The organism is Paenibacillus sp. FSL R7-0340 (assembly GCF_038002205.1).
GTDB classification, from domain to species: domain Bacteria; phylum Bacillota; class Bacilli; order Paenibacillales; family Paenibacillaceae; genus Paenibacillus; species Paenibacillus polymyxa_B.
The window spans coordinates 1,675,172-1,732,842 of the sequence record NZ_JBBOBY010000001.1 but is presented as its reverse complement, the minus strand read 5'-3'; the positions used below and the strand labels follow the sequence as shown (position 1 = coordinate 1,732,842).

Below are 57,671 nucleotides of genomic sequence, written 5' to 3'. Positions count from 1 at the left end.
TGGAGGAAGCCAATCTGGTGCTTTTGTCGGAGCATCCCCTTCTGGAAACACAGCTATATTCCAATTCAGAAAATGTCCGCAGGTACAAGTCGAGCCGATATGCGATTTTAAAAATCGAGCATCCACAGGCAGGTAAAGTGAAGTTGAAACTACGGGGCATACGCGGGGATTTGGTAAAAATCAATTTACTTGGCAGCTATCGACTGGAAGCCGAAGCTACCATGGGAGGAAAGCAAGCAACGGCAACTCATGGCGACAAGCCTGTGCAGTTGCTGAAAGGTCAAGCCACACCGTTTCAAGCTCAGCTCCTGTTACCCGACAGTCAAAAGCTTACGGATGAAGCCGTATATACGTCTCTCCAAGCCCATATTATAGTTACTCCAAAGGGGGGCACAGCCAAAAAGGTGCCTATGACCTATAAGTCAGGAGCCTTCCATACCGAATATGCGTTCCCTCAAACCGGGGATTATACATGGCAGCTATCCCTGGATAGTCCGCAATGGTACCGTAAGGGAACTGTACATAAAGTTCACGCGGCCAATGCAGCGCCTCAAGTCTTGAAAGACCTGACGATTCGCCTGGTAAAAGAAGACGGCGATTCCCGTCGAAGTTTATCGGATTTTATCATTGACCCGAATCATGACAAGCTGAACTATAAGCTGGATTCAGAAGCCTCTGGGGATACGGTCCATGCTGAGATTAACGGTAATGATCTGCTGCTATCCGAGCTCCACACAGGTGACACTCAGCTAAAGATTACCGCTACCGATCCGGAAGGCGCATCCAGCAGCGCTACACTAACCGTTTCCGTACAATCCCGGTATACAGCCATTAAATGGACGGTAGCCATCAGTGTCGTGGTAGCCGCTTTTCTGTATTGGTTCTTGCGGCCGAAGCCGCAGTTTGCCGGAAGAATCGAAGGATATTTTCTCGCTACAGCAAGTGGACAGGAGATTCCGGTAAAATCTTGGCCGCTCACCTCCTTTCCGGGTCGTAAGGTCAGCTTACAGGAGTTGTTCCGTACGCTTGACGTTCACGAACCGTTGCCAGAAGCGGAACGGATTCTATTTTCCGCAGGCAAAAAAGGGAGCCTAATCGTGAAACATGATACACGCTGTGCCTTACAGCATGGAAAGATCAGATTAGCCCGTAACAAAAAAGCGGTTATGGAGTACAGTGACAAACTGTACATTACATTCGAGGATGGTGTCACTGAAATCGAGCTGCGATACAAAGCGATTAAACCGAATACTTCAGTGTACACCGACCATATCCAAGCTCCGACAGGATAATGTCCGTCACAACGTAAAAAAAGAGAAGCACCCTCTCTTACGATTAACGAACCGTAAGAGTAGGGCGCTTCCCTTTTTTTATCCAATATTCCGCACGTAGTGCGGCTTTAAACCATCGAAGTGAGCGGCAACGCTTGTTAGCCTGTACCTCCAGACCACGCCGAATGACATACGGCAGCAGAGAAAGTCCCGCATTTTCAATCTGAATCCGCTCGGAATGATCTGCAAACAATCGGCCTGGCACATCTGGCGGAGGTGTTCCTTTTCGGCAATAATACAGCGTGGCGGCCAAACTATAGATATCCGATACAGGCCCCTGCTGCGAACGATTAGAGTAAAATTCCAGCGGAGAATAGCCCGCCGTGGTGAAGATCGGATGCTCTTTACCTTCAAAATGCACAGCCGAACCAAAATCAATCAGCTTGATGTTGCCATTTTCCCCAATCATAATGTTGCCCGGCTTAATATCCCGGTGAATAATTCCTTTGTCGTGAATGTACTCCATGGCATCAATTAAAGGTAGCACCGTGTGGTACAAAAAAGTGGGATCATACGTTGGCACAGCCTCTTCTTTCATCATTCGATCCAGTGTCTTGCCTGCACAGTATTCCATGACCAGATAGGCAGTTCCATTTTCCTCAAAGTGATCTATATAACCGACAATTCCCGGATGACTTAACTCCTTCAACATTTGCCCTTCACGCAAAAAATAATGCATAAACTCCACGTATTTGGATTGCATAGAAGCACCGCAAGTGACCGTTTTTCGATCCATCCCCCGCAAAGCCAGTGCATTCGGAAAAAATTCCTTAACAATGACCTTTTCTCGGTTATCCAACAGCCTTGCCGTATACACGATGGCCAGCTCACTGCGGGACAAGGCGCTTCGAATTTGATATGTATTTCGCAGCTTCGTATTGCGGGCAAGCAGATTCCCGCTTGTATCCACGATCATGACTCGTCCTCCTGTCAGGTTCTTAGCTTATGTCTTTTGTATATATCGGCTTATTACACATCTTTTTATTATACCGTAAAATAGATTATTGGAAAAACAAATAACCTGCCATAATCTCCCTTAGAGAAATGATGACAGGTCTTTTGGCATTCATTTGGTTCTTTTTTCTCAAATCGTTTAACCCAGTTTCGTTCCAGGCTTCATGCTGCGCACACTGTTCGTATTTTTCTTCCGTTCACTGCGCAGTTTGCCTTTGCCTTGTTCTGGAGTGCGAATGGTGAGGGCAATAAGGAACGATACGACACACAGCACAGCAATCGTGGTAAAGGTCGGGATGAATCCACCGAGCAAGGCTGCGATAAATGACCCCGCCAGCGCACCGAGGCCAAAGCCTTGATACACAATACCATAGTTTTTGCTTTGATTTTTCAGGCCGAAGAAATCAGCTACGATGGCAGGAAAGACTGTAATGTTGCCGCCGAAGCAAAAAGCAATTCCTGCTACACAGGCAAAGAACAAACCATAATTCAGCGGTACCAGACTCAGCACTGTAACTGCGACCGCCGTTGTTAATAGAGCACCCGCTACTACTTTCAGACGACCTACTTTATCCGATAGCGCACCTAAAATGATCCGACCCGCCGTATTAAAAATAGCGACCATAGCGACCGCATTAGCGGCTGTTGCTACATCTAGACCGGCCATCCGTACGCCGATATCCTTGACTACTCCAATCAGGTAGAGACCACTCATACAAGCGGTAAAGAACATTACGAACAGCAGGTATGCCTGCTTGGTGCGCAGCATTTCTTTAACGGTGTAGTCCCGCTGTACAACCCCATTTTGTACCGAAGGCTTATTCACAACTACAGCTTCTCTTACCAGGAAAGAACCACCCACAATCATGATCAGCACGATCATTCCCCAATATAAAAACGCTTGTGATACGCCAACGGACTGAATCAACGAACCATTAATATACTTGAATATAAGACTGCCTGTTCCATATGCCCCAACCGAAATACCGGAAATAAGTCCTTTTTTCTCAGGAAACCACTTAATCAGATTCGACAATGATGTAATATATGCCGTTCCATCCGCAAAACCTACGACAATACCCGCCAAAATGTAAAGCAGGGACAGCGATGTTACCTGCGAACTGAGCATAAGCCCTGCTCCTAACACGACACCTGCACACAAAATCAAACGACGTAGTCCCCATTTATCCTGTAGTTTGCCTGCGAATAATGTAGCAAACGCCAGTGCAAAACTGGTAATTGAAAATGTAATGGCAACCGAACTGAGGTTCCAGCCAAAGCGGTCCACCAACGGTTGATTAAATAAACTCCATGTGTAAATGGTTCCTAATCCCATCTGGACAATTATCGTTCCAAGCACGACAAGCCAACGATTTCCGCTGTTTGTTTTCATATAAATCTCCTCTTTTCATTCCGGCTCTACAGCGTCAGTTTGTTATCATGATAACCGGGAATCCAGTACGCTTTGCGCCTGTGGAGGAGCAAGTCTGTAAGGATTCTCTCTACATCGATTATTATAACCCTGCATGTTAGCCAGAAATCGTTTGAGGAATGAAATGCACATATAGCGGAATGAAATGCCTTTAAAGTCGCATAATTTGCCGAAATTCCTTGGCTTTACTACGGCTCACCGGAATCTCTGCTTCTAGTCCACGCAAACGCAGGAGATACGTATGGTTGAACCAAGGTACAATTTCACGGATCTGCGATAGATTCACCGTGTATGAACGGTGACAGCGGAAAAAGTCCTGCTGCGGCAGCCGGGCATGAAATTCCGAAATGCTCATCGGCATCGTATATTCTTCGTGCCTTGTAAAGACACGGGTCACCTTTTCCTGCGCACACGCATAGTAAATATCGTTCGCATCCGTCACAATGATTTTGTCATTTTTCAGCAAATTAATACGACCTGGCGCAGCAACAGTACTGGCTTCAGCAGCTCGGGATTGTGCAGTCTGGACAGGCTCCTGTATTGGAACGTTCTGCTGCTCATAAGCATTTTCCAGCTTGCGTAGCATAGATGCGATCCGTTTTTCATCATATGGTTTGAGGATGTAGTCGAACGCCTCCAGTTCAAAAGCCTGCGCCGCATGTTCTTTATAGGCGGTCGTAAAAATAATATAGGGCTTTTTGGCAAATTTGCTAATGTTCTGTGCCAGCAGCATCCCGTCCAATGAAGGAATGTTAATGTCCAGAAAGATCGCGTCCGTCTCCTGATCTTGCAGAAACCGAAACACATCTAGCCCATCCTCGAAACTATCGGTCACCTCAATGTTGCTATGAGTCTGAATAAGATACTCCAGCTCTTCACGCGCCGGAAGCTCGTCTTCTACAATTATGGCCTTCATGACTTCTCCTTTGGTATGTCAAAATAGACTTCGGTGCCCGGTTCATGCTTCAGAATAATAACTCCTTCGCCGTACATAAGCTTGAGTCGTCTGTGCACATTGTACAAGCCGATCTGTTTAGCCGGAACCCGATCATGATACAGGTTATCCACAACATCATCCCGTATACCTACCCCGGTATCTGCTACAGAAATACGCACCATTTCTCCACGATCCTTTACAGAAATAGTTACTGTACCTGTCCCCTTTTTCTTGAGAATTCCGTGATTAATCGCATTCTCAACCAGGGGCTGGATAATAAGACTTGGAATACGCACAGACACCTCATCCATTACATACTCTACCTGAAGTCGGTTGCCGAAGCGTGCTTTTTCAATTTCCACGTAATCAGACACCTGCTGAAGCTCCTTATGAATTTCGATCAAATCATCATTCAGCTCCAAATTATAGCGCAGATAGCCTGATAAATTAATGATCAGCTCTCGTGCCTTATCCGGCTTGGTGCGTGTCGTAGAGGCAATGGCGTTCAGCGCGTTAAACAGAAAATGGGGATTAATTTTCGTTTGGAGCGCCTTTAGCTCGGCTTTATTCGCTGCTTCCTTAATTTGCTCCACACGTGACACTTCCATTAACGTGGAAATGATTTGAGACAAGCCAATCGCCATCGTCTGCAACGGATACGTAATTTTATAAGCTTTGCGATAATAAATCTTCAACGTTCCGGTTACTTCTCCCCGCTCCTCTAACGGGATAATGAGCAGAGACTGGATTTGGGGTGTTTTATCGTCTGCAATATGGTTGCGGATCGTGATTTTACCGCTACGGATCGTCGTTTTAGTCACATCGCTAATGATCTCATCTCCGATGTGATAACGCTCTTCGCCAAAACCGACATAGGCCAGCACATCTCTGGTATCCGTAATCGCCACCGCGTCTGCCTTGATATCTTCTTTTATGATCGAACAAATGGTATGCAAGGATTCCGCATTAATGGAGCGAAAATAAGGCAACGTCTTATTGGCAATATCCAGCGCCAGCTTGGCCTGTCTGGCCGCGATATTCTCCTTTTCCCCCTCCACACTCTGGATCAACAGAACGATTAAACCGATACTGACTTCTCCGATAATCATCGGTAGACCAATCTTGGAAACGATGTCCACTCCAAGGTTATGGGGTTGTGCCATCACCAGAATGAGCAGCATCGTTAATGCTTCGCAGACCATACCTGCGGCGATACCGACTAGCCATCTCTTGGAACGGTTGACCCGGCGGCCAATGTATCCTGACACCACACCTGCCAAAATACTCGTAATCAGACACGGAATCGAGGTCACTCCCCCGATATCAATTAGATAACGGTGGATACCTGATACAATACCTGTAACGATCCCAACCCATGGTCCGAACAAAATACCGCCTGCCATAATTGCAATGATTCGAACGTTAACAAGCGAACCTTCGACTTCAATCCCGGTGTAGGTGCCGAACAGCGCAAACATACAAAAGATCAATGTTAATATGGCCAGCTCTGCCGGAGAATGGCTGTTCTTTTGCAAGGTTTCCTTAAAGCGCGGGATACGTGTAATAAAAAATAAACAAATCAGTAACAACGCTGCGCGCTCAAATAGCTGCATCAGCATTTCCAACAAGGCGTTCACCTGCGTTCCTCCCAAATAAAAACGGATATGCCTACATAAGTTGTGTTAATTATTCACATATTTCAGTACTCACCCTGCCATTACGGGCATGGATGCTAGCCTTCCCACCAATCGGATATGTAAACTGCGGCGTAGTATGACCAAAATCAGCATCTGCAATCACTGGAATGGAGGCCAATTCTCTTTTCGAGCTAATGATTTGCCGCAGCAATTCTTCTGTCATATGCGACGCCTGCTGAAATCGTCCTATGATGATCCCCTTAACCTGATCAAATCCAGGCTGGTGCAACAGTGATTGCAAATCCCGATCAAACGTAGCGGGAGAGCTTTCGTAATCATCCTCAACAAATAGAATGCTTCCTTCCAGACTCGGCATATACGGAGTCCCCTGCAACAAATTCAGGGTACACAAGTTTCCGCCCACAATCGTACCCGTTGCTTCACCTTCATGAATCGCATACGGACCCGCATTGCGGTAAAAGCTTCTTTGATCCTGATCTAGATACCAAGTATCGTCACTCCACTCCGACGAAGACTGGATTTGAATGCTGCCCTCTTCCAACATCAACCTTTGAAAATACGCCGTCGTATAATCATTTCCTCGCAACATGGCAAACGTCAAAAAATGAGGTCCTGCATACGTGATAAGCCCCGTTTTTGCATAAATCGCATGGCTTAACGCTGTTATATCCGAATAACCACATAATCGTTTAGGATGAGCTCCAATCAGTTCATAGTCAAGATGGGTAAGGAGCTGATTGGCATTATAGCCCCCAATTGAAGTCAGGATGCCCTTTACCTTTGGATCGACAAAAGCTTCGTGCAAGTCTGCGACTCTGGACTCTATCGAGGAAGATGTAAAATCATCATTTTCCAGCACATGTTGCGAAAAACTCACTTTAAACCCTAGCTCCTCCAGTCGTTGCTGGGCAATCAAGCGATTTTCCTCAGAAACGATCGACAAGCTTCTGGACGGCGAAAGAATACGTATCTCGTCTCCAACTTTTAATTTGGGTGCTTGCTTTCCTATGATCATGGTCATCCCCCCTTAGTTACAAAGCATTTAAACTGCCACAAATTATACCATCAACTTCCATCTAATTATAGCTTCTAGAAATCCCATCTTCATTTCCCTTCTTCAAACACAGTAAAAAACCGGAGAGTACCGCTAGATAGCGATAATCCCCGGATCTCTAGTCCGATAATGAAGCATTTCGGTTATTTGCTTTTGCTGATTTCGGTAGGAATGTTGTCCTCCTTCTGATCATGTACCAGTTCTTTTAATTGGATAATCAACGCCTCCAGCTCACTAAACCCGGTCACCATATTGGAGGTTATATTTCGTTGCTCCTCTACTCCAGCCAAAATTTGTTCTGACGCTGCACTCGCTTGTTCCGTTACACTTGAAAATTCCGTCATTTCTTGAACAACCTGAGATGAGTATTGCTGCATGCTATTCGTACTGTTTTCCACATCTACGGCCTGCTGCAGCACTTTATTGGCATTTTGCAGGATATCCTCCAGTACAATTTCGGTCGAATGTGCCGATTCCATACTTTGCTGTAGCCTTTGCTGTCCCATATCAAATTGGTTAACGACAGAATCCATCTGAGTTCTCAGTTGAGTCAAGATACCTTCCATCGCCACCGAGGTGTTCCCTACCATTTCAGCCAAATTACGCACTTCTCCAGCTACGATGGCAAATCCTTTTCCATGCTCTCCCGCTCTGGCGGCCTCAATGGATGCATTCAAGGACAGCAAATTAGTTTGTTTTGAGATTTGAGTAATATCTTTAAGCATGGCAGACATGCTATCACTTTGTACTTTAAACTCGTCCAGTTCTTCTTTGGTACGACTCATGACCTGACCCAAATCCTTGATTTGAGACGTTAATGCCAGCAGTTGACTGCTCCCTCTGTCCCCGGCATTTTTCGTATCTTCGGAAAGCTGCTTCAGTTCTCGGGAATGATCAGCTACCTCTCGCACGTGCCGGTCAGATTGGGCCAAGTTATCCGTAACCTCGGTGATATTCGAAGCTTGCATTTCTACCCCTTTGGCAACCTCCTGAAACCCGATAGCGACTTCATGCGTCACGCTGCCCGTAGCATCCACTTGATTCCTAAATCGTTCTGTAAAGTTATGCAATCCAGCCACTGCTTGTTTAACTTGCTCAAACAGAAATTCAATTCGTTGCCTTGTAGCATCGATATCTTTATTTTGCTCTTCACTTTTCTTAAACTGCTTTTGATTTAACACCGATACCACTAACAGTAGCAAACCAATAAGTAAAACAATAATAAACTCATGCACATAGCGCAAAGAACCGGTAGCTGGGGGAACTGGGGGCGTACCGATTGTTATTTGCACAAAAATATTACAGAGATTTAAGGTCATAGCTACCAGAAAATATCGGTAAGACGGATACAGCAAAAACAAAGAGCAAATTAATATGGTGGTCACTACCTCGACGCTAGATAAGTTCAAAAATATACACATTAATACGCTAAAAAACGTAGTAATCCACGGAATAAGGCGGATTCCTTTCTTTTTCATATTCAGGATCGTTAAAACTGCCGCGACTACAAATCCTACACCATTAGATACCCACATCGAGGGATTAGATAATGCCGGGACGATGCCGCTCAAGGCCATAATCCAAAAAATAATGATCACCAATTTGTTTCTTTGCCACAACAATTCACTCGTTCTGTCCATGATTGTGTACGCGCTCCTTAGATATATATTAGGTATTTATAAAATAAAAATGTAAATGCCATACTTTATATATCGTCATATCAGAACACGTAGTGAATGAAAATCGTACAAACACTCCACATTCCCTTTAATTTCCAAATTACAACAGAACAATTTTAAAGGGAAAGAGTATGTAATCGTAAATAAATGAATGAATGCAAAAAATCGCCCCCAGACAGGGAGCGATTTTGAATTCATTTTTGATGATCTTCGCAATTGGAAAAGGTTCATATACCAACTGACAACATTAGGATTCCTTGTTTTCGGAAGCCTCTTTAGCGCCTTCGGTTGCCGCTGCATCACCTTCCACAGCAGCATTTTCCACTTCAACTGCACGCGGAACGATAATAGAAGCAAGCAGTTCTTCTTCAGGGACGTGCAGTGTTACTCCTTTAGGGAGTTTCAAGTCGCTAGCGCTCAGCTTGTCGCCAACATCCAGTGCGGATACATCCACCTCAATGGTAGATGGTAAATCAGCCGGAAGACCTTCGACTTCTACTTCCGTTTCCTGAACTTGCAGAATACCGCCTGTTTTTGTACCTACAGGTGTACCCTGATAATCAATAGAAACACGCACGCGAAGCGGTTTGTTTTTGGCAATTTTCAAAAAATCGGCATGCAACCATTGGTTGTCACGCTGTTGATAATCTTTAATAATAACTGGAATGGTTTCTCCACCCTCTACAGTGAGGTTGAACACCTCTGAACGTCCGGTTCTGACTACTTTATTAAATTCCTTGGCATCGACATGTACAGGGGTTCCTTCAAGCTCAGAGCCGTAAACCACAGCTGGAATCCGTCCTTTTAACCTCAATTCACGAATAGCCGAACCCTTCTTCTCTGTTCTCGGCTGGGCGGTCAGTTGAATACTTCCTCCATTAGAACTCATGATATACAACCTCCTTCAGGTTACCTTACAAATGATTTTCCTCCAAGAATCTTGCCTGTTTACCAGTCGTACTACAGGTTATAAGCCAGCAAGCTGGCAAAACTAAACAAGTCCATAATTCTATTTTACCCCTTTTTTCTGAAACTGACACACGTTTGCATAAAAAAATAGCATTTCTCGAAATGATCGAAAAATGCTACTTGCGTGTATATAGCGACCAAGCATACAAGTCTATCCGGCCCGATTATCATTTACCAGTAGCAAATATTCTTCTCTGCCACTATGAATCAATACCTGCATCACAGACTGGTTCGGGTCTATATCAATATATCGATCTGCCTCCACATCCTTAGCATCCCAGTGATTAAGCCGGACAATGTAGCCGATTCGCTGTATATCAGGGGCCACCTGAATACGCGCTACTGCACGACCATCATCCAAATCACGGAATTCGACATGTCCGTCGCGGTGCCCCGTTCCCCATACCCATACGTTCCAGCCAGTGTATTGCCGATCCGCACGCTCGTAGATCAGTTCAATCGTGCGAAATGGGGCGACTTCACTATCTTTTCCAAGCTGGACATCTGTCAACGCTATGGCTGTACCTGCAATTTCTTGATCTGTCCCTTCATCCGAGTCTTCCAATTCGTTCTCCGCCTGACGATTAGCCTGATCTTGTTCAGTCACAAATGAGACTCGTGCAGGTTCTTCCTGATCATATAACACCATCATCGACCAGCGTGATACGGTTACACGATGGCCTACGACTTCATACCGTGTCTCATTACCAGCCCCGTGTGCGTCCACGACCACATGCCAACGATCCGATTCCGCAGGCAATGCTATCGTCTGCTCTGCATCCGAGCCGTTATAAATCACCACAATATGATTCCAGGCATCACCGTTAGCATGGTGCCTCAAAGCAAAAGCCACCACATGCCCACTGCTTTGCAGCACTTCCATGTGCTGCTCCACCAGCTCACGATGATCCATTCGGAATGCCGGGTGGCTGCGTCGCAAAGCAATTAAGCCTTGGTAGTAATCAAACACTGGGCGAAACCTCGCCTTGTTATCCCAACGGATGGCATTGACTACATCTGAGCTTCGGTAGCTATTATGGTCTCCACATTTGGAGCGCAGCAGTTCATCCCCTGCATGAATAAAAGGAATACCTTGAGATGTGAGTACCATGCCGTTAGCTAACAGGGACTTGCGTACGGTTTCGTCCTCTAGCAAGTTATTTTCATCCAGTTCCCAATACGGGTCTGCTTCGGCAACAGCTTGTTCAGGTGTCCTCCCATCCTGTGGCTTCCCCTGCTCCCATTGTGGAAAACGACAATGCTCCCGCAAATGTCTTACCGTCAAAATTTTATCCCACAGATTGAGATTATCGTGGGCAGTTACATAATTGACGGTCTCCGATGGCTGAGCTGTGAAATCATGAATAGCCCCAAAAGCACCTTTAAGCGCCTGTTCCTCCTGATGTTCTGCCCCTGTGGCAAACCCGCTCCCAGTACCGTCGCTATCCCCCTTAATAGCAGAACGGTAGTTGTCGTTAAAAACAGCAAAGCCTTTGTCCCGTTGCGTTCCTTTTAGCGTAAGCAAGGGTTGCGGAGATTCTCCTCCCGTCCAAGGCTCACCATAGATAAGCAGATCCGAACGCACTTCAGAGCGAAGTTCTTGCGTAAGCTGCACCACGGTTGGGGTATCAATCAGACCCATCAGATCAAATCGAAAGCCGTCTATATGATATTCCTCTGCCCAATAGCGTAGTGAATCCTTGATATACTTGCGCACCATCGGACGTTCGGTTGCCACCTCATTACCTACCCCTGATCCATTGGTGAGCTGCCCTTGTTCATCTGTACGGTAATAATATCCAGGTACAACAGGCTCAAATGGCCCCTGTTCCACCGAATAAGTATGGTTGTACACAACGTCCATAATGACACCAATGCCGGCAGTATGCAAAGACTGTACCAGCAGTTTCAGCTCTCGTATGCGTGTCTCCGGATCAGCCGGATTGGAAGAATAAGACCCCTCCGGCACATTATAATGCTGCGGATCATAACCCCAGTTATATTCAGTATCTAATTCCGCAAAGTCATTTACCGTATGAAAATCAGCTACTGGAAGTAAATGAACATGTGTAATGCCCAGCTCCAGTAGATGATCCAGCCCGATGCTGTTCCCCTCAGTATCCTTCAATCCCGTATACGTAAAGGCCTCAAACCGTCCCTGAGCAGCAGATAAGTCTTTTTCCCCCGTATTAAAATGGGTATCCATCGAAAAATCACGTACATGAAGCTCATAGAGAATGGCATCCGTCGGCCGCTTAAGTAGAGGCCCCGCATCCAATTCCCATCCGTCCGGGTTGGTTTGAGCCAAATCAATGATCGCTGTACGCTGCCCGTTGGCTGATACCCCTGTGGCATATGGATCGGCAGCATAATGAATGGTGTTGTCCACCCACTCCAGCCTGTACATGTAATAATATTTGTTCCAATCCCCTTCCAGCTCTATAGACCATACACCTTGATCATCACGGTTCATGAGAAATTCTTGACCACCGTGGTGCTCCTGAACGTTCCCCTCCTGATCGTACACCCCCGCATCGTTATACAACGCTATATGGACCTGCTGCGCAGTCGGTGCCCATACCTTGAACTTGCTGCCCACAGGCGTATAAGTAAGACCCAAATCATAGCCTTCATATATGGGATATGTTGTGTGCTCAAGCTCTTTGAGCTGATTGAAATCTGACATTCCTGTTCACCACCCATTTCTGTACATCGGCATACAGCCTCTGTTCATCCATCATTTATGATGTTTATGACTTGTCAATATACCTCAGGATTTTGTAAAATCTTCACCTAATAGGCTATCAAAATAAGACAAGCTTGAAAAGCTGGATGATTTAAATAAGGATGACGCTTCCATTTCAACGCACACTCCATTTTATGACAAAACCATGAACAGGCTACAGCTTTTGCCCTCAAGCATAACAATAATTTCCTAGATTTCATCACTTATCGCTAAATAAGTACGTTAAAAAACACGTTAGAAAAGTCAGGACAATCTACGGTTATCCATTTCAAAAATATCGTCTGCAATCCGCATGGTAGAACTTCGGTGCGAAACAAGGACAACCGTTTTATCTTGCTGCTGTTCCTTTAACGATTTTAAAATAATCGCCTCGTTCAGGCTGTCCAAATTGCTGGTAGGCTCGTCGAGCAGTAAGAGAGGCGCATTATGGACAAAGGCTCTCGCCAACCCCAAGCGTTGGCGTTCTCCACCGGACAGCCTGTCCCCCAATTCTCCAACTCGGCTGTCATACCCTTGAGGCAAGGTCATAATAAAATCGTGCACGGATGCCTTACGTGCTGCTTCCACAACCTGCTCATGCGTAGCATCAGGCTTTCCGATTTTGATGTTAGCTGCAATTGAATCATCAAACAGGAACGTATGCTGGTCTACATAGCTCTGTAAGCCTCTCAAATGTCGGGTTCCAATTTCCTTCAAATCGTGCCCGGATAGCAAAATTCCACCTTGCTGCGGGTCCCTAAATCGCATCAGCAACTTCAGCAGCGTAGACTTACCAGAGCCGCTTTTACCCTGAATGCCTAAAATCCGCTTATGCGGTATCGTGAGACTTACATCATTCAGCACCGTTTGACCATCGTATGCAAAAGTCACCTTATCTACTTGTGCCCCAGTAAAGGCAACACTCATCCCTTCGATATTTTCCTCTACCTCCGGGGTTTCCTCCAATAGACTCAACACTCGTTCCCCGCTCGCCAGCGTTTGAAGCAAATTGTTGGACAAATTGCTCAGTGCGACGACAGGACCAAATGAACTAAACAGGGAAATGACAGAAATTAGCATACCTGTAAAGTCAACCTGACCATTAGACATACCGTACAATCCAGCCAGCAGCATCAAGAATGAGAATCCAACTACAGCCGCATCTGTGATGGCTCTTGTGATACCTTCATGATGCTTCAAGTCCTTCTGCTTGGCATCCAATTGATCCGTACGACGGTTAATCTCATTCAAACGTTGTTCTCCTTGCCCATATTGCACAATTTCCTTCATACCCCGTAAGCTGTCCAAAAAATAACTGCTCAGCTTGCCAAAGCTACTTCGGTATTCCATCCCCTGACGTTTGCCCATACGTGACGTGAGTAAAGGAATAAATAAACCGACAGTTAGGTAAGCAAGCGCAGCAAGCCAGCCTAATAGAGGCTCATAAGAACCGATAAAAAACACCATGAGTAGTGAAGTGATGATGCCGATTATAACAGGCGCTATCGTATGCGCATAAAATACTTCCAGTAGCTCAATATCACTCGTAATGAGTGAAATCAGATTCCCCTTGTCCTTGCCTTCCAATTTGGCTGGAGCGAGTCTACGCAGGGCTTGAAGTACCTTATCACGCAGTACAGCCAGCAGCTTGAAAGCGAGATAATGACCACTCATTTGCTCACCATAACGGAATACGCCGCGTAGTACGGCACAAACCACGATCGCCGTCAGCAAAAACGACATGGTGTAGCCTGTCGTGATGCCCGTTGCTGTAAGCAGAGCTAGGGCTCCAAACACTATAATGCCAATAGCACAAACAAAACCAAGCACTCCTGTAACAATCGTGATGAGTAGCACAGGTAAAAGAGGCCCCGCCAATACCAATAATTGGCCCATGATCCGTAATCCATGTCTACGCATATACAGCCCCTCCTTTTACAAACTGCTCTACCCGGTATTGACTGAGATACATCTCCGCATAATGTCCCTGCTGGCTCAACAGCTCATGATGCGTTCCCGATTCTGCCACCAAACCGTTTTGCAGCACATAGATACAGTCGGATTGAACTACATTTTCCAGTCTGTGAGAGATAAGAATCACTGTTTTTTGACCTGCCAGCGCATGTATAACCTCCATAATGCCGTCCTCACTTTCACTGTCAATGTTAGAGGTGGCCTCGTCAAAAATGTACACACGACTATCATGCAGCAATGCTCTGGCTAGTGCTAGCCGTTGGCGCTGTCCTCCTGACAGATTTGCCCCTTGCTCCTCCAGTTCTGCTTCCAGTCCTCCTTCTGAAAGGATAAAATCATACAGCTTCACTTGTCGCAAAGCTTCCAGCATTTGTTGCTCATCCGCGTGCTCATTGCCCATTTTTAAATTTGCTTCCACTGTGCCTTTAAAAATATAGCTGTTAAAACCGATCCAGGTCATGTGACGCATGCGGCTTCCTTCTGAAATATCGGTAAGCTCTTTTCCTCCAATCGTCAGACTTCCTCGATACCCCTCGTGATGCCCAACGATCAATCCGGCTACCGTACTTTTACCAGAGCCTGATTCCCCAACAATTGAAACAAAGCTGCCCTGGGGAATATCCATGGATATATTTCGTAAGGTATCTCTTTCGTCGTAGGCGAAACTCACCTGTTCCAGTCGAATATCTGTGTTTTCTATGCTTTCTTGTCCTTGTATAAGATCCTCAGTACTCAACATTTGAAATATTTTGTCGCTTGCTGCCATTCCGTTCATGGCGATATGAAAGTAAGAACCCAGCAGACGCAGAGGAATGAAAAATTCTGCCGACAGCAAAACAATGATGATTGCTCCTGCCAAGCCAATATGGCCTGAAGAATATTCGCTTACTGCGACCAGTACACCCGCAGCGGCACCACCAAATGCGATAAAATCCATAATGGCCACGGAGTTAAGCTGCATAGTCAGCACTTTCATTGTCATTTTGCGAAAATCCTCCGCTGCTGTGTTCATTTCCTGATGTTTATCCTGGTCTGTTCCGTACATTTTGAGCGTAGTCAGACCTTGTACATTCTCCAAAAAGCTGTGGCCCAGATTGACGTAACTGCCCCAATATTTCCGAAAAAGCTTTTTAGCCATCCTCATAATGACAATGATCGACACTGGAATTAAGGGAACACAGATCAACAGTATAATGGCTGCTTTGAAGCTGACAAAAGAGAGGGTGATGAATAACGTTACGGGGGCAAGCAGACTGTAAAATAGCTGAGGCATGTATCTACCGAAATAGGTTTCAAGCTGCTCTACCCCTTCTACAGCAACCTGAATAACCCCCGAGGTGGAGGTATGATCTGTATATGCGGGTCCCATTTTGAGCAACTTGCCGTAAATTTGCGAGCGCAGCGTTTTTTTAGCATTTACCGAAGCACGATAGGATAACATACTGGCTGTATAATTGCTCAGGCAGCGAACTGCAATAGCAGCAATAACAATGACAGTCATAGATAGAATCAGCTTACGAGTCACTTGTCCTTCCCATGCCTGTTGCATAACAAAGGCCATAGACAACACAGCGGCTATACTCCCCAAAAGACCGATCCACTGCACAAGCACACCCAATACGATATATTTCCGAGAATGTTCCACTAGACCGAGCAGACGGCTGTCGACCATTTTAGACCTTTTTTTCAGAGTAGGTGCAAGTGAAGATGAAGGCGTTATTTCTGCTGCAGCGTTTCTCACTGTTCCGATTCGGAATATAAAGTAATAATATTTAAAAAGGATGACCAAGACGATGAGCGCTTTGCCCCACACATTAGGGGTGAAAATAAAGCCTGTAATCAGCATCGCTGACGCTAAGCCCAATGTGGTGATTTTCGTAGACAGCTTCAACGACCTTGTTTGAACAAAACTCTCTAGATGCTTTTGGTACAGAGCGGTATTCGAAAACCACTGGTGAATCCTTTCGGATCCCCGCATAAAGAAAAAGGTCGCTAGCAGCAGAAACGGTGTAGTCGGTAGCAACGGTAGCACTACACCAATAACTCCAAGCGCCAAAAATAAAAACCCTAAGGTAATATAGATCGGTTTCACTATAATCCTCCCTAATACTTATAATAGTAATGATTTCATTTTATAGATAATGATAATCATTATCAATATAAACAATTTAAGCAGGTTGTTATGTGATGTAAATCACGCATATAAAAATCCTCTTGAAGCACATCTCTACAGAACACGTTAGTGTTGATGTGGATGCTTTATCTTCAAGAGGATTATCGAAAGTAGATGTTGATAATTCGTTGTTTTATGAATTTATAATATCATATTGCTCCAATATCTGCCGATGTAACGGGTGATCTGCGGTTATGGAAGTATAACGCGTCAGCGCCACACCCAGTCCTTCACTGCGGATCACCTGCTGAAGCTCGACTGCCTCGGGGTCTTCCGTAATATCAAATTTACAGGCAGCCGCCATTCCTAACGCCAGATGATCCGTCGGGATGCCATACTCCTGCGCTTGCAGCGCGGGACGTACAAGACGGTCATTGGGAGACAGCTTACGCAACGGTGAACGTCCGACTCGAGTAACATCGTCTGTCAGATTAGGGTTGCGGAAGCGATCCAAAATTTTAGAGATGTACTTCTTATGCTCCCCTTGATCCAAACCGAAGCGCTTCACAAGCACTGCTCCTGTCTCCTCCAGTGACCCTTGTATCGAATCCACCACCTTGCTATCCTTCATGGCCTCCTGGATGGTAGCATAACCTGCGGTATAACCAAGATAGGCTGCCACGCAATGCCCCGTATTCACCGTGAACAGCTTTCGTTCAATGTAAGGCTCTAGATCCTGCACGTACAGGATGCCTTCGATTTCTTCATGCTCAGGTGCCATTTGTGAACGATCCACCACCCACTCGTAAAAAGGCTCTACCTGCACATGTAACGGGTCCTCGTGGTGTTGGATCGGCACAATCCGGTCTACAGCAGCATTGGGGAAATATACCGAAGCCTCTGCCTTGGCACGAGTCGCCTCATCCAGTAGCGCAAAAACATGCTCTTTCAGTTGGGCGCTGCCTCCGATTGCATTTTCGCAAGCAATCACATGCAGCGGGCCTGCCCCTCGCTCCACCCGCCGCGCTATTCCCTCGGCAATACCTGCTGCAATATGCCTGAGGATGCTAACCCCTACCGCGGTCGTTACCAGATCAGCATGGTCTACCGCATCCGCTACAGCGGATGCATCCTTGCCGTCAATCGCCGTCACATTCGTGACCAGCTCCGTATCCTTTGTATCATTGGCTAGCTCTACGGTGTATTGTTTACGACGACGTAACTCGGATACAAGGGTGTCGTTGACATCTGAAAAGACAACCTCATAGCCTGCACGCGACAGAATCAATCCGATAAAGCCGCGACCGATATTTCCTGCTCCAAAGTGGACGGCTCTCATAGCTCCATCTCACTTTCGAACAGATCTATAATTTCCTGTGGAGTCACCGCGTTGCGAAGTTTATCCATATTTTCTTCCTCCGCACACACTACAGCGATACTCGTCAAAATCTCCATATGATCGCCGCCTTGTGCTGCAATGCCGATTACCATGTATGCTTTTTCTTCCCCAAAATCTATGCCTTGCGGAAACTGAACGATGGAGATGCCGGTGGATTGAATAAGCATCTTGGATTCCTTGGTGCCATGTGGAATAGCCAGCCCGTTCCCGATATAGGTGGACACGATCTCCTCGCGTTCCAGCATCTTGTCAATGTACTCACTTGAAATATGTCCTGCATCCAGCAGGATTTGTCCAGCCATACGAATCGCCTCATATTTGTCTTTGGCGGTTGCGTTCATTTTTACTTTGTCTATCGTCATAATACTCACGGTAGGTTCCTCCCTGTCCCTAATTTACTGTGGAAAAATTCAGCTAGCTCACTCGATATATAATTGACAATATGATCCCTGCTACCGTGTTCCAGTAGCGTAACCATGTCTTCCTGCAAGAGTAATGCACTAATCTCGCTCAATACCTCCAAGCTTTCTCTCGGCAGCTCACGAGGTCCCAACATGAGCAGCACGCATTCTACCTGTTCGCCTGTATCCGCCAACAGCGGCTCTGCCAGCTTATACAAGGTAAGCGAAGGCTTGCGAATATAGTGGCTGCGCGTATGAACTAAAGCAATGGAGGTATCAGAGATCACCTGACTACCTTGGCGCTCTCTTTCCATGAGCTGTGCAGCAACCGCAGAAGGCTCTGTAACATTCCCCCGCCCCGCCTCCAACATGCATATAGCCTCTACGGTCGCCGCCATATCCATCCCCTGATTTTCCAGCGGATACACTTGAAATTGCTGTACAATGTGTACAATTTCCTCAAGACTTTTCCGCAGACCGGTAAGCCACTCTATATCCTGACCAGGCTGAACAGCCTGTTCCTGCTGATGGTCATTGGGATGATTGAGTGTAATATGCTGGATGAATTGACGCAGGCGATCACTCTCCTCCTGCGTCAGCAACGGGCTGATCTTAAGATACCGATCCGGTTCAAGCGGTAGCTCTACTGTCGAAATGATCAGATCATAATCCTCCTTGGGAATCCGCGCCGCCTCGTACCATGAAGCCCTATCCACAATTTTGATCTGTGGGAGCTCTTTGGCGAGCCTTGTTGCCAAAAGTCTGGATGATCCAATACCGCTCGTGCAGACTACGATGGCCCGCACCTCCCGCCGCAATTGTCGTAGCCGCTCCAGCGAAGCGCCAAAATGCATGACGAGAAATCCGATCTCTTCATCTGGTACTTTCATTTCTGTCATGTCCGCCGCAGCCTTTTTCACTGAGTCGAATAAGCTGCTGTAATCCTTGCGGATTTGCTGAAGGAGGGGGTTACGAATCGACCTGCCTTCCTTCAAACGTTTGAACACCGGGGCCATATGGGCAATCAGTCCTTCACGCAGAACACGGTCCTCTTCCAATGGCGTGCCTGTCTCTTCCTCCACACGACGAATCAACTCATGAACCGACTCCAACAGTACGAGATCATCCAACGGCAGTAGTCGGGTAGAGTGATCCTCGGCATCACGAAATAGCAGCCTGAGATAAGATCGTTCCGGCTCTGGAAATTCAATATCCAGCGCCTCTGACAACTCCGTGCATATGCGTTCCACCATAGCTGTGCGAAGCATGATATTTTCATCTGAATCTGTTTTTAAATACGAGAGAAGAGGATCTATAACATACCCGAGTCGCAGACGTACCAGCGAAACGCAAATTTGAATCAGCAGCTCCATGTATTTGCTTTCCACCATGTTTTCCAACCATTTTTCATGGGGCTGCCAGAGGGCCTTTTCCACAATCAGCAGGTTATCTCTGCCAATCATCTCCAGCAACTTGTCGGCGACACGGGTTACAGAACGAAGTTCTTCCCGGGCTGAAAACAGATCGGATTCATCCAAATATTCGAGAGCCAGCTCGGAAATCGCCCGTCTTTTGTCTGTCTCCCGTCCTGTAATCTCGACGCCGTACCCCCGTCTGCGGACAAGCACGAGCCCCCGTTCCCCAATCCAGCCTTGTAATTCGTCCAGATCATGACTGACCGTAGTTACCGTGACTTTCAAGTCTGAAGCCAGCGCCAGCAGCTTGATCGGCTCCTGTGTATCCAGCAGCATGCAGAGAACCACGATCTTTCTCTCCTCAGCCGAATATTCGTCTGACTTTGTATGCAGCAATTGCCTTCGCAGGCATACAAGCTGAGCTGGGTCAGCATCTATACAGATACCAATCCCTGACTTTTTCTCCAGCTTCACCTCATGAGCTGCCAGCCAATGCTCGACTGCGCCCAGTTCCCGATGAACCGTCCTTGTGCTGACATTGATCTTCGTGGCAATTTCCCCGGCTGTAACCTCTTTGGACTGCTCCAGAAGATATTCCACGATGTCACGTTGTCGTTTCGTAATATTCATAAGCGCATACCGTTCCTTCCCAAGCTCATCCCTCCAGCAGGAGACGTACACTGCATACAGTCCGCCTGACTACGACGGGGATTAAGAATCGGATTTCAGACGTTCAACCAGCGCTTCGTATTCAGGGCTCTTCAGAAAATTGTCAATGGAAATGTGCTCAGCATTCGGGGCTACTGTTTTAGCCCGGTCTGTCAACGTTTTTTGCGTAATGACAATATCCGCATCCTGTGGAATTTCACTGATTGCCGTATTCGTAACTGTTACGCCTACACCCGCCTGCTTCATTTTTTTGCGTAAAATCGAGGCGCCCATAGCGCTTGAACCCATACCTGCATCACAGGAAAAGACGATCTTGTTCACTTCGGATTTATCCTTGAGCGTTCGAGCTGCGGCAATCTCAGCAGCACGATCAGATTCGTGGTTATCTTCCATTACAGTGGCGTTAGCACTTGCACTCTTGCTTTGATTTTTCATATCTTTCAGGCGGGAAGCAGCTTCCTCCAGCCCCTCTTCTTTTTGCTTACTAGTCTTGAGTAACACTGCGGCAACAGCAAAGGATACGACCGCAGCAGCGATCACCCCGCTCAGCATTGGCAAATATCCGCCTTTTGGCGTCATTAGAAAATAGGCGATGATGCTGCCCGGTGAAGGAGCAGCAACCAGCCCGGCACCTGTCAACATAAAACAGAAGGTTCCCACAACGCCCCCAGCTATAGCAGCAAGAATCAAAATCGGCTTCATCAAAATATAAGGGAAATAAATTTCATGAATCCCGCCGAAGAAATGAATGATGACCGCTCCAGGAGCCGATGACTTCGCAGAGCCTTTGCCGAACAGGCAGTAGGCTAGCAAAATACCGAGCCCCGGCCCAGGGTTGGATTCCAGCATAAACAGTACGGATTTTCCTGTTCTTGCAGCTTCCTCTAACGCAATCGGACTCAATACTCCGTGATTCAGCGCGTTGTTTAAAAATAATACTTTTCCGGGCTCAATAATGAGGTTGACAAGCGGCAATAGCCCTGCGTTCACGAGGAACTGTACCCCTGCCGACAACACTTGACTGATCATTTGTACAATCGGGCCAATCGCCACATGGGCAAGCAGCGCTAGAATGGCACCGATAATTCCGGCCGAAAAGTTATTGACCAGCATTTCAAAGCCTGATCTGACTTTGCCTTCAATGGCCTTGTCGAACTTCTTCAATATCCACGCAGCCAGCGGACCAGCTACCATCGCGCCCAGGAACATCGGGATATCGGCTCCCACTATGACACCCATCGTCATAATGGCACCAATCACACCTCCACGCTGTCCGTGAATCATCGTGCCCCCTGTATAACCGATCAGTAACGGCAACAAATAATTTTTCATCGGGTCAACCAATTGTGCAAAACCTTCATTCGGGAACCATCCGGTCGGAATAAAGAGTGCCGTAATCAGCCCCCACGCAATAAATGCTCCCATATTGGGCATAACCATACCGCTAAGAAAACGGCCAAAACGCTGTACGGCGACACGAGTGCCTCCTTTTGAACTTGGCTTTGCGTCCAATGTACTCATATTCAAATCCTCCTTGTAGGTAAGCATCACTACCTTTTCTTAAAATTCATACTAAATGACAGCGCTATCTTCATCAACGAAATGAAAACGTACTTTCGTCATGAACGTTGATGACAACATTTAAATTTAAATTATCCGGGAAGGTATTATACCTGCATAATTCTTCTTAATATGACCTGTAGCTATAGAAATTAGTCGAAAAACCGTGCTGGATTATGTATGATTCTTATATGGGGACAACCCTCTAAATCAGAATAAAACACGTAATTACGTTTGCAAAAAGACAAAAAAATAGCCGCTACGTCAAATCATAGCGACTATTTTATACAAAAATCGAGCAGACAAATAACCCTCTTACTCCATACTACAATGCTCCATTATTGCTCGTCGGAAATCAACTGCTCATACTGATCCGCAGACAGTAGCTTGCCCAAGGCTTCCTCCACATCTTTATCCATCTCTACTTCGATCATCCAACCTTTTTCATAGGGAGATTCATTCACTAGCTCAGGTGTACTTTCCAGCGTTTCATTCACTTTTAGTATGGTTCCCGTCACCGGAGCAAAAAGGTCGGATACTGTCTTCACCGATTCAATCGTACCGATCTCCGCTCCCTGCTCAATCGTTGCTCCCGCCTCAGGTAATTCTACAAAAACAATATCACCCAGTTGATGCTGTGCAAAGTCTGTAATACCAATTCGTACCGTTCCATTCTCTGTCCGCTGAACCCACTCATGTTCGTCTGTATACCAAAGTTGCTGCTTTACTTCACCCATTCTGTTCCCCTCACTTCCATATGAATAAAATCGCTTTTGCTCACCTGTACTAGACAGGTTAAGATTATGACAACAAGAACACTCATGTCAATAATACTAACAAAAATACTTCATATCACCTCATATAGCGTACTATATAAAAATATGATAGCTTATAACAAACGCTTACATATCCTTATTTATATATTAAATGTTTTTTCTATTGTTTTTGATGACATTTTTATTGACATTTTGAATGAATTTGCGTATTAATGGGTTATAGCAAATGCTTTGGGAAACACCCCGACAACTGCAAACGCGGATGAACGCGGAGGGAGAGACTGCCAAAAAGATTCGCATAGCTGTTGCCGCTTGTGAGACATAAGTGCACGCGAATCGGATCAGGTTGTTATCTGCAAAGCCAGGTAATATACCGTTGATCCCGAAGGTAGCGCCGAAGGAGTAAACCTGCATTGCAGGTGAATCTCTCAGGCAAAAGGACCTCTGCCGGACGCATCTCTGGAGAGCATTCGCTATTGGAGCGGATCACCCAAGGGGAAACCCGGTACATACCGGGGTAACTTTCTGGTATCAAGGACAGAGCTGAAAAAAAGAGTGTAGACTGCCGTCTATACGTTTTTTTCGGCCTGTCTTTTTTGTTTAGCCGATCACACCGGATAGGAGTGGAATAATGACTAATTTGCGAAAAACACCGCTATATTCGTCCTACGGGACGCAGTCTGGGGTTCGTTGTATTGACTTTGGCGGCTGGGAGCTCCCGGTTCAGTTTAGCGGCATTCAAAAGGAGCATGAGGCCGTCCGGCAACGTGCGGGTTTATTCGATGTATCGCATATGGGCGAATTTTTGGTTGAAGGCAAAGAGGCCGAAGCTTTTCTGCAAAGGGTGACCACGAATGATGTCAGCCAGTTGGAACCAGGTCAGGCACAATATTCACTCCTGTGTTACCCCGATGGAGGGGTAGTAGACGACCTACTTGTTTACTGCAAAGGACCGGAACGCTACATGCTCGTTGTGAACGCATCCAACATCGATAAGGATTGGGATTGGCTAATTCGCCATATGCCTGCATCCGTTCACATGGAGAATGTGTCTGATGCGATAGCATTGCTAGCGTTGCAAGGACCGGAGGCAGCACGTATTGCCGCAGCCGTGGCAGATACGGACATTACGAATCTGGCATCTTTCCGCTTCCATGAGAATGTGCCATTGTTCGGAGCAAAAGCACTGGTCTCACGAACCGGATATACGGGCGAAGACGGTTTTGAATTTTATATACCTGCTGCGGAAGCACCAGCCGTATGGGAGGGTTTGCTTCGTTCCGGTGAGTCGTATGGGCTGATTCCCGCTGGACTTGGTGCTCGGGATACACTACGCTTTGAGGCACGGTTGCCGCTATATGGTCAGGAGTTATCTGCCACGATTTCACCACTCGAAGCTGGTCTAGGTTTCTTCGTCAAGCTGAATAAAGGAGATTTTATCGGTAGAGAAGCACTGCAACGTCAGAAAGAACAAGGGATTCCTCGCAAATTGATCGGGCTGGAAATGATTGATCGCGGTATCCCACGCGCCCATTACCCGGTATTCGCAGAAGGACAACACATTGGTGAGGTCACAACGGGGACTCAGTCGCCCACCTTGAAGCGTAATCTGGGCCTCGCCTTGGTGGACAGTCGTTTTAGCGCCCTCTCCACACCGTTGGAGGTTGAGATTCGTGGCAAACGCCTGCGTGCCGAGGTGGTGGCAACACCCTTTTATAAACGCCCGCGCTGATCTTAAACTCTTTTTATTTCTATAAAGCAAATATGTCAGATATGAACTTCTGGGTTTTTCATCTCACACACTTTTTTATTAGCTAATTTACGATCTAAAATCTTGCTTTTCGAAAGGAGTCAGAACCTATGAAGCAGCATCGTTATCTCCCTATGACTGAACAGGATCAAACCGAAATGCTGCGTGTGGTGGGTGTATCATCTATTGATGATTTATTCAGTGACATTCCAGAGGCCATTCGATATCAAGGGGAACTGCCTCTCTCTTCTCGACTCGATGAGAAAGCCTTAACCCGCCACTTGGCCGAGCTGGCCGGACACAACGCCAATACAGACACACATGCCAGCTTCCTTGGCGCAGGAATTTATGATCATCATATTCCGTCCGTCATCCAGCACATCACTTCACGCTCGGAATTCTATACAGCCTACACCCCCTATCAGCCGGAAGTAAGCCAAGGCGAGCTACAAGCCATTTTCGAGTTTCAGTCGTATATTTGCGAATTGACGGGCATGGCTGTAGCTAATGCCAGCATGTACGACGGAGCGACTGCACTGGCGGAAGCGGGCTCACTGTCCGCCGCAGCTACCCGCCGTAAACAGCTTATCGTATCAAGGTCCGTCCATCCGGAGGCACGTCAGGTATTGGCAGCCTATGCACGCGGATTGGATTTGGACATCGTGGAGATCGGCTGTTCGGACGGCGTAACGGATGCTGATGCGCTAGCGGCAGCCGTATCGGAACAGACCGCGGCTGTTTTGGTCCAAAGCCCCAACTTTTTCGGAGCCGTGGAAAACCTGAAGCCGATGGCTGACCTCATCCATGCGCACAAAGGTCTTTTGGTCGTCAGTGCCAATCCACTAGCACTTGGCTTGCTGGAAACACCCGGCAAACAGGGCGCGGATATTGTGGTAGGAGACGCACAGCCACTTGGCATCTCCTCTTCTCTCGGCGGTCCGACCTGTGGATACTTTGCCGTTTCTCAGGCACATATGCGCCGTATCCCCGGCCGTATTGTGGGTCAGACCACAGACCGCAACGGTAAACGCGGCTTCGTGCTGACCTTGCAAGCGCGGGAACAGCATATCCGCCGCGAAAAGGCCACCTCTAACATTTGCTCCAACCAAGCGTTGCTAGCTTTATCTGCATCTGTATACTTGTCTGTCATGGGTAGACAGGGGATCAAGGAAGTAGCCGAGCTAAATTTGCATAAAAGCCGTTATGCTTTAGAGCAATTGCTGAGCTTGAAGGGCGTAACTGCCTCGTTTAACGCACCGACCTTTAACGAGTTTGCCCTTAGACTGCCTGAGGGTACGGATATGAGCAAACTCCAGGCCGAGCTGCTAGCTGCTGGATTTATCGCTGGCTACGATTTGGGCCGGGACTATGAGGAACTTGCTGGTCACATGTTGATTGCCGTGACGGAGCAAAGAACCAAAGAAGAGATTGACCAATTTGTACACACCTTGGGGGGATTGCTATGACACACACCGGACAGGATCAGAAACAAGGGCTGTTGAAGGAACACGATCAAGCGCTCATCTTTGAATTGAGCCGTCCGGGTCGCATCGCCTATTCCCTTCCCGAGTGCGACGTTCCCCGTCGCCCGGTGGCAGAGCTTTTGCCAGATTATGCGCTGCGCAGCGAACCTGCGGCATTACCCGAGGTATACGAAGTAGACGTTATTCGGCATTATACTTCCTTGTCCCGGCGCAATTTCGGCGTGGACAACGGATTTTATCCGCTCGGCTCCTGTACGATGAAATACAATCCAAAAGTGAATGAGGATGTCGCCCGATATACAGGCTTCGCCAAAATCCATCCATATCAGCCCGAGGAGAGCATCCAGGGTGCCATGGAGCTGCTGCATACGCTCCAAAATGATTTGGCTGCGTTAACTGGCATGGATGCCGTCACGCTTCAGCCCGCCGCGGGCGCCCATGGCGAATGGACCGGGCTGATGATGATTCGCTCATACCACGAAGCACGTGGTGAGCGACGTACCAAGGTGCTCGTGCCGGATTCCTCGCACGGAACGAACCCCGCCAGCGCAACCGTCGCGGGCTTCGAAACAGTCACCCTTCCCTCCACCCCTGAGGGGCTGGTGGATCTGGATGCGTTACGTCAAGCCGTAGGCAACGACACCGCGGCGCTCATGCTGACCAATCCGAACACGCTTGGGCTGTTCGAGAAGCAAATCACTGACATTGCTGCCATCGTGCATGAAGCGGGTGGTCTGGTTTACTATGACGGGGCAAACTCCAACGCCATCATGGGGATTACCCGTCCCGGAGATATGGGCTTCGATGTAGTGCATCTCAATTTGCACAAAACGATGAGTACCCCGCACGGCGGCGGTGGCCCCGGCGCTGGGCCTGTCGGCGTAAAGCAACGGCTCATCCCTTATTTGCCCAAGCCGCTTGTCGTACGGGATCCGCAGGGGGTGTACCACTGGGACCGGGAACAGGGAGATTCTATTGGACGGGTTAAAGCCTTTTACGGCAACTTCGGTATTCTCGTTCGTGCCTATGCCTATATCCGTAGCTACGGTCCTGACGGCTTAAAGCGTGTATCGGAATGCGCTGTGCTCAATGCCAATTACATGATGCATCGGCTCGCTCCACATTTTGACCTGCCCTACCCTGGACATTGCAAACACGAATTTGTCATGTCAGGGCGAGGCTTGAAAAAATTTGGAGTGCGTACGCTTGATGTAGCCAAACGGCTGCTTGATTTCGGCTACCATCCGCCTACAATTTACTTCCCTCTGAATGTAGAGGAGTGCATCATGATCGAGCCCACGGAGACGGAAAGTAAGGAGACACTTGATGCTTTTGTTGACACTATGATTCATATTGCGCGGGAAGCAGAAGAGAACCCTGAGCTGGTGCTCAATGCACCATATACTACTCCAGTCACACGATTGGACGAAACTACCGCAGCTCGCAAACCTGTACTGAATTGCTCATGCAGTTAAAAACAAATTCTACTTAAAGCATGCAAAAAAGCCGGTATCTATTAGATACCGGCTGCTGTATGTACACAGCAATTTTTTTGTTGGAAAAAGATATAACCTTTGAAATGTAATACCCTTCCTTAACCTTCGATGCTTTGAACCAATTCAACAACCTGTTCTGCTGTTTGCATGTCCAGAGCTTTTGTAGCCAGTTTTTCCATGTCCGCACGGGACAACTTGGAGATTTGACTACGTGCTGGCAGAATGGAAGTTGCACTCATACTGAACTCATCAAGTCCCAGACCCAGCAGCAACGGAATTGCTGTTGTATCTCCTGCCATTTCGCCACACATACCAACCCAACGTCCTTCACGGTGAGCGGCATCAATAACCATTTTCACCAGACGCAGAATGGATGGATTGTATGGTTGATACAGGTAAGAAACCCGCTCGTTCATGCGATCCGCTGCCATTGTGTATTGAATCAGATCGTTTGTACCGATACTGAAGAAATCCACTTCTTTTGCGAATTGGTCAGCCAATACCGCTGTAGAAGGAATTTCTACCATGATGCCCAGCTGAATTTCTTCAGATACGGATACACCCTCGGTTACCAACTTTTCCTTTTCTTCCAACAAAACAGCTTTAGCTTCACGGAATTCGTTCAGCGTAGCAATCATTGGGAACATGATGCGCAGGTTACCATGCACACTCGCACGCAACAAAGCACGCAATTGAGTGCGGAAAATATCCTGGCGATCCAGACACAGACGAATAGCACGGAATCCGAGGAACGGATTCATTTCTTTCGGCAGGTCCAGATAAGGAAGTTCTTTGTCGCCACCGATGTCCAAAGTACGAACTACAACCGGTTTACCTTCCATTCTTTCCAGAACGGTTTTGTACGCCGTATACTGTACTTCTTCGGATGGAAGCTTATCGCGTCCCATGTACAAGAACTCCGTACGGTACAAGCCAACGCCTTCACCACCGTTGTCCAGAACACCAGCTACATCATTAGGCGTACCAATATTGGCTGCCAGTTCGACATGAACACCATCGACAGAAACCGTAGCTTCGCCGCGCAGCTTACGCCACTCTTCGCGTTGCTTGTCGTATGCCACCTGTTTAGCACGGTATTCCGCAACAATCTCTTCGGTAGGGTTCACGAATACGTGACCATCCAAACCATCAACGATAATCAAATCACCGCTTTTAGCTTGAGACAATATATTTTTCGTTCCCACAACTGCAGGAATTTCAAGTGAGCGAGCCATAATAGCCGAATGCGAAGTACGTCCGCCGATGTTCGTTGCAAAACCTTTAACAAATTCACGATTCAGCTGAGCTGTGTCGGAAGGTGTCAAATCTTCTGCAAGCACAATCGTTTCTTCGGCAATTTCTGCAGGACTAACAAAATGAACACCAAGCAGGTGATTCAGGATCCGCTTGGTTACATCACGCATGTCCGATGCGCGTTCTTGCAAATAGGCACTTTTCATGTTTTCAAACATGGAAATGAACTGTGTAGCTACTTCATTCAAAGCATAGTCAGCATTAAGCTGCTCGTCTCTGATTTTAGCTTTAACCGGATCGATCAATTCAGGATCATTCAGGATGAGCAGGTGAGATGCAAAAATTTCTGCTTTTTTCTCTCCCAGCTCCTGAAGCGTTTTCTCCTTAATCGATTCCAATTCGGTTTGAGATTGTGCCAAAGCCGCATCCAATCTCGCGATTTCAGCTTCAACATCACCAACCGCGCGTCTCTCTACAGCGTAATTCGGATGCTCCAAGATAAACGCCCGGGCAATGGCTATGCCTGCCGAAGCGGCAATCCCGGAAATTTTAAGCATGAACTTCGCCCAGCCCTTCGTTAACGATTACATTTTCAAGAGCTTTCAGTGCTTCGGCAGCTTCAGCGCCTTCGCAGATAATGTTAATAGTATCGCCTTGTTCCAGACCCAGGGACAATACACCCAGAATGGATTTCAAAGTTACTTTTTTACCGTTAGCTTCGGCAAAAGATTCAGCACCGCTGAATTTGTTAGCTGTATTTACCAGCGCAGTTGCAGGACGTGCATGGATACCGTCTTCATCCGTAATTCTAAAAGTTGTTTGCATAATTTGTTCCTCCCACTTTCCTAAAGATAATATTTGTTTACACGCAGTATACCAGATCATTGATCAGACGGCCTAAGCCGCCTAATCAACTAATCCGAAACACATAGAGTTTATTTTATCGTAATTATACCATCTTCGCCAGCCTTCAATACTCCAGTTTTGTTTAAAGTTACCGAAGAACCTTCTGGAAGGTTAGTAAAAATGACAGGTGAGATGATGGATTTAGCGTTTGCCTTCACGTATTCCAGGTCTACTTTCATAATAGGCTGGCCAGCTGACACAAGATCGCCTTCGTTCACCAAAACGTCAAATCCTTGGCCTTTAAGCTTCACAGTATTCACCCCGATATGAACAAGCACTTCTTTACCGCCATCGGATTGAATACCAATCGCATGCTTGCTTGGGAATACATTGAATACTTTACCATAAACAGGGGACACAATCGTTCCATCATTTGGCACGACCGCAAAACCGTCACCTGTCATACGTTCTGCAAATACCGGATCGGGAACCGTCGAGATATCAACCAATTCGCCGTTAACAGGCATTACAATATCTTCTACAATAATGGTTTGTTGTTCTTCTCCAGCTTCCTTCTCCTCTTGTGGAGCAGGTTGCGCCGGAGCTGGTGCAGGTGTACGTCCAGCCATGATATCAGCCATTTGAGATTTAATGGTGTCGGAACGTGTACCGAAAATTGCCTGTACGTTGTTACCGACTTCAAGGACACCCGATGCGCCAAGTTGTTTCAGACGAGCTTTGTCAACGTTCGATTTCTCATTAACCTCGATCCGAAGACGTGTGATACAAGCATCCAGATGCTTGATATTCGATGAACCACCGAAAGCTGCCAAAATGTTGTGCGGGAGCTCATCACTACTACCGACTGCTGCGCCATCCACATTATCTGTAGCTTCTTCACGTCCTGGTGTTTTCAAGTTGAACTTCCGTATGATGAACCGGAATCCGAAGTAGTAAATAACTGCCAAAATCAGACCGACGATAATTACATACCACCAAGGCGTACGGGTTGGAATAATCCCGAAAATCAGGAAGTCAATAAATCCGCCTGAGAAGGTCATACCGATTTTGACATGTAAAATTTGCATGGTCATAAATGACAGACCTGCGAATATACAGTGTACTGCAAACAGCAGTGGAGCTACGAACAGGAAGGAAAATTCCAGTGGCTCCGTAATACCTGTCAAGAACGAAGTCAATGCTGCTGAACCCATAATACCTGCTACATATTTTTTGTGTTCTGGTCTTGCTTCATGGTACATTGCAAGCGCTGCTGCCGGCAAACCGAACATCATGAATGGGAATTTACCCACTTGGAACGTACTTGCTGTCAACGCCACTCCGTCGCGAAGCTGGCTGAAGAAGATCTGCTGGTCACCGTGAACGGTTTGACCTGCCTTGTTAACATATTCACCAAACTCAAACCAGAACGGTGAATACCAGATGTGATGCAAACCAAATGGAATCAGCGCGCGTTCGATAACACCGAACAGGAACGCCGACAAAGTCGGGTTGGAATACACCATAAAGTGAGATACTGCATTAAGTCCTTGTTGAACTGGAGGCCAGATCAGAACCAGCGCAAGTCCGACAATCAGTGAGGATACCGCCGTTGCAATCGGAACAAAACGCTTACCCGCGAAAAAGCCCAGATACGAAGGAAGCTCAATTTTGAAAAAGCGGTTGTACATGGCCGCGGCCAGTATACCGATGATTATCCCGCCGAACACCCCGGTTTGAAGCGTTGGAATCCCCAACACGTTTGCATAACCCGGTATTTTTTGAGCAATCAGACCAGGTGTGACACCCACGGCTGTACCCAGAGTAATGTTCATAACGAGGTAACCGATGATGGCAGCCAAACCTGCTACACCCTCACCGCCCGCCAGACCGACGGCTACGCCGACTGCGAACAATAGTGCCAGATTATCAAAAACGATTTGTCCGGCATTCATCATGATCGTCGCTACCGATTGAACCCAGCCCGCATTTAATGCCGGAATGTACTGGAGAAAATCAGGATTGACCAGCATGTTACCGATACCCAATAAAAGCCCCGCAGCTGGCAAAATCGCTACAGGAAGCATTAATGCTTTACCGACACGCTGTAAAACGCCGAAAAGCTTTTTAAACATACCTTCCACATCCTTCTCTGAAATTTAGAACAGAGGCAAAACAACAAAAAAGGCATGAGCCGATTTAAGTATGTTTGAAAACAACCTTGGGATATAGCTTGCCCCAGTAGGCTGTAAACAATCATAACTTAAAACAACTCATGCCTGATCGAATCAGTAACACGTTTAATGTTCAGTTGTTGTCTTCCTCATTGCAAAATTGATTATAGCACCCCGCTAAATGCGAGGCAATACTTTTTTATTCCGGTTTTATCACTTTTGTTGCTCCCCCTGCTCTTTGCGTTGGGACAACCGCTGCAGATGCATTGTCAAATAACTAACCTCAGCTGGATACACAGATTTACGGAGTCTTTTTTCCATAATTTTCGTGAGCTTCCAGGCCAGCATATACATTTCCGGGTACTCCTCATTCAAAAGCTTGTCCAATCGATAAATCTCCTGCACAATTTCTCCCCGGCGCACACGTTCAATCGCAAACCTCAGATGAGTCAGCAGTCGAGAATAATCAAGAGATTGGAGAGGAATACGATAATCCAGTGTGGTCTCGACAACCTGAACCATATCCGCAATCAGACGAGAATCCTTCCTCACCTCGGAGATATGCTGGTTTGTCATGGCGCTATAAATATGCAGGGCCACGAATCCGATTTCATCTTCTCCCAGATCTACATCCATCTTATCCCTGATTAGAGCAACAGCCTGCTCAGCCATCTTGTATTCCTGAGGATATATTTCCCTAGTCTCATACAAAAACGGATTATGAATCGTAATTCCCTGTTTATGACGGTTGATGGAAAAAGCGATATGGTCAGTTAAAGCAATCAGTATGTGCTCATTTAGAGGCTTCTTTGCTTGAAGCTGAACAAGATGAAGTACCTCACCGATGACCTCAATGAGCTTTTCATCCAGCTCAGGAAGCAACCGTTTGTATTGCTCCTGTTCTTCATGGCTTTTTAATATAAATAATTTTTCAACTGAATCCAACGGCATAAGATCACCGGGTCTGCGATTGAAACCGATTCCTTTTCCAATCACAACAACCTCATCATGCTCGGGATGCATCCCTATAATCACATTGTTATTCAGCGCTTTGGCCACTTTTAGGCTGCTCACATCCGCACCTCTTTTATCAGAACCTTGATCCTAAGAATTATAGCATGAAGCTCAGAGGAATCCACGTTAAAGTACCAAATATTCGGCTAAAGGTCAATAAAAAGAAAACGCTTTTCATCACATTGCCGGGAAATGCTGTGATGAAAAGCGGTCTTTTGGTTAGGGGTAGATGCTCCCTAAAGACTTACCGTTATTCTTTATCTGTTAGTGCTGCCTCCACCGAGGCTGGAAGATGCTGCTTATTCCCTTCACCGGAGGACGGCACGGAATGAAGGCCTTTTTTCCCAGTCGTCAGCCCCTTGATTAACTGCTCCACATCAATGCCGGATACACTCTTCAGCATCTCAGGTGCCGTAGCCATCAGTTCGGTGACATAATTGCTGACACGCGCTGCTCCTTCTCCTTTTCCCGTATCAACTACGGTGAGTTTATCAATGGACGCAATCGGTTCGGCAATACGTCCAGCCAGATCAGGCAACATTTTTACGATAATATCGAGCACGGCGGCCTCTCCAAACTTCTGGAACGCCTCCGCCAGTTTTTCCTTGGCCTCCGCTTCTGCAAGTCCACGCAAACGGATGACATCTGCGTCTGCCGTACCTTTGGCGCGTTCGGCATCCGCTTCTGCTTGCCCGTTGAGACGTTTTTGTTCAGCTGACGCTTTAGCCTGTGTCTCAATCGAGTATTGCAGCGATTCAGCCTCACGCATTTTACGCGATTTATCTGCTTCCGCCGCTTGTTCGACCGCATACCGATCGGCTTCTGCCTTCTTTTTCACTTCCGCATCATATTGCTTTTCACGTACCTGTATTTCCTTGGATTGAAGATCAATTTCCCGTTCTTTGCGCACCAGCTCGACCTTCATCTGCTCCTCGACAGCAGTCTGCTTGGCACGGGCCTCCTGGATGTGATAAGCCTGATCGGCTTCTGCCTTCGCTGTATCCTGTTCTTTCTTAAACGAAGCCACTTTCAGTTCCTTCTCCTTGGCTGCCTCCGCAATGTTGGTATCCCGCAGCAATTCGGCCTTCTGGCCTTCCTGTTCCGCACGCGCCTTCTGAATCCGGGCATCCCGCACAGCCTCGGCTTCTGCAATCTCAGCATCCCGTTTCACAGCGGCAATTCTCGGCTTACCAAGCGCATCCAGATATCCGTGCTTATCACGCACATCTTTGATGGTGAATGAAACGATTTGCAAGCCCATCTTTTTCAGATCACGAGCAGCCACGCCTTGCACTTCCTGCGCAAACCGATCCCGATTACGATAAACTTCTTCCACTGTCATCGAACCGAGGATTGCGCGCAAATGTCCCTCCAGCACTTCCTGAGCCTCTCCCCTAAGAGCCTCCAGTGGCTTCCCGATGAACTGCTCGGCTGCTGTAGCCACATCCTCAATAGAACTGCCGACCTTGATGATCGCCACACCATCCGCAATCACGGGAACTCCTTGCTCCGTATACACTTCCGGTGTGGTTACGTCCAGTTTATGGGACAACAGAGAGATGAATTCGGACTGCTGGAAAATTGGCCAAATGAAGGCCCCCCCGCCGCGTACAATTTTAATTTTGCGTCCAGAGTCATCCTCGGAAATATTTTTATTTCCCAGAAAAGAGCCCGTCACGATCATCCCTTCATCCGGTCCTACCGTTTTGTAACGGGCCCAAAAAGCGATCCCTAATATAACGATAACGATGACAACAATCCCAGGGACCAACACAATATCTTGCAAATTTGACACTCCCGATCACGCTCCCTTCAAGTTAAGCGAATGCGCCGTCTATGTGTCCAGGTACGCTACGCGGACGACGCCCTCTGCGACCTCAACCACGACGATACGGGTTCCCGCAGCAAGCGGTTTGTGATCGAAGCTAGATGCTGTATGTATGGTGTTGCCTGCACCCAAGCGGATCATAACCTCCCCGTAACCAACCTCAGGTACAGGAATGGTGACCTCACCGATCCGGCCAGTCAGCTCACGCATGGAGAAGCCGCTGGATACCTCCGAATTCGCCATGGGTTTGATAAACGCAAAGAACACGAGTATTCCGATGACAAACGCAATCCCTAAAGCAAGCACGACGACCCACCCCATGCTCAGCCCGGTATACTTTGTCAGCAGTACTCCAGCCCCGCCAAAAGCGGTCATGGCTCCAAGTAAAACGACAGGTCTGAACCAATCGAGGCCCGGTAGCTCCAATGCACCATCCAGCCAACCACCGAGTACATCTCCAATCAGCACACTGACTACGGTAAAGATAGCGCCCCCTGCCAATAACCACCAAAATATGGTTTCCATGCGACTCCTCCTTCCATGTACCTTTTCAGTCTGGTTTCCAGTCTATAACTATGTTTACGTATTCAACCTTAAAAAGTTTCAAAATTTTCCTCCAAAATCCCAAATCAAACCCAAAAAAGCACGTTCGTACGTCTAATGACGCACAAACGTGCTTAAAATGATACAAATGTCGGTTTACAGAGATGCTTTGTAAATTTCGACTACATCTTCGCGATTGAGCTTATTAAAGCCACCAAAAGATCCAAATTTCACAGCTTTATCAGCCATAACATCGATTTGGGACGCATCAATATCGTAATCAGCCAGACGCCTTGGTGCACCAATCGAGTTCCAGAAATCACGCAGCGCCTGAATACCTTCCAGCGCCACTTCTTCATCGCTCTTGCCTTCTGGGTTTACATGGAACACATTGACGGCCAGTTGTTTGAAGCGTTCAGGCTTCACATGCAGATTGTGTTTCATCCAGTTCGGGAACAGAATAGCCAGTCCTCCACCATGTGGAATATCATAAACAGCAGACACAGCATGTTCGATATTGTGAGTAGCCCAGTCACCTGTCAGCCCCATGTTTAGGAAGCCGTTCAGCGCCATCGTACCACAATACATAATCGTTTCACGCAGCTCGTAGTTTTCCAGATCGTTGACCAGACCTGGAGCCGCATCCATGACCGTACGCAAAATCGTTTCGCACCAGCCAAGTTGGACCGGAGTATTGGATTCCAAATGGAAATAATGCTCCAGCGTATGTGACATCATATCTACGATTCCGTAAACGGTTTGATTTTGCGGCAGAGAGTATGTGTTCACAGGATCAAGAATAGAAAACGCAGGGAACGCAAATACGCTGCCCCAGCCCAATTTTTCCTGTGTTTTTTCATTTGTAATAACAGAACCCGCATTCATTTCAGAACCGGTAGCTGCCATGGTCAAAACCGTACCTAATGGCAATGCAGCCTGTGGTGCCGCTTTACGCTCTGCAAAATCCCACATGTCGCCATCATATTTTGCACCAACAGCAATGGCTTTGGAGCAATCCAGCACACTACCACCGCCTACAGCCAGAACGAGGTCGATTTGATGTGTTTTACACAATTCAACGCCTTTATGTACTGTAGATAAGCGAGGATTCGGTTCTACACCAGCCAGTTCCGTTACCTCTGCACCGATTTCACCAAGCAAACTTATTACATTATCGTACAAACCGCTGCGCTTAATGCTGCCGCCGCCATATACAAGCAGTACACGTTTACCATATTTAGGAACTTCACGCTTGAGAGCCTCCAATTGTCCTTTACCGAAGATCAATTGTGTAGGATTATAAAATTCGAATGCTTTCATCGCAAACGCTCGCCTCCAATAGTTCTAAAGTTTAATGTTAAGAAACTACTCTATTATAACCTTTTCGGTTACAGGAAACAAATCTGCTTTATTTTCAGAAAAAAACCACACTCCTTGAGGAGCATGGTTCCATGTCATATCTTGGGAGGGTTCTCGTAGTGTATTATGTGCTGCGCAAGCGATTTTATTCTCCCAAAGTATATCCCAATTGTTTCATAAAACGACCAAAGGCCTGTTGACCGGACGGATTTCGTTTATACACTCCTGCATGCTCTAAAATTTCACTGAATTTCAGTCCAACCTCATTTTGTACGGTACGAACAGCCGTCTCCTTGTCAGGCAAACGACCGAACCGGGTGTTTAACTGATAAATCCAGTCTGCATGCTTAAACAGTGGATGTCCTTCCTGCTGCATAGCCACAGCCAGCTTGTCATCCCCACACAAAATATCTGCAATTCCATCCAGTTCATCCTTGAGCCGCCCCGGTAATATGGCAAGTCCCATAACTTCGATCAGACCGATATTTTCCTTCTTGATGTGATGCATCTCGCGGTGAGGATGGAAAATACCTTCCGGATACTCTTCACTCGTTCGGTTGTTACGCAGTACGAGATCCATCTGGTACCTGCCTTCGGCATCACGGCGCACAATCGGCGTCACGGTATTATGCGGAATCGTTTCCCCTTCCTGCTCTGTATGAGAGAGGACATCAGCTACAGGATCACTATAAACTTTCCAGGCTTCAAAAGCAGCATTTCCCGCTTCCAACAACGCCTCGGCATCTGTTGACGTAAAACGGATGACCGACATCGGCCAGTTTACAATCCCCGCTGTAACCTGCGGGAACGATTCATTATGGTATATGCCGTCCACACCCGCTTTTTCAATTGGGAATGTATGACGACCACCCTGAAAATGATCATGGGTCAGGATCGATCCGCCGACAATCGGCAGATCCGCATTGGAGCCAATAAAATAATGCGGAAACGCTTTCGTAAAGGCCAGCAATCGGCGCAGTGTATCCTTCGTAAGCTTCATCGGTACATGATCATGATGGAACACAATGCAGTGTTCGTTGTAATACACATAGGGTGAATATTGAAAAAACCACGGTTCCCCATTCAATTCCACCGGAATGATGCGCAAATTTTGACGGGACGGATGATTTACTCTTCCTGCATATCCGACGTTTTCACGGCATAATTGACACTTGGGATAAACAGGCGGCGGCAAAAGCTTCGCCATCGCAATTTCCTTGGGACTTTTTTCTGGCTTGGACAAATTAATCGTGATTTCCATATCTCCGTAAGATGTCGACTGATTCCAGTACACATTGCTGGCAACCCGATCCATTCGGATGTAGTTCGAATCGATGGATAATTGATAAAAAGCATCTGTCGCCGCCTCTATGCCACGTTCAGTCTCCGTTTGATGAAAGTCACGGATGACTTCAGATGGTCTCGCCATCAACAGCCCCATGATTTTGGAATCCAGCAAATCACGATACGTATCTGTGTTTTCAGGGATAAGTCCAGTGGCAAAACCATAATCTATCAAAACATTTAGCACAGGCTGGAGGGCTTCGGGGGCCATAATGCCCCCTGCTTCCCCACCTGAATAAGGCTCGGAAAAACCAAACTGATCCAATAGCAAATTACGGCAGTAATCTGTATCTTGTGGACCAATCAAGCCCCTGTTTTGTGCGAATGCAACCAGTTGCTCCACCGCATATAGAGCTGATTGCTGTACAGTTTCGTCGATGTCATTGGCCAGATGCCGGGAATGTTCCCGGCCTTGGCCTTTATCTGCAGATTGGCGCTCGCTCATGTGTCATCGTCTCCCGTCTATTCGTCGCCGTAGCCGTGAGGGTGCGATTGATGCCATCCCCATGCTCCGCTAATAATGTCCTCTAGTTGGGTACGTGCTGGACTCCAGCCCAACACCGAACGAGCCTTGTCAGAAGATGCAACCAATATCGCTGGATCGCCTGCGCGGCGTGGCTCTGTCACAACTGGAATGTCGAGCCCAGTGACCTTGCGTGCCGTCTCAATAACTTCTTTCACAGAGAAGCCCTGCCCGTTGCCCAGGTTGAATACGTTGCTGTCATTGCCTTCGCGCAAGTAATTTACTGCACGCACATGAGCATCCGCCAGGTCACTCACGTGAATGTAATCCCGAACACACGTGCCGTCAGGAGTCGCATAATCCTCACCAAACACAGCGATGTGTGGACGCTGTTTCAAGGCTGTCTGGAGCACCAACGGGATCAGATGGCTTTCTGGTCGGTGATCTTCACCGATCTTGCCGCTCTCATGCGCACCAGCCGCATTAAAATACCGTAAAGACACATATTTGATGCCTAAAACTTTGTCAAACCACGACATCATGCGCTCCATCATCAGCTTTGTTTCACCATACACGTTGGTTGGCTCTGTACGGTCACCCTCTTCAATCGGCACCTTTTCCGGTTCGCCGTAGGTAGCCGCAGTAGAGGAAAACACGATTCGGCGCACTCCAGCATCCTTCATTGCCTCCAGCAAGCTCAGCGTGCCAAATACATTGTTGTCGTAATATTTACCAGGATTTTGCATACTTTCTCCAACCAGCGAGTTGGCTGCAAAATGGATAACTGCATCGATACTATTTTCTGAGAACAGTTTGGACAGTAGTTCTTTATCCCTCAAATCCCCTTCATACAACTTGCCTCCAAGCAATGCTGCTTTGTGCCCGGTTTGCAAATTATCCAGCACCACAACTTCTTCTCCCAGATCCAACAATTCTGCTACGGTATGTGAACCGATATATCCAGCTCCACCTGTGACTAAAATGGCCATGTTATTCGTCCTCCTTCAGTTCTTTAACTCCGTCTCCTGCCTTGCATACATAAAAGCTGGCTTCCAGCCCTGTGCGGGTCTGATAAGCTTCGCCGACTTCCTTCACAAAACGTTCCACATCGTTCTCATGAACCAATGAAACCGTACAACCTCCAAATCCGGCTCCTGTCATACGAGCACCCAGCGTGCCAGGAATGCGTCGTGCTTCTTCAACCATGACGTCCAGCTCCGTGCAGCTGACCTCATACAAATCGCGTAATGAATCATGAGAAGCATTCATTAACTGACCAAAAGCTGCAAGTTCATTCGCCGCGAGAGCATCAACAGAGGCCAACACACGAGCGTTTTCCTCCACCACATGCTGTGCCCGCCGACGCACTGTTTGGTCCGCGATGTGATGCTGAAGCTCTCCGAAACGCGCCTCATCCAGCTGAGCGAGGTATTCCAGTGACGGTTCCTGCTGCTGCAAAATGGACAGTGCTTCGGCACATTGACTACGACGCTCGTTATAGGCTGAGTCCACCAAACCGCGACGCTTGTTTGTATTGCCGATCACGAGCTTATAAGCCCCCGTGCGGAATGGCACTTTACGGTAATCCAGCGTATCGCACATCAGTAGAATTGCATGATCAGCTGCTCCGTTCGCTACAGCGAACTGGTCCATAATGCCGCAATTGACACCAACATAATTGTTTTCTGCCCGCTGGGACAACAAAGCGATTTCGACCGTATCTGTTTCCTGTTTTTCGATCGTGAGAAACGCGTATCCTGTAACAACCTCAATGGAGGCTGAGGAGGATAATCCAGCACCATTCGGTATTTCTCCATGATAGAGCAGGTCATATCCGTTAGACGGATAAACTCCCTTTTCAGCCAACTCCACCAGCACACCCACCGGATAGTCCACCCACTCATCCGTTTTGTTTTTACCTATTTCTCCACGGGGGATAGACACTTCATACGACAGGTTTGTTGAAGCAAAATGAATTTCATCATCATTGCGCGCACGAAGGATTAGCGTCGTTCCGAATTCCAGCGCAGCCGGGAGTACATAACCACCGTTATAGTCGATATGCTCTCCAATCAGATTGACACGTCCAGGCGCATGAAATACCCGCAGTTCATTGCTGCTTTCACCATATTTTTCAATAAAATGTTTCTTTAATTCAGTAGAGTTCATATCCGCATCCACCTCATATACCGTTAGTAAAGGTTCCCCTGATTTCCCTGTAACATCTTAATCAGGTTGACATCTCTTATGATTTCAGTATAAATGAAAGCGTCACACGATGTAATGCATCCATGTGTTTAAGCTATGGATAAATGTGACTTGGATATGTACAATGTAAGTATACCGCATCCGCTAAACCATTCACAAATGCAGGAAGGATGACCCTATTTTGCAAGCGCATTCATATAGTTATGCCGTCGCCTCTAATCCGGTGTTTTATGAAAATAGCCCGCTGCATGTGCTTTTTGCAGGAGAGAGCCAAACCAAATCCGGTCATGCCGTAGGGCCGAAAATCTATGATTACTATCTGCTACACTTTGTAGAATCGGGCAGAGGTATCTTCCGAACGGAACAGCACACATATCAGCTTGAAGAAAACGATTTTTTCCTTATTCATCCCGGTCAGCTGGTGAGCTATACCTCTGATGAAGAGAAACCGTGGCGTTATCGTTGGTCTGCGTTTACCGGGCACCATACTGAGCAGGTGGTGCAGGAGGCCGGGCTACGTGTTCACCAGCCTGTCTTTCATGCTTCCGATCAAAGTCCCATCCCCGGTTATTTGGAGCAAATGCAATTGGCCTTTTATAGCAGAAAATCTAGTTCTCATCTATCAGCCTTGGGCTATTTGTATCTGATTATGGGGGAAGCAGGCAATTACCTGAGTGACTGGACTGATCCGTCCGGGGCGGATTCGCAAATTCAACGTACAGTCAAGCAGATGGTGCAATATATGTCCACTCAGTACGCACATCCCGTTTCCATTGAGCAAATGTCTGAAGGACTTGGTTATAACCGTGCGTATTTGTCACGGATATTCAAAAAGGAAACGGGCATCTCCCCCGTCACCTATCTGCTTAAGCTAAGAATCGACAAATCACGTCAACTGCTGCGTGAGCGTCCTGAACTATCAGTAGAGCAAGTGGCCGCTTCGGTCGGACTAACCGATGCCTTATATTTCTCACGTCAATTCAAGCGCTTCTGTGGTCAGTCTCCAACCGAGTACCGAAGCAAGGTTAAGCAGTACCCACAGTCGTAAAGCAGACTTAAACAGCCCGCATCCTTCAAACGGATACGGGCTGTTAATTTATATTGTATAAGAGAACACGAAATTAGGCCGATGACTACAGATTAACTTTCACCATTAGGCTGTGCCGCCGTCCTGTCAGTTCCCGGCATTCAGAATCGAATCAATTCGATCCAGTTCCTCCTGAGAAAAGTCCAGATTGGATAAGGTAGCAACATTTTCTTCAATTTGGCTTACACGGCTTGCCCCAATCAAGACAGAGGTCAGACGTTCGCCACGCAGAGCCCAGGCCAGCGAGAATTGAGCCAAACTTTGTCCGCGTGCAGCAGCCATCTGATTCAGGGCGCGTACCTTGCGAAGTGTCTCTGGCGTTACATGGTTCTCATTCAGGAAAACCGATGTACTCGCTGCACGTGAATCCTCGGGGATTCCGTTCAAATATTTATTGGTCAGCAATCCCTGAGCCAGCGGGCAAAAGGCAATGCTGCCTACCCCGTTTTCGTCCAGTACATCTTGTAATCCGCTTTCAATCCAGCGGTCGAGCAAGGAGTATTTCGGCTGATGAATCAGAAGCGGTGTTCCCAGCTCCTTCAGAATGCGAGCTGCTTCTGCTGTTTGCTCCGCACTATAATTGGACACACCCACATACAGCGCTTTGCCGGATCGTACGATATGATCCAGTGCTCCCATCGTTTCTTCCAGCGGCGTATTAGGATCAAATCGGTGAGAGTAGAATATATCGACATAGTCCAGCCCCATCCGCTTCAGGCTCTGATCCAGACTGGATATCATATACTTGCGAGATCCCCAGTCACCATAAGGCCCTGCCCACATATTGTAGCCCGCTTTGGTGGAGATGACCAACTCATCCCGGTACGGTTTCATATCACTGGCTAAGACTTGTCCAAAAAATTCCTCAGCTGATCCCGCAGGAGGGCCATAGTTATTAGCTAAATCAAAATGCGTAATTCCTAGATCAAAGGAGCGAGTAATCATGCTGCGGCCATTCTCCGCGTTGTTAATTCCGCCAAAATTGTGCCACAAGCCCAGCGAAATAGCCGGCAGTTTTAGACCTGATCTCCCTGTACGGTTATATTTCATACTTTCATAACGATCTTCGCCAGCTAAATAAACCATGCTATCCCAGCCTCTCTCGAAACATTGTAATGTCCATCAACATCATCATAGCGCTTTTATCCGAGCGTTGACAAGAAAACGATTACAGACCTAATTGGTGAGCAAGTTTTTCCATAACTTTACCGATTGGATCGGTGATCAAAAGATCCGCCTTATGATCATACGAGGTGGGATCTGTATTCAGCAGCACCGTATGTTTACCACGAAAATAAGTAATCAAGCCCGCAGCAGGATGTACTGTCAGCGACGTTCCTCCAATTAACAGCAAATCAGCCTGCGAAATAGCCTGAACGGATTGAATAATGGTATCCTGATTCAGCTCCTCCTCATATAAAACGACATCCGGTTTGATAATTCCTCCATCTATCGGACATTTGGGTACAACCTCAGAGCTGTTCATCACTTCATCTAGACTGTAAAAGCGTCCGCATTCCATACAGTGGTTGCGATGCACCGAGCCATGAAGTTCTAGTACATTCACACTACCTGCAGCCTGATGTAATCCGTCAATATTTTGTGTCACAACCGCTTTTAGACGGCCTTGCTTTTCCAATGACGCGAGGAAATGATGACAACCATTCGGCTCCGCATCGGGATGCAGCATTTTGCTGCGATAGAAGTCGTAGAACACCTCAGGATGCTTCACAAAAAATGAACGGCTCAGCATAACCTCAGGGGAATAAGGCAATTTCTCCTCACTTTGATACAGGCCTGCTGCCGAACGAAAATCCGGAATACCGCTTTCCGTCGATGTCCCTGCTCCGCCGAAAAAAACAACATTCTGCGATTGCTGTATCCATTCCGCCAACGTATTAACTTTCATACCCTACGCACCTCCAGCTCTTCATATCCACGAACAACCTTATCCGCATCCAGCAAATGACCAGAACGTTCTGCTTCTGGCGCAAATCCAATAGCGAGCCGTACTCCGGCACGCTTGCCCATCTGCATATCCCCATTGCTGTCTCCGATGACTACCACGTCCGCCGGCGACAATCCTAGTAACGCGCAGGCTTTTTCAGCCATTTCCGGGTCAGGCTTGCCGTATGTAACCCTATCATGTCCGATAATCTCGTCAAAATAGGATGTCAGCCCCATCCACTCTAAATGCTCCTGTGCAGCCTCTGTACTGTCAGAGGTCACAACCGCCAGCTTCAGCCCGGCATGGCGGCTTTGCTCAAGCAACGTCCGCAATCCTGGAAACACCTTCGCTGCCCGATGTCGCCGAATATCAGCCATCGCCGTTTTATTAAAGTCGCGGACAAGCCGCACAGCCTCATTCCACGGTACACCAGCAGTATAAAGCTGCCAAGCCAGTACCCCCGTACTTTCGTCCACCGTCCCCATGGCTAGTGGGCCAGAAGGATCGTAACCGATCACACGTCCCTCTAGATCGTGAACAGTACCTAGAACGGTACCTTTTTCCACCGTAAAACCGGCACCCGCCACGGTAAGATGCTGCTCCATCATATCCAGTATAGAACGAGCCCAGGGGCCCCACAACTGAATAAAATCCAGCAACGTTCCATCTTTATCCAATAAAATACCACGGCATGGGTACCGCTCCCCCTGCACGATCAGCTCAGACATGCAGCACACCTCCTTTACTGGTTCTTAGGAGCCCCATCCACACTCTCTTTCATCCAGTCCTGTAAAGCCGTTACCGTCTGATTCCATTGCTCGACAGCGCTAATTTTTGCAGGATTATCCCCTTTTTGGACACCATAACTGCCGAATTGGGCATGATTTCCCCCTTCGACTGTAAAATACAGCGTGTTGGCTGGTAAATAAGTTCTTCCACTTTGGACATTTTCCATCTGGACGACTCCATCATCACTTCCCAGTAGAGAAATAACGGGCAGATTTTTATCCTTTAAATTACCCTTGTTATCCGGGTAGGAGGCGAGGAAAAATACACCTTTGACCTGATCAGGATGTGCAGCTGCATATCGGGCCGCCATCACACCGCCTAACGAATGGCCTCCAATAACAAACGCTTCTTTCGGATATGCCTTTAGCACTTCATTCGCTAAATCCGGGGAGATCAATGCAAGGTTGAGTGGCATTTTTGCAATGATCACATGATGACCCTTTTCCGCCAGACGGCGTGCCAAGGGCGCATAACTTTCGGGCTTCACCAATGCCCCTGGGTACAAAATGACTCCGGCTCCGCTTCTTTTTGCAGGCTCAAAACCGACCCAATGTTCTTGTTCATTTACTTTCACAGCATCCGCTACTTCAGCTAGTGCAGCAGCAGCCGTCTCGTCAGGCTGATAAGGCGTAAACACCTTCCATGCTCCCCACCCTGCGATCAGTGCAATAACAATCAGGATGCCTAAGAGAACTTTCCATATTTTCCGAGGACCACGTGTCCCATATGAATTGTATGATCTTCTTGTTCTTCTTCTCATTGTAAAAGTTCCTTTCGCCTTTCGTACCTCGTAATTCGTAATTTGAATATAAAATGTATCGCTGTATTCATCAGCGTAACTAGCCTTGTTAGGGTAACATCGTTGCACATACAGGGTCAAATCAGCATACATTTCCATGTCTTAGCCCATCTTTGTCCGGTGTTCAAGCTTTCGCCACACATTAAGGTTATGATAACGCTTACTATTGTGAATAAAATCACAATGATAATGTCCAGAGTATCGTACCTTGTTCCTTGTAAAGAATTATTTTTTAAATAGTTTAGTCGGCAGAAGCCGTTCGGAGGGAAACACATGACGACAAGCCATGATGTACAAGGGGAAAGCTTCTTTCTCAATTTGCGATTTCTGTTGATCATATGCGTATTTGCAGGGAATGCTCTGGAGCCTCTAGTCGGTTCACTTCATATTGCCCAACAATGGTTCAGCTGGATATTCATGTTTCATATGCCGTTGTTTGTACTCGTTACAGGCTACTTTGCCCAAACTTCTTTGACCGGATCAGCAGGCCGAAAAGTTCTGCTTCAGATCGGTATGCAATATCTTATTTTTCAATCGCTCTATTCGATCTTGGATGTTGCACTCTTCCACGTTCCCCATATCCATCATTCGTTCTTTGCTCCTTATCTGCTACTCTGGTTCCTTGCCAGCCATATCTGTTGGAGACTGCTGATGCTGTCTTTTCAGAAAATACCACCTGTCCTCCAATTGGGTATATCCGTGCTGCTGGGTATCCTCGTCGGGTATCTCCCTGTGGATGGTATATGGCTGAGCGTATGCAGAACCTTTGTTTATTTGCCTTACTTTGTAGCAGGTTATCATTTGAATTATGCAGACGTTCGACGGTTCTTCACAGCTCCAGTCCGCATAATCGCTGGCGTTGTATCTCTTCTGCTTATGGTACTGGCGGGAACGTCGTATTTCGGCATCCCGGCAGGCTGGCTGTATGGCAACATGACTTACGGTGAATTGGGCCATACCGAATGGTACGCAGGAATTTACCGCATCGGCATTTATGGAGTTCAATGGATAGCATCCATGGCGTTCCTAAGCTTTGTTCCAGCTGTCACAGGACGTATAACCGAGATGGGAAGACGGACACTATATGTCTTTTTACTCCATGGCTTGATCGTCCGTACCGTCGTTGCAAAGGGAGTCTACGAATATATAGATACTCCAGTGGAAGTCATGTTGATTGTAGTGTGTGCTGCAGGTCTGTGCTGTATGTTGACCATGCCTTGGGTTCGAACTGCAACACGACCTCTGATTGAGCCACAGGTAGAGTGGATGCTAAAGCCAGCTCCTTATCCTTTTAGACGGTCCGCGTAATCTTTTTATCCATTTTTTATTTAACATTGAACACGCGACAACCCACTCACAGACGAACATGTAAGCGAGTCTACCCCCTCTTTACTCCACTTGGAGCCTGTTTCATACAGGCGTGATGTGGTAAGTAAAGGATGCGCGCAACAAAAAACAACTTTTTTATTAAGGAGTGATTTGTAATGGCACGTAATCAAAATCAGGGGAAAATGAGTCGCGAAGAAGCAGGTCGTATGGGTGGAGAAGCTACTTCCAAGAAGCACAATAAGGAATTTTATCAGGAGATTGGTAAAAAGGGCGGGGAAGCAACCGCAAACTCTCACGATAAAGAATTTTATCAGGAAATCGGCAAAAAAGGCGGCGATGCTACAGCTGAGTCGCATGACAAAAATTTCTACAGAGACATCGGTCGTAAAGGCGGCAGAAATTAAGGTGTAATATCATATTCCGCCCTCCTTTAACATAAAACAAGCTTGAGCCCATTCGCTTTATTGCGGAATGGGCTCTTTCATATTTTACCTGATACGCAAACATGTCAGTATACATATTTCTAATATAATCAAATTCTAACTCTTCTAAATGCAATATATAGACAAATAAAACTGCTCATGTCTATATATTGTTGATTACAGAACCCTACTAGTTCTTTTTCAAAATCTTCATATATGTAGAAAAAAGCTCACATCTATGATAGACTCTTTAGAAAACATCTGCGCTATTACGGCGTCCATTGAACGCCATACTATTTTTATACTTTGGGGGGAAACCAGCATCATGACAGCTAAGACGAAAATGCGTTCCGATATGATTAAAAAAGGCTTTGACCGCGCTCCTCACCGCAGCTTGCTGCGCGCAGCGGGTGTCAAGGAAGAAGATTTTGACAAACCGTTTATTGCGGTATGCAACTCGTATATTGATATCGTACCGGGCCACGTCCATTTGCAGGAATTTGGAAAAATTGTCAAGCAAGCCATTCGTGAGGCAGGCGGTGTACCTTTCGAGTTTAACACCATCGGTGTAGATGACGGCATTGCCATGGGTCACATCGGTATGCGTTATTCTCTGCCAAGCCGTGAAATTATAGCTGACTCTCTGGAAACTGTCGTTTCCGCTCACTGGTTTGATGGCATGGTTTGTATTCCTAACTGTGATAAAATTACCCCTGGCATGATGATGGGCGCATTGCGCGTTAACATTCCAACTATTTTCGTCAGCGGCGGTCCTATGAAAGCTGGTAAAGACAAGAACGGACGCTCTATTTCCCTGACCTCCGTCTTCGAAGGCGTAGGTGCATATCAGGCTGGTAAAATCGACGATCAAAGCTTGCTTGAATTAGAACAATACGGCTGCCCGACATGTGGCTCCTGTTCAGGGATGTTCACAGCGAATTCCATGAACTGTCTCGCAGAAGCGATGGGTCTGGCTATGCCGGGTAACGGCACCATTCTCGCAGTAGCAGAAGAACGTAAAGAATTCGTTAAACAATCTGCACGCCAATTAATGGAATTGATTAAGCTTGATCTTAAACCACGTGATATCGTGACTAAAGAGGCTATTGATAATGCATTTGCATTGGATATGGCAATGGGCGGTTCCACGAATACAGTATTGCATACATTGGCACTTGCCCATGAAGCAGAAGTTGACTACCCTATCGAACGTATTAATGAAGTCGCAAACCGCGTACCTCATTTGTCCAAATTGGCACCTGCTTCCGACTATCATATTGAGGATGTCCATAATGCAGGCGGCGTAAGCGCAGTGCTGAATGAATTGTTGAAGAAACCGGGCGCACTGCATGGAGACTGTATTACTGTGACCGGAAAAACCATTCGTGAAAACGTAGAAGGTCAGGAAATTCTGGATACTAACGTCATCCATAAACTGGACAACCCTTATTCTGAACGTGGCGGCCTAGCTGTATTATTCGGTAATCTGGCACCGCAAGGCTCCATCATTAAAGTCGGTGCAGTTGATCCTTCGGTTGGTGGTTATCACAAAGGTCCTGCTATCTGCTTTGATTCACAGGAAGATGCACTGGCAGGTATCGCCAACGGTAAAATTAATGAAGGACACGTTGTTGTTATCCGTTATGAAGGTCCAAAGGGCGGACCTGGTATGCCTGAAATGCTCGCTCCAACTTCACAAATCGTGGGCATGGGGCTTGGTGCCAAGGTGGGTCTGATTACAGACGGACGATTCTCAGGTGCTTCCCGCGGTATCTCCATCGGTCATATTTCCCCTGAAGCCGCAGAAGGCGGACCTATCGCTTTTGTTGAGGACGGCGATATCATCGAGCTGGACTTAAACAATCGTAAGATTGAGCTCCACATTACGGACGAAGAATTTGAACGTCGTCGCGCCAACTGGAAAGGCTTTGAGCCGAAGGTAAAAACGGGTTACCTGGCACGTTATTCCAAGCTGGTAACGAACGCAAGTAACGGCGGAATTATGAAAATCTAAATGCGTTGCCAAGATAGGATTACTTTATAAACAGCTAAAAGTCCTCTCGACCCTAACAAAGGATCGAGAGGATTTTTTTATTAGGTCATTAGGTTTAGCCTATTCAGTCATTTCGCTGTTGAGTGTATGGACATCATCTCTCTGTGCTGTTTGCTCAAGAGCTTCGTCTAAGCGGTGTAAGTCTCCCTGATGAAAACGGTCAAACAAGGTATCCATTGGCATCACAATCAGTTTCGGTACCATTACATCTTTTTTTTCACTCAATTGCTCTGAACCCAAAGGATGGATAACACGAAATAACAGCTTTAGATATACAGTGGACACATGCTTAAACAGTCCTTTGGGAAGCTCCCGAACTTGAAATCCCAACTTCTCTGGTCCCCGATGAATCATACTTACTGCGTATATCGCCTTTACACCCTTCATTTCAGAATCATGTACAATGCGTTGGGCCAGATCAGGAAGTTGTTTTTTTACAATCCGAATTAATTGAATAGCTAGATGTACCATCGACTTTGCCGTCGAACCCAATTGAAATAACTTTTTATTATCAAAATGAAGCTCAATTATCGGGTCCCCTTTTTCTAGCCACCTGCTGTTCTCCATATTTACATTTGGCCCATGATAGATACGGCGACGATAATAAAAGATCGTATCCTCCTTGCTTACGGGACGAAGACGAAACAAAACATGGAATAGCCGCTCATACTGGAGCCATCCAAATACCAGCGTTCTTTTTAACCAGCCCGTACTGGACATCTCGGAGGCAGTAGGTTTATTGACAGACTGACGGCAAAACAATGTATCCACCCGTACGCTGCGTAATTGTCGTTCTTGGGCGACCCTCAGCAGCTTCTCCAGTGCGATTAGCATATTCTGGGGCGCTTCCGCGTCTGCCCCCAATGTCGTACCACAGTCATGGAGCAGCATCACCTCGCCACCCCTTAGCTTTTTGAGCATTCTCTCCGCCAATTGTTTCGCTCCAATGCTGGCCTTCCAATCCCCGAACATGGAGGACCATAATACGATTCGACGACCATGGGTGTTGGAAATATCAAAAAAGTTCACTATCCCCCAGGGTGGACGATAAAAGGTCGTTCCCTCGCCAGTTACTCGACGAATGACTGACTCTGTCTGAGCAATTTGTCTTCTGACGGTAACAGGCCTCATAAGCCAATTCGATTTGTGCACATAATTATGAATACCGATTAGATGACCTTCATCATGCATGCGTTTCAGAAGCTCAGGGTGTTTTTCTGCATTCATCCCAACAACAAAAAAAGTAGCCTTGGCATCAAAACGCTTCAGTAAATCAAGCAGCTGTGATGTATACACTGGATCAGGGCCATCATCAAAGGTGAGTGCATATTCTTGCTCACTTTTGCCGCGCGTGAACACCCGGAAACCAAATATACGACTAACCAGCGCTGGAATAAAAGCATAAAAAGTTGAAATGTAAAACATCCATAACAGCAGAGTCTGCACGTTTTATCCCCACTTTTCTATTCTGAACTCCCCAAGCAGGCTTCCTGAGGAAAACTCACTTACTTATATATTATCACAATGAAGCAAACATGCCGAGATTTCGCTATTGCATATGGTCAGCATTGAGGTCCAATTTAGTGTACAATAAATAAAAATCTAAAAGGAGTCGTTGTATACATATGCTTCCATTGTACAAAAAATATTGGCGTACCGTTTTTGATATCGGTTTGATCGTATTAACCGTGTATTTAATTATGTTCGTATCCAGCAAACTGTATCAACTTGCCGCACCTGTGTTCCTTTCGTTCGTCGTGTTCTGGTGCATTGAACCTGCTGCCCGTTATTTTCATCGGAAAGGAATGAAAAAGCCTTTTGCCTCCGCACTCTCCGTATTGCTATTTATCATCCTCTTACTTGCTATTTTTTTCGGATTGGGCCTGATTCTGGTTACGCAATTTACGAAAGTCGCGCAAAACCTCCCACAATATACTCAGATTATCCAAGCGGAATTCACGCGATATCTTCATCTTTCTCAAGATAAAATCGCTGCTTTACCTCCGAGTGTTACTGAACGTGTGAATGATTATTTTGCGACTGCCACCACCATTGCTACGAAGTGGGCACAGCTAGGATTATCCTTTTTCATACAGTTCCTCAGTTCTTTCACTGTTTTTATGGGCAACTTTGCCATTGCCATCATTTTAGCGTTCTTTTTAAGTATGGAAATTAATCTTTGGAAGGGCATTGCTCGTAGTAAAACACCCAAGACACTAAAAACTGCTTACCTTTTTCTAAAAAATCACGTACTTAAAGCTATCTCCGCTTTTCTCAAGGCTCAAGCTCTACTGGTAGGGATTACCTTTGTTCTCGTATTTATAGGTTTACTCATTTTGCAAGTGGATAATGCCCTCTCATTGGCGCTCGTGGCAGCTTTGTTTGATATTCTGCCCTTGCTGGGTGTGCCTGTTATTTTTATTCCGTGGGCCGTGTATCTGTTCATCACAGGCAATACCGGCCTGGCTGTAGGCCTGCTTATTGTCATGGCTGTGACGGTGATCGTCCGCCAGCTGGCAGAGCCTAAAATCACTGGTAATTCCATCGGTGTTTCATCTGCCTATCTGATGCTTTCCTTTGCCATTATATCGTTGTCCATCTTTGGACTGGCCGGATTAATCCTGTCTCCCATTCTGATCATTTTGCTCAAGGAATTGTGGCAGCAAGGCTATCTGCAGAAATGGATTCGGTTTCCGACAGAGGAATTTGACGAGCCCCCGTTTATCGTAAAAATCCAGGAGGAAGATCGTGAAGCTACTCGTGGTACTCAGGAGGATTGAGCTAACAGATCCATTACTTGTCCGAACAATGCTGTAGCTTGGTTTGCAGAATGCGTTGAAGCATTTTGCACAAGGACGGCGACCGCATAACGAGGCCGCTCTATCGGACCATAGCCTATAAACCACTGATGATTGATAGGGTGACCGTTCTTTAAAGCTTGGGCCGTACCCGATTTGCCGGCCAGATTCCATGATTTATTACGCAAGGAGGCACCAGTTCCCTGTGTCACAACCTTTTCCATTGCTTCACGAAGCGTGCGAGCCGTCGATGTGTGAATCGAGCGGCTGCCCTCGGGTGAAGATGCAGCATGAGCAGGTAGTTCCAGTAAGGTGCTACCGTCTGCGTAGCTAATGCGTTTGACAATGCGTGGTGCATGTACTTGACCATCGTGCAGCAAGGTGACGATGAGATTGGCAGCTTGGAGAGGCGTTACCAGCACATCGCGCTGACCGATAGCTGTCTGTACACGTACGCCCGGATCAGACGCGTTCGTATGGGAGCCGAATACGGCTCCCTTTTCTTCGTGATCCAGCGGTCTGAATTGAGGTAGTCCCGCAAGATTCCGCTCCTGCCAGCCCACAGTTCGGCTCAATCCCAGTGCAGAGGCTGTGGCCTGAATTTGCTTAGGATTAAGCCGTTCGCCGAGATGAGCGAACACACTATTACAGGATACGGCAAGCCCTTCCTCCAGGTTCAGGGTACCGTGTCCTTCTTTTTTCCAGCAAGCCAAACCGTACTTGCCATAAGTTCCATGACAATGGAATTGTTCCTGCGGTTGGACAACACCTGATTCAAGTGCAGCAGCAGCCGTGACCAACTTAAAAATGGATCCAGGCGTTATCGCCTTGAGGGCACGATTAGACCAGTCTGTTTTTTTCTTAGGATCAACATGACTGGGATTATAAAAAGGGCGAGACACCATCGCCAGTACATCCGCGTTGCCTGCATCGAGCACTACCACCGCCCCTTCTGCCAAATGACTAGATTCCGTCAGCTTTTCAATTTGTTCCTGTATAGGCAGATCAATTGTAGTCTGCACCTGTAAAGGATAGTGACCATTGGATGGAGCACTGACACGCAACGGTATATGAGTCAATGGACGACGCTGCGCATCTACAAATCGGGAGACGAACGTTTCACCGACGCCGCTCAGCAGCGGCTCCAGCGTTCTTTCCAGCCCGGCTGCCCCCATCGGCAGTTCACTCGCTCGGTCGGCACGTTCATACAGAAAGCCAAGCCATTGCCTGCCATTGGGCAAATCCCTGTAACGTTTCGCATAAGGTACAAGCTCAATAAGCGAAGGAGCTAGCTTCAGCAGCTTGCCTGCTTCATTCGGATTGATTTGTACGGGCTCTCCGCGCCCATCTCGCCATATGAGCGGGGATTGCAGTCCTTTCCATCGTGTCAGTAGTTGCTTTTTATTCGTACGCAGTAGCTTGGCCAGTTCTTCGCCATGTAAAGCCGCTTTGCCATCTACATCGGGAAAAAGCACTGGCGCCCATACGACTCCGCCAGTCAAGGGTTGCCCATGCCGGTCCGTAAACTGTCCACGTCCAGAGTCGATAGAAATGCCCTCCTGTCGCTGACGTGCTGACATTTCCTTAAGCGAATGCCCCCCATAGACGGACATATAAATGCCCGCTGTCCCCTGAATCCAAGCCAGTCGGAATAATAAAATCAGCAGTAGCGCCATCACCCCCAAGCCCATATATGCAATTCGACGTTTTCGTATGAAACTGCTACCACGCCTCGGCACACCCATCCTTCTTTCATCTTTTTTCCAGTAGTATGTCCTGTAGTTGAAAAAGAAAACCCACTCAACTTTTAACGTGAATGGGTTTCCGAATTTATTTGTATCTTGTGATGTCTGCTTCTGGGCTCCAATTTAAAAACTCGTCTAACGAATAAAAAACCGTAATAAAAATGGTAATGGCCAGTACAACCCACGCTACCTTTGTGTTTGTATTCATCTTTTGCTTTCCTTCTTGAGGGATTTTTAAGCACATCTACTAATAAAAAGTACAAAACCACGGAGATCAGTGACAATCCTGATTTCCATGGTTTTGTTATATCTACACCGTAAACCGCGAAAGCTGTTCCTTCAAGTTCACTGATACTCCTTCCAGCTTATCCGACAAACCTACCAGTTGATTACCAATATTAGCCTGTTCAGTGCTGAGCGAAGCGACTTCCTGCGAAGTAGCTGAGGATTGCTCGGCTACCGCACTTACATTGGTCATTGCCTCGGACAAAGTGGTCTGCGATTCACTCAGATGATGAATGGAGGCAGTGACCGTTCCCAATCGTAGCGCGAACTCTCCCATTTGCTGCTGAACCGATTGGAAAATGTCCGTTGTTTCCTGCACGGCTCCCATCTGTTCCCGGAACAGCGGGTACACCTCAGATAATGCCTGTACCGTTTCATTCATTTCATTGACGATGTTGTTAGTAATGCCTGTAGCCGTACGAATAGCTTGACGTGATTGTTCAGCCAACTGCCGAACCTCATTAGCTACCACCATAAAACCACGCCCAGCCGTCCCCGCTCGTGCTGCTTCAATCGTCGCATTCAGTGATAGAATGTTCGTTTGTTTAGCAATATCCTGTAATACGTCCAGCACCTTAAAGACATCGGAAGTTGTCTTCTTCAGTTCATCTACTTTGCCCACCAGAGCATGCGTAGTTTCTTCCGTAACCTTAGTCTTGCTCAATAGATTTTTCAGCTGAATGGTCCCTTGTTCACTGGATTGTTCAACTTCTTGTGCGACCAGACTCATTTCATGATTGGAAGCCATAACCGTATCCATTTGCTGAGATATATTCCCGGTAAGTCCGCTGCCACGTTCAGCCTCTGTTGCCAAACTGGCGGCGCCATGAGCAATCTCTTCCGTTGCTGCTGCAATTTCTTTGGCTGAAATGGCTGTCTTCTTCGAGGCATCGCCTAGTTCCGTCGCTGTATTCAGAACCTCCTGAGCTGAGGCATTCGTCTGTTCTACCAGCAATGTAATTTGCTCCATCATCGTATCAAAGCTTTCTGACAATTGCCCAATTTCATCCTGAGCCTTATAGTTCGTTCGGATTTGCAAGTTGCCTTTGGCACCTTCGACCATTAAATCCTTCAGATGTGTCAATGGCCGAGCCACGAGGCGCACGATCCACAGGCCAATGAACAATGCAATGAGTGCAGCCACTGCGGCAAATATCCATGTTGTAGTTAGTATCCCCTTAGCGTCTTTCACCAGCTCAGATACAGGTACTACACCCACGAGAATCCACTTGGAAGTTCCCAGTGTATTATGAACCGCAAGCACACTTTGCTTTTTGCCGTCTGCTTCCTGCTCCATAATTTGATTTCCTTCGATCCCTTCAAGCTTGGACACGTAATCCAGCTTTGTCTTTCCTCCTGCCAAGCCCTCATTGTTAGAACCTACAAACTCACCCTTGTCTGTCACAAGACTAATCATACTGCCTGAACCCAAATTAATACCTTTTAACTCGTCCTCTACCGCACTGGACTTTAAATCCATAACCAGAACATAAGTCCCTCCCAACCCGGACATGCTGTTCATGGAGCGTGCCAGACGAAAGGTCTTGCTACCATTGTCATTCACCTGCGTAGGTAGCCAAACAATTCCTTTGTTTTTCAAAATATCCTTAAACCACGCTTCCTGCCGTACATCCTTTTGTGTTCCGGTGCCCATAGCAGCTAAATTGGTTTCTTCCGGGTACAAGTACATTGAATCAATCGCTTTATTCGTAAAAGCAAGATTCGTTAGCTTCTTATTCACTTCGCCCATAGCAACAAAAGATGCAAAGGGATTTTTATCTTGCTTTACAGCCTTTTGCAACTGATCACTTAATTCAGTATCGAAAAATACCTGTGTCGACGTGTCTTGAAAGCGCTCTAGAATAATATCAAGCTTTTCTGAAGTTTGCTGGACGGTCTGCTGATAAGCCGTAGCTGCATTTTGCTCAATCGTACTTTTAGCCTTGTAGTATGAGAGCATCCCCAAGCTGACCACAAATAACATAATTGCCGCAAAAAAGATCAGAAACAACTTCATTCCAACCGAACGTATCGGATTATAGTTTTTGACCAAATGCATGAAATCTTTACTGTACCTTTCTGGCTTAAGTAAACGCTTTAAATTGTGTGTACCTTTACGAGTCGCCTTAGCTACCCAGGGGGCAACCTTCGAAGACACCGCAACCTTTTGTTCCTCTTTATCCGTTGTCACTTTACTGCCTTTCAAACCCTGCATTTGATCCGTTTTCTTGGGTTGCCTTTTTGCTGTATTCCCCTCTTTTTTCCGTAAACCCATTTCTCTCACCTACCACCATATAATTAGTTTCTAATTCCACGTCATCCATTATGTATCTATTATCTATATAACTTCTATCGGAACTATTCGACAAGGAATGTAGCTTTCCTTTGAGTATCAACTAAATTTTGTGAAACTTTTTTCCTAGAAAACTATTCAAAAAAAAGCCTCTCCAACCGATAGGAGAGGCTTTTGAATCTTTTCACCTGTGACTTAAGGCTTATTTACTTCTTTTTACGCATCATATCAAAATACGATACGGGCTGATCTACCTTCATTCTAATTCGTTGAAGCGGGTGACGAGCAGCATCCAATTCGTTGCCTTCCTCATCCCAGATCGTTCCGACCGTTTGTTTAAAGAATGTTCCGTTCGGACCGAAAAATTCGATTTCATGCCCTGGTTTAAAATGGTTCCGTTGTTGAATGGTTGCAATGCCACTCGCGGCATCGTAGTCCATGACCAGTCCGGCAAAATCATAAGGGACTGCCTTTTCTTCCGGCTCATAAATATGGTCTTCATGATCCGGTGTATCGTAGAAAAACCCTGTATTCAACGGACGATTGGCTGCCTTATTAATTTCTTCAATCCATTCTGGTTTGAGCACATAATTTTCAGGATCAGCCATATAGGAATCAATCGCTTGACGATAGACATTCACGACGGTAGCCACATAGTGAATGGACTTCATACGTCCCTCCACTTTAAAGCTGTCTACACCTACATCAATCAGATCAGGGACATTTTCAATCATACACAGATCCTTGGAACCCATAGAAAAGGCATTATCGCTCTCTTCGAACAGTGGAAGCTGGTTAACACCGAGCTGGAACTGTTTCAGTGCATTGCTCTCCTGTGCCTCTTCCTCAGATATCCAAACCTCACCTGGGCGGGCATCCTCAAACAAATCGTATTTCCAGCGGCAAGACTGACAACATCCCCCACGATTGGAATCACGGTCTGTAAAGTGATTGGACAACACGCAGCGGCCGGAAAATGAAGAGCACATCGCGCCATGGACGAATGCTTCGATTTCGATGTCCACATGCTTTTTAATTTCTTCGATTTCCTCCAGACTGGTCTCACGTCCCAGTACCACACGCGGTAGTCCCTCGTTTTTCCAAAACTTTACCGCTTGCCAGTTCAGTGTGGACTGCTGTGTACTCAAATGCACTTCCAATCCAGGAACAGCACGCAATGCCACGGATACAATAGCCGGATCAGCGACGATAACGGCATGAATTCCTGCCTCGTACAGATTGCGCAAGTATTCTTCGATTCCGGCAATATCCTCATTATGGGCATAGATATTGGTGGCTACAAGCACCTTAGCA

Annotated in this window: 43 protein-coding genes and 1 riboswitch (2 of these 44 running past the window's edge); of the genes, 9 read left to right on the top strand and 34 right to left on the bottom strand. The window is 46.9% G+C overall.

Annotation, left to right across the window (positions count from 1 at the left end; all coding sequences use genetic code 11):
• On the top strand, positions 1-1,292 hold the 3' portion of the coding sequence (locus tag MKX59_RS07740) for a vWA domain-containing protein (RefSeq protein ID WP_340858021.1). The gene continues 796 nt to the left of window position 1, outside the view; the window shows 1,292 of its 2,088 coding nt (coding positions 797-2,088); the start codon falls outside the window, past its left edge; its stop codon occupies positions 1,290-1,292.
• Positions 1,293-1,335: 43 nt separating this feature from the next.
• Here the strand turns inward: MKX59_RS07740 and MKX59_RS07735 are convergent, their stop codons facing one another.
• The 15 genes from MKX59_RS07735 to gcvH form a co-directional block, all read right to left on the bottom strand.
• On the bottom strand, positions 1,336-2,247 hold the full coding sequence (locus tag MKX59_RS07735) for a serine/threonine protein kinase (RefSeq protein ID WP_053325941.1): 912 nt from the start codon (positions 2,245-2,247) through the stop codon (positions 1,336-1,338).
• A 177-nt stretch (positions 2,248-2,424) separates the two neighbouring features.
• Entirely contained in the window at positions 2,425-3,678 is a 1,254-nt protein-coding gene (locus MKX59_RS07730; RefSeq protein ID WP_023989863.1) for an L-lactate MFS transporter, read from the bottom strand.
• A gap of 190 nt (positions 3,679-3,868) precedes the next feature.
• The gene (locus tag MKX59_RS07725; protein WP_023989864.1) at positions 3,869-4,633 is read right to left on the bottom strand and encodes a LytR/AlgR family response regulator transcription factor; all 765 of its coding nucleotides are present in this window, start codon (positions 4,631-4,633) and stop codon (positions 3,869-3,871) included.
• On the bottom strand, positions 4,630-6,291 hold the full coding sequence (locus MKX59_RS07720; RefSeq protein ID WP_028542466.1) for a sensor histidine kinase: 1,662 nt from the start codon (positions 6,289-6,291) through the stop codon (positions 4,630-4,632). The genes MKX59_RS07725 and MKX59_RS07720 overlap by 4 nt, the downstream gene beginning before the upstream one ends.
• Positions 6,292-6,340: 49 nt before the next feature.
• The gene (locus MKX59_RS07715; protein WP_053325943.1) at positions 6,341-7,327 is read right to left on the bottom strand and encodes a S66 family peptidase; all 987 of its coding nucleotides are present in this window, start codon (positions 7,325-7,327) and stop codon (positions 6,341-6,343) included.
• A gap of 182 nt (positions 7,328-7,509) precedes the next feature.
• Positions 7,510-9,006, bottom strand: coding sequence for a methyl-accepting chemotaxis protein (locus MKX59_RS07710; protein ID WP_053325944.1), 1,497 nt, complete (start codon positions 9,004-9,006; stop codon positions 7,510-7,512).
• A gap of 286 nt (positions 9,007-9,292) precedes the next feature.
• Positions 9,293-9,934: a 50S ribosomal protein L25 gene (locus MKX59_RS07705; protein ID WP_028542463.1), complete on the bottom strand. Its 642-nt coding sequence runs from the start codon at positions 9,932-9,934 to the stop codon at positions 9,293-9,295.
• A 231-nt stretch (positions 9,935-10,165) separates the two neighbouring features.
• The gene (gene pulA, locus MKX59_RS07700) at positions 10,166-12,700 is read right to left on the bottom strand and encodes a type I pullulanase (RefSeq protein ID WP_340858014.1); all 2,535 of its coding nucleotides are present in this window, start codon (positions 12,698-12,700) and stop codon (positions 10,166-10,168) included.
• A 303-nt stretch (positions 12,701-13,003) separates the two neighbouring features.
• Positions 13,004-14,659 carry an amino acid ABC transporter ATP-binding/permease protein gene (locus tag MKX59_RS07695; RefSeq protein ID WP_340858013.1) on the bottom strand — a complete coding sequence of 552 codons (1,656 nt, stop codon included), beginning with the start codon at positions 14,657-14,659 and terminating at the stop codon, positions 13,004-13,006.
• The gene (locus tag MKX59_RS07690; RefSeq protein WP_340858011.1) at positions 14,652-16,805 is read right to left on the bottom strand and encodes a DUF454 family protein; all 2,154 of its coding nucleotides are present in this window, start codon (positions 16,803-16,805) and stop codon (positions 14,652-14,654) included. Before MKX59_RS07690 ends, MKX59_RS07695 begins: the two co-directional genes overlap by 8 nt.
• Before the next feature lie 214 nt (positions 16,806-17,019).
• Positions 17,020-18,165, bottom strand: a complete 1,146-nt coding sequence (locus MKX59_RS07685; protein ID WP_076265314.1) for a mannitol-1-phosphate 5-dehydrogenase — start codon at positions 18,163-18,165, stop codon at positions 17,020-17,022.
• Positions 18,162-18,596: a PTS sugar transporter subunit IIA gene (locus MKX59_RS07680; RefSeq protein ID WP_028542458.1), complete on the bottom strand. Its 435-nt coding sequence runs from the start codon at positions 18,594-18,596 to the stop codon at positions 18,162-18,164. Before MKX59_RS07680 ends, MKX59_RS07685 begins: the two co-directional genes overlap by 4 nt.
• Positions 18,593-20,671: a BglG family transcription antiterminator gene (locus MKX59_RS07675; RefSeq protein WP_076295859.1), complete on the bottom strand. Its 2,079-nt coding sequence runs from the start codon at positions 20,669-20,671 to the stop codon at positions 18,593-18,595. Before MKX59_RS07675 ends, MKX59_RS07680 begins: the two co-directional genes overlap by 4 nt.
• An 81-nt stretch (positions 20,672-20,752) precedes the next feature.
• A complete protein-coding gene (locus MKX59_RS07670; protein ID WP_071558376.1) occupies positions 20,753-22,231 on the bottom strand; it encodes a PTS mannitol transporter subunit IICB in 1,479 nt (492 codons plus the stop codon).
• 377 nt (positions 22,232-22,608) lie between these two features.
• Positions 22,609-23,007, bottom strand: coding sequence for a glycine cleavage system protein GcvH (gene gcvH / locus MKX59_RS07665; protein WP_023989876.1), 399 nt, complete (start codon positions 23,005-23,007; stop codon positions 22,609-22,611).
• 394 nt (positions 23,008-23,401) lie between these two features.
• Positions 23,402-23,500: riboswitch (glycine riboswitch) on the top strand.
• Positions 23,501-23,677: 177 nt separating this feature from the next.
• On the opposite strand from gcvH, the gene gcvT reads away from it, so the two are divergent.
• The 3 genes from gcvT (at position 23,678) to gcvPB (ending at position 27,755) form a co-directional block, all read left to right on the top strand.
• Positions 23,678-24,778, top strand: a complete 1,101-nt coding sequence (gcvT, locus tag MKX59_RS07660; RefSeq protein ID WP_028542455.1) for a glycine cleavage system aminomethyltransferase GcvT — start codon at positions 23,678-23,680, stop codon at positions 24,776-24,778.
• Between the two features lie 128 nt (positions 24,779-24,906).
• The gene (gene gcvPA, locus MKX59_RS07655; protein WP_028542454.1) at positions 24,907-26,262 is read left to right on the top strand and encodes an aminomethyl-transferring glycine dehydrogenase subunit GcvPA; all 1,356 of its coding nucleotides are present in this window, start codon (positions 24,907-24,909) and stop codon (positions 26,260-26,262) included.
• A complete protein-coding gene (gcvPB, locus tag MKX59_RS07650) occupies positions 26,259-27,755 on the top strand; it encodes an aminomethyl-transferring glycine dehydrogenase subunit GcvPB (protein ID WP_076265318.1) in 1,497 nt (498 codons plus the stop codon). The genes gcvPA and gcvPB overlap by 4 nt, the downstream gene beginning before the upstream one ends.
• A gap of 119 nt (positions 27,756-27,874) precedes the next feature.
• On the opposite strand, the gene ptsP is transcribed toward gcvPB, so the two are convergent.
• The 10 genes from ptsP to MKX59_RS07600 form a co-directional block, all read right to left on the bottom strand.
• Positions 27,875-29,587, bottom strand: a complete 1,713-nt coding sequence (gene ptsP, locus MKX59_RS07645; RefSeq protein ID WP_023989880.1) for a phosphoenolpyruvate--protein phosphotransferase — start codon at positions 29,585-29,587, stop codon at positions 27,875-27,877.
• A complete protein-coding gene (locus MKX59_RS07640) occupies positions 29,580-29,855 on the bottom strand; it encodes an HPr family phosphocarrier protein (protein WP_013372579.1) in 276 nt (91 codons plus the stop codon). Before MKX59_RS07640 ends, ptsP begins: the two co-directional genes overlap by 8 nt.
• Positions 29,856-29,965: 110 nt before the next feature.
• Complete coding sequence (gene ptsG, locus MKX59_RS07635; RefSeq protein WP_023989881.1) at positions 29,966-32,011, bottom strand: glucose-specific PTS transporter subunit IIBC; 2,046 nt, start codon at positions 32,009-32,011, stop codon at positions 29,966-29,968.
• Between the two features lie 252 nt (positions 32,012-32,263).
• Positions 32,264-33,124 (bottom strand): glucose PTS transporter transcription antiterminator GlcT, encoded by an 861-nt coding sequence (gene glcT, locus MKX59_RS07630; RefSeq protein ID WP_023989882.1) that lies wholly within the window; start codon positions 33,122-33,124, stop codon positions 32,264-32,266.
• 190 nt (positions 33,125-33,314) lie between these two features.
• Positions 33,315-34,850: a flotillin family protein gene (locus MKX59_RS07625; protein WP_028542452.1), complete on the bottom strand. Its 1,536-nt coding sequence runs from the start codon at positions 34,848-34,850 to the stop codon at positions 33,315-33,317.
• 48 nt (positions 34,851-34,898) lie between these two features.
• Positions 34,899-35,417: a membrane protease regulatory membrane protein gene (locus MKX59_RS07620; RefSeq protein ID WP_023989884.1), complete on the bottom strand. Its 519-nt coding sequence runs from the start codon at positions 35,415-35,417 to the stop codon at positions 34,899-34,901.
• A gap of 174 nt (positions 35,418-35,591) precedes the next feature.
• Positions 35,592-36,755 (bottom strand): iron-containing alcohol dehydrogenase, encoded by a 1,164-nt coding sequence (locus tag MKX59_RS07615; protein ID WP_076265319.1) that lies wholly within the window; start codon positions 36,753-36,755, stop codon positions 35,592-35,594.
• Positions 36,756-36,939: 184 nt separating this feature from the next.
• Positions 36,940-38,583, bottom strand: coding sequence for a UDP-glucose--hexose-1-phosphate uridylyltransferase (locus MKX59_RS07610; RefSeq protein WP_076295861.1), 1,644 nt, complete (start codon positions 38,581-38,583; stop codon positions 36,940-36,942).
• 17 nt (positions 38,584-38,600) lie between these two features.
• Entirely contained in the window at positions 38,601-39,590 is a 990-nt protein-coding gene (gene galE, locus MKX59_RS07605) for a UDP-glucose 4-epimerase GalE (RefSeq protein WP_023989887.1), read from the bottom strand.
• Between the two features lies 1 nt (position 39,591).
• Complete coding sequence (locus MKX59_RS07600; protein WP_028542448.1) at positions 39,592-40,770, bottom strand: galactokinase; 1,179 nt, start codon at positions 40,768-40,770, stop codon at positions 39,592-39,594.
• A 220-nt stretch (positions 40,771-40,990) separates the two neighbouring features.
• Here MKX59_RS07600 and MKX59_RS07595 point away from each other — a divergent pair, with 220 nt between their 5' ends.
• On the top strand, positions 40,991-41,857 hold the full coding sequence (locus MKX59_RS07595; protein ID WP_023989889.1) for an AraC family transcriptional regulator: 867 nt from the start codon (positions 40,991-40,993) through the stop codon (positions 41,855-41,857).
• A gap of 126 nt (positions 41,858-41,983) precedes the next feature.
• Here MKX59_RS07595 and mgrA read toward each other — a convergent pair whose 3' ends face one another.
• The 4 genes from mgrA to MKX59_RS07575 all read right to left on the bottom strand — a co-directional run bounded on the left by mgrA (position 41,984) and on the right by MKX59_RS07575 (position 45,393).
• Positions 41,984-42,982 carry an L-glyceraldehyde 3-phosphate reductase gene (mgrA, locus tag MKX59_RS07590; protein WP_068941994.1) on the bottom strand — a complete coding sequence of 333 codons (999 nt, stop codon included), beginning with the start codon at positions 42,980-42,982 and terminating at the stop codon, positions 41,984-41,986.
• 82 nt (positions 42,983-43,064) lie between these two features.
• A complete protein-coding gene (locus tag MKX59_RS07585) occupies positions 43,065-43,805 on the bottom strand; it encodes an NAD-dependent protein deacylase (protein ID WP_068941992.1) in 741 nt (246 codons plus the stop codon).
• Positions 43,802-44,572 (bottom strand): HAD family hydrolase, encoded by a 771-nt coding sequence (locus tag MKX59_RS07580; protein WP_076157643.1) that lies wholly within the window; start codon positions 44,570-44,572, stop codon positions 43,802-43,804. Before MKX59_RS07580 ends, MKX59_RS07585 begins: the two co-directional genes overlap by 4 nt.
• Positions 44,573-44,586: 14 nt before the next feature.
• Positions 44,587-45,393: an alpha/beta fold hydrolase gene (locus tag MKX59_RS07575; RefSeq protein WP_023989892.1), complete on the bottom strand. Its 807-nt coding sequence runs from the start codon at positions 45,391-45,393 to the stop codon at positions 44,587-44,589.
• Between the two features lie 312 nt (positions 45,394-45,705).
• Here MKX59_RS07575 and MKX59_RS07570 point away from each other — a divergent pair, with 312 nt between their 5' ends.
• The 3 genes from MKX59_RS07570 (at position 45,706) to ilvD (ending at position 49,197) form a co-directional block, all read left to right on the top strand.
• On the top strand, positions 45,706-46,740 hold the full coding sequence (locus MKX59_RS07570) for an acyltransferase family protein (RefSeq protein WP_023989893.1): 1,035 nt from the start codon (positions 45,706-45,708) through the stop codon (positions 46,738-46,740).
• Between the two features lie 176 nt (positions 46,741-46,916).
• A complete protein-coding gene (locus tag MKX59_RS07565; RefSeq protein WP_023989894.1) occupies positions 46,917-47,165 on the top strand; it encodes a KGG domain-containing protein in 249 nt (82 codons plus the stop codon).
• A 343-nt stretch (positions 47,166-47,508) separates the two neighbouring features.
• The gene (gene ilvD / locus MKX59_RS07560) at positions 47,509-49,197 is read left to right on the top strand and encodes a dihydroxy-acid dehydratase (protein WP_023989895.1); all 1,689 of its coding nucleotides are present in this window, start codon (positions 47,509-47,511) and stop codon (positions 49,195-49,197) included.
• A gap of 99 nt (positions 49,198-49,296) precedes the next feature.
• On the opposite strand, the gene MKX59_RS07555 is transcribed toward ilvD, so the two are convergent.
• Complete coding sequence (locus MKX59_RS07555) at positions 49,297-50,682, bottom strand: polysaccharide deacetylase family protein (RefSeq protein ID WP_023989896.1); 1,386 nt, start codon at positions 50,680-50,682, stop codon at positions 49,297-49,299.
• Positions 50,683-50,861: 179 nt separating this feature from the next.
• Here MKX59_RS07555 and MKX59_RS07550 point away from each other — a divergent pair, with 179 nt between their 5' ends.
• Positions 50,862-52,016: an AI-2E family transporter gene (locus MKX59_RS07550; protein WP_023989897.1), complete on the top strand. Its 1,155-nt coding sequence runs from the start codon at positions 50,862-50,864 to the stop codon at positions 52,014-52,016.
• On the opposite strand, the gene MKX59_RS07545 is transcribed toward MKX59_RS07550, so the two are convergent.
• The 4 genes from MKX59_RS07545 to MKX59_RS07530 all read right to left on the bottom strand — a co-directional run.
• Positions 52,004-53,779: a peptidoglycan D,D-transpeptidase FtsI family protein gene (locus MKX59_RS07545; RefSeq protein WP_076265322.1), complete on the bottom strand. Its 1,776-nt coding sequence runs from the start codon at positions 53,777-53,779 to the stop codon at positions 52,004-52,006. The two genes, MKX59_RS07550 and MKX59_RS07545, sit on opposite strands and share 13 nt — an antisense overlap.
• 85 nt (positions 53,780-53,864) lie before the next feature.
• Positions 53,865-53,987: a hypothetical protein gene (locus tag MKX59_RS07540; protein WP_023989899.1), complete on the bottom strand. Its 123-nt coding sequence runs from the start codon at positions 53,985-53,987 to the stop codon at positions 53,865-53,867.
• Between the two features lie 102 nt (positions 53,988-54,089).
• Positions 54,090-56,339 carry a methyl-accepting chemotaxis protein gene (locus MKX59_RS07535; RefSeq protein ID WP_023989900.1) on the bottom strand — a complete coding sequence of 750 codons (2,250 nt, stop codon included), beginning with the start codon at positions 56,337-56,339 and terminating at the stop codon, positions 54,090-54,092.
• Positions 56,340-56,563: 224 nt separating this feature from the next.
• On the bottom strand, positions 56,564-57,671 hold the 3' portion of the coding sequence (locus tag MKX59_RS07530) for a peptidase U32 family protein (protein ID WP_013311519.1). The gene runs 224 nt beyond the window's last position; 1,108 of the gene's 1,332 nt are visible here — the last part of the coding sequence; its start codon lies beyond the right edge, outside the window — the gene reads right to left on this strand; its stop codon occupies positions 56,564-56,566.

Coding starts and splice junctions, on each gene's coding strand:
- MKX59_RS07640 (WP_013372579.1), bottom strand. CDS start 29,855: ATGCAAACAACTTTTAGAATTACGGATGAAGACGGTATCCATGCACGT.
- MKX59_RS07600 (WP_028542448.1), bottom strand. CDS start 40,770: ATGAACTCTACTGAATTAAAGAAACATTTTATTGAAAAATATGGTGAA.
- MKX59_RS07730 (WP_023989863.1), bottom strand. CDS start 3,678: ATGAAAACAAACAGCGGAAATCGTTGGCTTGTCGTGCTTGGAACGATA.
- ilvD (WP_023989895.1), top strand. CDS start 47,509: ATGACAGCTAAGACGAAAATGCGTTCCGATATGATTAAAAAAGGCTTT.
- MKX59_RS07685 (WP_076265314.1), bottom strand. CDS start 18,165: ATGAGAGCCGTCCACTTTGGAGCAGGAAATATCGGTCGCGGCTTTATC.
- MKX59_RS07610 (WP_076295861.1), bottom strand. CDS start 38,583: ATGAGCGAGCGCCAATCTGCAGATAAAGGCCAAGGCCGGGAACATTCC.
- MKX59_RS07735 (WP_053325941.1), bottom strand. CDS start 2,247: ATGATCGTGGATACAAGCGGGAATCTGCTTGCCCGCAATACGAAGCTG.
- MKX59_RS07570 (WP_023989893.1), top strand. CDS start 45,706: ATGACGACAAGCCATGATGTACAAGGGGAAAGCTTCTTTCTCAATTTG.
- MKX59_RS07615 (WP_076265319.1), bottom strand. CDS start 36,755: ATGAAAGCATTCGAATTTTATAATCCTACACAATTGATCTTCGGTAAA.
- MKX59_RS07545 (WP_076265322.1), bottom strand. CDS start 53,779: ATGGGTGTGCCGAGGCGTGGTAGCAGTTTCATACGAAAACGTCGAATT.
- MKX59_RS07725 (WP_023989864.1), bottom strand. CDS start 4,633: ATGAAGGCCATAATTGTAGAAGACGAGCTTCCGGCGCGTGAAGAGCTG.
- MKX59_RS07620 (WP_023989884.1), bottom strand. CDS start 35,417: ATGGAAACCATATTTTGGTGGTTATTGGCAGGGGGCGCTATCTTTACC.
- MKX59_RS07585 (WP_068941992.1), bottom strand. CDS start 43,805: ATGAAAGTTAATACGTTGGCGGAATGGATACAGCAATCGCAGAATGTT.
- MKX59_RS07550 (WP_023989897.1), top strand. CDS start 50,862: ATGCTTCCATTGTACAAAAAATATTGGCGTACCGTTTTTGATATCGGT.
- pulA (WP_340858014.1), bottom strand. CDS start 12,700: ATGTCAGATTTCAATCAGCTCAAAGAGCTTGAGCACACAACATATCCC.
- MKX59_RS07705 (WP_028542463.1), bottom strand. CDS start 9,934: ATGAGTTCTAATGGAGGAAGTATTCAACTGACCGCCCAGCCGAGAACA.
- gcvH (WP_023989876.1), bottom strand. CDS start 23,007: ATGGGTGAAGTAAAGCAGCAACTTTGGTATACAGACGAACATGAGTGG.
- MKX59_RS07535 (WP_023989900.1), bottom strand. CDS start 56,339: ATGGGTTTACGGAAAAAAGAGGGGAATACAGCAAAAAGGCAACCCAAG.
- MKX59_RS07710 (WP_053325944.1), bottom strand. CDS start 9,006: ATGGACAGAACGAGTGAATTGTTGTGGCAAAGAAACAAATTGGTGATC.
- MKX59_RS07695 (WP_340858013.1), bottom strand. CDS start 14,659: ATGCGTAGACATGGATTACGGATCATGGGCCAATTATTGGTATTGGCG.
- gcvPA (WP_028542454.1), top strand. CDS start 24,907: ATGAAGCAGCATCGTTATCTCCCTATGACTGAACAGGATCAAACCGAA.
- galE (WP_023989887.1), bottom strand. CDS start 39,590: ATGGCCATTTTAGTCACAGGTGGAGCTGGATATATCGGTTCACATACC.
- MKX59_RS07575 (WP_023989892.1), bottom strand. CDS start 45,393: ATGAGAAGAAGAACAAGAAGATCATACAATTCATATGGGACACGTGGT.
- gcvT (WP_028542455.1), top strand. CDS start 23,678: ATGACTAATTTGCGAAAAACACCGCTATATTCGTCCTACGGGACGCAG.
- MKX59_RS07580 (WP_076157643.1), bottom strand. CDS start 44,572: ATGTCTGAGCTGATCGTGCAGGGGGAGCGGTACCCATGCCGTGGTATT.
- MKX59_RS07675 (WP_076295859.1), bottom strand. CDS start 20,671: ATGAATATTACGAAACGACAACGTGACATCGTGGAATATCTTCTGGAG.
- gcvPB (WP_076265318.1), top strand. CDS start 26,259: ATGACACACACCGGACAGGATCAGAAACAAGGGCTGTTGAAGGAACAC.
- MKX59_RS07540 (WP_023989899.1), bottom strand. CDS start 53,987: ATGAATACAAACACAAAGGTAGCGTGGGTTGTACTGGCCATTACCATT.
- ptsG (WP_023989881.1), bottom strand. CDS start 32,011: ATGTTTAAAAAGCTTTTCGGCGTTTTACAGCGTGTCGGTAAAGCATTA.
- ptsP (WP_023989880.1), bottom strand. CDS start 29,587: ATGCTTAAAATTTCCGGGATTGCCGCTTCGGCAGGCATAGCCATTGCC.
- mgrA (WP_068941994.1), bottom strand. CDS start 42,982: ATGGTTTATTTAGCTGGCGAAGATCGTTATGAAAGTATGAAATATAAC.
- MKX59_RS07670 (WP_071558376.1), bottom strand. CDS start 22,231: ATGAGTACATTGGACGCAAAGCCAAGTTCAAAAGGAGGCACTCGTGTC.
- MKX59_RS07565 (WP_023989894.1), top strand. CDS start 46,917: ATGGCACGTAATCAAAATCAGGGGAAAATGAGTCGCGAAGAAGCAGGT.
- MKX59_RS07715 (WP_053325943.1), bottom strand. CDS start 7,327: ATGATCATAGGAAAGCAAGCACCCAAATTAAAAGTTGGAGACGAGATA.